General features: G+C 68.9%; 49 protein-coding genes (2 of these 49 only partly in view). 24 read left to right on the plus strand and 25 right to left on the minus strand.

Features of this window, described 5'->3' with window-relative positions:
* Positions 1-811, plus strand: partial view of a glucose-1-phosphate adenylyltransferase gene (gene glgC / locus A5771_RS07390; RefSeq protein WP_064854558.1) — the 3' portion only. It extends 404 nt beyond the left edge of the window; 811 of the gene's 1215 nt are visible here — the last part of the coding sequence; the start codon falls outside the window, past its left edge; its stop codon occupies positions 809-811.
* 18 nt (positions 812-829) lie between these two features.
* Here the strand turns inward: glgC and A5771_RS23885 are convergent, their stop codons facing one another.
* Together A5771_RS23885 and A5771_RS07400 are read right to left on the minus strand one after the other, a co-directional pair.
* Positions 830-2014 carry a DUF2599 domain-containing protein gene (locus tag A5771_RS23885; protein ID WP_064854559.1) on the minus strand — a complete coding sequence of 395 codons (1185 nt, stop codon included), beginning with the start codon at positions 2012-2014 and terminating at the stop codon, positions 830-832.
* 176 nt (positions 2015-2190) lie between these two features.
* On the minus strand, positions 2191-2583 hold the full coding sequence (locus A5771_RS07400) for a nitroreductase/quinone reductase family protein (RefSeq protein WP_064854560.1): 393 nt from the start codon (positions 2581-2583) through the stop codon (positions 2191-2193).
* Between the two features lie 46 nt (positions 2584-2629).
* Between A5771_RS07400 and A5771_RS07405 the strand changes: the two genes are divergently transcribed.
* Positions 2630-3244, plus strand: a complete 615-nt coding sequence (locus A5771_RS07405; protein WP_131808899.1) for a TetR/AcrR family transcriptional regulator — start codon at positions 2630-2632, stop codon at positions 3242-3244.
* Here the strand turns inward: A5771_RS07405 and A5771_RS07410 are convergent.
* From A5771_RS07410 to A5771_RS07430, 5 genes are all read right to left on the minus strand, one after another.
* Positions 3232-3873 carry a methyltransferase family protein gene (locus A5771_RS07410; protein WP_428844392.1) on the minus strand — a complete coding sequence of 214 codons (642 nt, stop codon included), beginning with the start codon at positions 3871-3873 and terminating at the stop codon, positions 3232-3234. The genes A5771_RS07405 and A5771_RS07410 overlap by 13 nt on opposite strands.
* A 43-nt stretch (positions 3874-3916) precedes the next feature.
* Positions 3917-5554 (minus strand): ABC transporter permease, encoded by a 1638-nt coding sequence (locus tag A5771_RS07415; protein ID WP_207545403.1) that lies wholly within the window; start codon positions 5552-5554, stop codon positions 3917-3919.
* Positions 5551-6456 carry an ABC transporter ATP-binding protein gene (locus A5771_RS07420; RefSeq protein ID WP_064854563.1) on the minus strand — a complete coding sequence of 302 codons (906 nt, stop codon included), beginning with the start codon at positions 6454-6456 and terminating at the stop codon, positions 5551-5553. The genes A5771_RS07415 and A5771_RS07420 overlap by 4 nt, the downstream gene beginning before the upstream one ends.
* Positions 6446-7078: a TetR/AcrR family transcriptional regulator gene (locus tag A5771_RS07425; RefSeq protein ID WP_064854564.1), complete on the minus strand. Its 633-nt coding sequence runs from the start codon at positions 7076-7078 to the stop codon at positions 6446-6448. Before A5771_RS07425 ends, A5771_RS07420 begins: the two co-directional genes overlap by 11 nt.
* A 127-nt stretch (positions 7079-7205) precedes the next feature.
* On the minus strand, positions 7206-7877 hold the full coding sequence (locus A5771_RS07430; protein ID WP_064854565.1) for an O-methyltransferase: 672 nt from the start codon (positions 7875-7877) through the stop codon (positions 7206-7208).
* Between the two features lie 192 nt (positions 7878-8069).
* On the opposite strand from A5771_RS07430, the gene sigE reads away from it, so the two are divergent.
* From sigE to tatB, 4 genes are all read left to right on the plus strand, one after another.
* Entirely contained in the window at positions 8070-8861 is a 792-nt protein-coding gene (gene sigE / locus A5771_RS07435) for an RNA polymerase sigma factor SigE (protein WP_082947104.1), read from the plus strand.
* A 127-nt stretch (positions 8862-8988) separates the two neighbouring features.
* Positions 8989-9396, plus strand: a complete 408-nt coding sequence (gene rseA / locus A5771_RS07440) for an anti-sigma E factor RseA (RefSeq protein WP_064854567.1) — start codon at positions 8989-8991, stop codon at positions 9394-9396.
* A gap of 5 nt (positions 9397-9401) precedes the next feature.
* Entirely contained in the window at positions 9402-10979 is a 1578-nt protein-coding gene (gene htrA / locus A5771_RS07445) for a serine protease HtrA (RefSeq protein WP_207545404.1), read from the plus strand.
* Between the two features lie 11 nt (positions 10980-10990).
* Entirely contained in the window at positions 10991-11383 is a 393-nt protein-coding gene (gene tatB / locus A5771_RS07450; RefSeq protein WP_064854568.1) for a Sec-independent protein translocase protein TatB, read from the plus strand.
* Positions 11384-11401: 18 nt separating this feature from the next.
* Here tatB and A5771_RS07455 read toward each other — a convergent pair whose 3' ends face one another.
* The 4 genes from A5771_RS07455 to A5771_RS07470 all read right to left on the minus strand — a co-directional run bounded on the left by A5771_RS07455 (position 11402) and on the right by A5771_RS07470 (position 15898).
* Positions 11402-12556: an Mrp/NBP35 family ATP-binding protein gene (locus tag A5771_RS07455; protein WP_064854569.1), complete on the minus strand. Its 1155-nt coding sequence runs from the start codon at positions 12554-12556 to the stop codon at positions 11402-11404.
* A 42-nt stretch (positions 12557-12598) separates the two neighbouring features.
* Positions 12599-13942, minus strand: coding sequence for a lytic transglycosylase domain-containing protein (locus A5771_RS07460; protein ID WP_064854570.1), 1344 nt, complete (start codon positions 13940-13942; stop codon positions 12599-12601).
* Between the two features lie 118 nt (positions 13943-14060).
* Positions 14061-14603 carry a DUF1003 domain-containing protein gene (locus tag A5771_RS07465; RefSeq protein ID WP_064854571.1) on the minus strand — a complete coding sequence of 181 codons (543 nt, stop codon included), beginning with the start codon at positions 14601-14603 and terminating at the stop codon, positions 14061-14063.
* Positions 14600-15898: a magnesium transporter MgtE N-terminal domain-containing protein gene (locus A5771_RS07470; protein ID WP_064854572.1), complete on the minus strand. Its 1299-nt coding sequence runs from the start codon at positions 15896-15898 to the stop codon at positions 14600-14602. The genes A5771_RS07465 and A5771_RS07470 overlap by 4 nt, the downstream gene beginning before the upstream one ends.
* Positions 15899-15922: 24 nt before the next feature.
* Between A5771_RS07470 and A5771_RS07475 the strand changes: the two genes are divergently transcribed.
* Positions 15923-16888 (plus strand): HpcH/HpaI aldolase/citrate lyase family protein, encoded by a 966-nt coding sequence (locus A5771_RS07475; RefSeq protein ID WP_064854573.1) that lies wholly within the window; start codon positions 15923-15925, stop codon positions 16886-16888.
* Between the two features lie 64 nt (positions 16889-16952).
* Here the strand turns inward: A5771_RS07475 and A5771_RS24290 are convergent, their stop codons facing one another.
* A complete protein-coding gene (locus A5771_RS24290) occupies positions 16953-17573 on the minus strand; it encodes a DUF4190 domain-containing protein (RefSeq protein WP_082947105.1) in 621 nt (206 codons plus the stop codon).
* Positions 17574-17651: 78 nt separating this feature from the next.
* Between A5771_RS24290 and A5771_RS07485 the strand changes: the two genes are divergently transcribed.
* The 6 genes from A5771_RS07485 (at position 17652) to A5771_RS07510 (ending at position 23143) form a co-directional block, all read left to right on the plus strand.
* Positions 17652-18179 carry a general stress protein gene (locus tag A5771_RS07485; RefSeq protein WP_064854575.1) on the plus strand — a complete coding sequence of 176 codons (528 nt, stop codon included), beginning with the start codon at positions 17652-17654 and terminating at the stop codon, positions 18177-18179.
* 74 nt (positions 18180-18253) lie between these two features.
* The gene (locus A5771_RS07490; protein WP_064854576.1) at positions 18254-19675 is read left to right on the plus strand and encodes an ABC transporter substrate-binding protein; all 1422 of its coding nucleotides are present in this window, start codon (positions 18254-18256) and stop codon (positions 19673-19675) included.
* A complete protein-coding gene (locus A5771_RS07495; protein WP_064854577.1) occupies positions 19672-20553 on the plus strand; it encodes a carbohydrate ABC transporter permease in 882 nt (293 codons plus the stop codon). Before A5771_RS07490 ends, A5771_RS07495 begins: the two co-directional genes overlap by 4 nt.
* Entirely contained in the window at positions 20550-21377 is an 828-nt protein-coding gene (locus tag A5771_RS07500; RefSeq protein WP_064854578.1) for a carbohydrate ABC transporter permease, read from the plus strand. The genes A5771_RS07495 and A5771_RS07500 overlap by 4 nt, the downstream gene beginning before the upstream one ends.
* 4 nt (positions 21378-21381) lie before the next feature.
* A complete protein-coding gene (locus A5771_RS07505; RefSeq protein WP_064854579.1) occupies positions 21382-22527 on the plus strand; it encodes an ABC transporter ATP-binding protein in 1146 nt (381 codons plus the stop codon).
* 7 nt (positions 22528-22534) lie between these two features.
* Positions 22535-23143 carry a suppressor of fused domain protein gene (locus A5771_RS07510; RefSeq protein WP_064854580.1) on the plus strand — a complete coding sequence of 203 codons (609 nt, stop codon included), beginning with the start codon at positions 22535-22537 and terminating at the stop codon, positions 23141-23143.
* A gap of 1 nt (position 23144) precedes the next feature.
* Here the strand turns inward: A5771_RS07510 and corA are convergent, their stop codons facing one another.
* On the minus strand, positions 23145-24179 hold the full coding sequence (gene corA, locus A5771_RS07515) for a magnesium/cobalt transporter CorA (protein WP_064854581.1): 1035 nt from the start codon (positions 24177-24179) through the stop codon (positions 23145-23147).
* A 171-nt stretch (positions 24180-24350) separates the two neighbouring features.
* Here corA and A5771_RS07520 point away from each other — a divergent pair, with 171 nt between their 5' ends.
* Positions 24351-25340 carry a malate dehydrogenase gene (locus A5771_RS07520; protein WP_064854582.1) on the plus strand — a complete coding sequence of 330 codons (990 nt, stop codon included), beginning with the start codon at positions 24351-24353 and terminating at the stop codon, positions 25338-25340.
* Between the two features lie 4 nt (positions 25341-25344).
* Here the strand turns inward: A5771_RS07520 and A5771_RS07525 are convergent, their stop codons facing one another.
* On the minus strand, positions 25345-28635 hold the full coding sequence (locus tag A5771_RS07525) for a helix-turn-helix transcriptional regulator (protein ID WP_428844391.1): 3291 nt from the start codon (positions 28633-28635) through the stop codon (positions 25345-25347).
* Between the two features lie 159 nt (positions 28636-28794).
* On the opposite strand from A5771_RS07525, the gene A5771_RS07530 reads away from it, so the two are divergent.
* The 3 genes from A5771_RS07530 (at position 28795) to A5771_RS07540 (ending at position 32147) form a co-directional block, all read left to right on the plus strand.
* Positions 28795-30030, plus strand: a complete 1236-nt coding sequence (locus tag A5771_RS07530; protein ID WP_064854583.1) for a cytochrome P450 — start codon at positions 28795-28797, stop codon at positions 30028-30030.
* A 66-nt stretch (positions 30031-30096) separates the two neighbouring features.
* The gene (locus A5771_RS07535; protein WP_064854584.1) at positions 30097-31284 is read left to right on the plus strand and encodes an NAD(P)-dependent malic enzyme; all 1188 of its coding nucleotides are present in this window, start codon (positions 30097-30099) and stop codon (positions 31282-31284) included.
* An 8-nt stretch (positions 31285-31292) separates the two neighbouring features.
* Positions 31293-32147: a glycine betaine ABC transporter substrate-binding protein gene (locus tag A5771_RS07540; RefSeq protein ID WP_064854585.1), complete on the plus strand. Its 855-nt coding sequence runs from the start codon at positions 31293-31295 to the stop codon at positions 32145-32147.
* Positions 32148-32152: 5 nt separating this feature from the next.
* Here the strand turns inward: A5771_RS07540 and A5771_RS07545 are convergent, their stop codons facing one another.
* The 3 genes from A5771_RS07545 to A5771_RS07555 all read right to left on the minus strand — a co-directional run bounded on the left by A5771_RS07545 (position 32153) and on the right by A5771_RS07555 (position 37829).
* Entirely contained in the window at positions 32153-32977 is an 825-nt protein-coding gene (locus tag A5771_RS07545; RefSeq protein WP_064854586.1) for an SDR family NAD(P)-dependent oxidoreductase, read from the minus strand.
* A gap of 168 nt (positions 32978-33145) precedes the next feature.
* A complete protein-coding gene (locus A5771_RS07550; RefSeq protein WP_064854587.1) occupies positions 33146-36925 on the minus strand; it encodes a multifunctional oxoglutarate decarboxylase/oxoglutarate dehydrogenase thiamine pyrophosphate-binding subunit/dihydrolipoyllysine-residue succinyltransferase subunit in 3780 nt (1259 codons plus the stop codon).
* A gap of 121 nt (positions 36926-37046) precedes the next feature.
* On the minus strand, positions 37047-37829 hold the full coding sequence (locus A5771_RS07555; RefSeq protein WP_064854588.1) for a hypothetical protein: 783 nt from the start codon (positions 37827-37829) through the stop codon (positions 37047-37049).
* 271 nt (positions 37830-38100) lie between these two features.
* On the opposite strand from A5771_RS07555, the gene A5771_RS07560 reads away from it, so the two are divergent.
* A complete protein-coding gene (locus A5771_RS07560; protein WP_082947110.1) occupies positions 38101-40053 on the plus strand; it encodes an MFS transporter in 1953 nt (650 codons plus the stop codon).
* A gap of 14 nt (positions 40054-40067) precedes the next feature.
* Here the strand turns inward: A5771_RS07560 and A5771_RS07565 are convergent, their stop codons facing one another.
* Complete coding sequence (locus A5771_RS07565) at positions 40068-40598, minus strand: LppP/LprE family lipoprotein (protein ID WP_109401057.1); 531 nt, start codon at positions 40596-40598, stop codon at positions 40068-40070.
* 143 nt (positions 40599-40741) lie between these two features.
* Between A5771_RS07565 and A5771_RS07570 the strand changes: the two genes are divergently transcribed.
* Both A5771_RS07570 and A5771_RS07575 read left to right on the plus strand, forming a co-directional pair.
* Complete coding sequence (locus tag A5771_RS07570) at positions 40742-42466, plus strand: DEAD/DEAH box helicase (RefSeq protein WP_064854591.1); 1725 nt, start codon at positions 40742-40744, stop codon at positions 42464-42466.
* Positions 42463-43602, plus strand: coding sequence for an acyltransferase family protein (locus A5771_RS07575; RefSeq protein WP_064854592.1), 1140 nt, complete (start codon positions 42463-42465; stop codon positions 43600-43602). The genes A5771_RS07570 and A5771_RS07575 overlap by 4 nt, the downstream gene beginning before the upstream one ends.
* Here the strand turns inward: A5771_RS07575 and A5771_RS07580 are convergent.
* Positions 43592-44173, minus strand: coding sequence for a TetR/AcrR family transcriptional regulator (locus A5771_RS07580; protein ID WP_064854593.1), 582 nt, complete (start codon positions 44171-44173; stop codon positions 43592-43594). The two genes, A5771_RS07575 and A5771_RS07580, sit on opposite strands and share 11 nt — an antisense overlap.
* The gene (locus A5771_RS07585; protein ID WP_064854594.1) at positions 44173-45393 is read right to left on the minus strand and encodes a cytochrome P450; all 1221 of its coding nucleotides are present in this window, start codon (positions 45391-45393) and stop codon (positions 44173-44175) included. Before A5771_RS07585 ends, A5771_RS07580 begins: the two co-directional genes overlap by 1 nt.
* 93 nt (positions 45394-45486) lie before the next feature.
* Between A5771_RS07585 and A5771_RS07590 the strand changes: the two genes are divergently transcribed.
* Positions 45487-48156 carry an excinuclease ABC subunit UvrA gene (locus tag A5771_RS07590; protein ID WP_064854595.1) on the plus strand — a complete coding sequence of 890 codons (2670 nt, stop codon included), beginning with the start codon at positions 45487-45489 and terminating at the stop codon, positions 48154-48156.
* A gap of 66 nt (positions 48157-48222) precedes the next feature.
* Here A5771_RS07590 and A5771_RS07595 read toward each other — a convergent pair whose 3' ends face one another.
* Positions 48223-49590 (minus strand): FAD-binding oxidoreductase, encoded by a 1368-nt coding sequence (locus A5771_RS07595; RefSeq protein ID WP_064854596.1) that lies wholly within the window; start codon positions 49588-49590, stop codon positions 48223-48225.
* Between the two features lie 54 nt (positions 49591-49644).
* Between A5771_RS07595 and A5771_RS07600 the strand changes: the two genes are divergently transcribed.
* Positions 49645-50463: a uracil-DNA glycosylase gene (locus A5771_RS07600; RefSeq protein WP_064854597.1), complete on the plus strand. Its 819-nt coding sequence runs from the start codon at positions 49645-49647 to the stop codon at positions 50461-50463.
* Between the two features lie 21 nt (positions 50464-50484).
* Complete coding sequence (locus A5771_RS07605) at positions 50485-51516, plus strand: LLM class flavin-dependent oxidoreductase (RefSeq protein WP_064854615.1); 1032 nt, start codon at positions 50485-50487, stop codon at positions 51514-51516.
* On the opposite strand, the gene A5771_RS23310 is transcribed toward A5771_RS07605, so the two are convergent.
* From A5771_RS23310 to A5771_RS07625, 4 genes are all read right to left on the minus strand, one after another.
* Positions 51513-54917 carry a PecA family PE domain-processing aspartic protease gene (locus A5771_RS23310; protein WP_165606113.1) on the minus strand — a complete coding sequence of 1135 codons (3405 nt, stop codon included), beginning with the start codon at positions 54915-54917 and terminating at the stop codon, positions 51513-51515. The genes A5771_RS07605 and A5771_RS23310 overlap by 4 nt on opposite strands.
* A gap of 134 nt (positions 54918-55051) precedes the next feature.
* The gene (locus tag A5771_RS07615) at positions 55052-55507 is read right to left on the minus strand and encodes a nitroreductase family deazaflavin-dependent oxidoreductase (RefSeq protein WP_064854599.1); all 456 of its coding nucleotides are present in this window, start codon (positions 55505-55507) and stop codon (positions 55052-55054) included.
* Between the two features lie 4 nt (positions 55508-55511).
* Positions 55512-55949, minus strand: a complete 438-nt coding sequence (locus tag A5771_RS07620) for an HIT family protein (protein ID WP_064854600.1) — start codon at positions 55947-55949, stop codon at positions 55512-55514.
* A 17-nt stretch (positions 55950-55966) separates the two neighbouring features.
* Entirely contained in the window at positions 55967-57115 is a 1149-nt protein-coding gene (locus A5771_RS07625) for a MalY/PatB family protein (protein WP_064854601.1), read from the minus strand.
* A 32-nt stretch (positions 57116-57147) separates the two neighbouring features.
* Between A5771_RS07625 and A5771_RS07630 the strand changes: the two genes are divergently transcribed.
* A protein-coding gene (locus tag A5771_RS07630) for an adenylate/guanylate cyclase domain-containing protein (RefSeq protein ID WP_064854602.1) crosses the window boundary here: on the plus strand, positions 57148-57671 show its 5' end (the start). The gene runs 592 nt beyond the window's last position; the window shows 524 of its 1116 coding nt (coding positions 1-524); its start codon is at positions 57148-57150; its stop codon lies beyond the right edge, outside the window.

Raw genomic sequence — 57671 nt, forward strand, 5'->3', positions numbered from 1 at the left:
GCAGATGGTGCGCTTCCACATCGACAGTGGGGCCGGGGCCACGGTCGCCGGGGTCCGGGTGCCACGCTCGGAGGCGTCATCGTTCGGCTGCATCGACGCCGACGACTCCGGGCGGATCCGAAGCTTTCTGGAGAAGCCGGCGAATCCGCCCGGCACGCCCGACGATCCCGACAGCACCTATGCCTCGATGGGCAACTACATCTTCACCACCAAGGTGCTGATCGACGCGATCCGTGCCGACGCCGACGATGACCACTCCGACCATGACATGGGCGGCGACATCATCCCGCGCCTGGTCGCCGACGGGATGGCCGCCGTCTACGACTTCTCCGTCAACGAGGTGCCCGGAGCCACCGAACGTGACCGCGGCTACTGGCGCGACGTCGGAACCCTGGACGCGTTCTACGACGCCCACATGGACCTGGTGTCGGCGCACCCGATCTTCAACCTGTACAACAATCGCTGGCCGATCCGCGGCGCGACGGAGAACCTGGCGCCGGCGAAGTTCGTCAACGGCGGGACGGCGCAGGAGTCGGTGGTGGGCGCGGGGAGCGTCATCTCGGCCGGCTCGGTGCGCAATTCGGTGCTGTCGTCGAACGTCCTGATAGATGACGGCGCGATCGTGGAGGACAGCGTCATCATGCCCGGGGCGCGGGTCGGGCGCGGCGCGGTGGTACGGCACGCGATCCTGGACAAGAACGTGGTGGTCGGCCCCGGTGAGATGATCGGCGTCGACTTGGAGAAGGACCGCGAGCGGTTCTCGATCAGCGCCGGCGGCGTGGTCGCGGTCGGCAAGGGCGTCTGGATCTAGACGGTCGCCGCCATAGGGCTAGAACGGTTCCTCGGCGCCGCCGGGGTTGCAGCCGTTGGCCAACAGGCTCAGGGTGCTGACCACCGGGCGCCACGGCTCCAGGTTCCAACTGGTCTTGCCGGGCTGGATGAACTCGGCAAACTGCCAGTGGCACAGGAACTGTTCCCGCATCCCGGGCGTATTGGCGTCCGGGTCGCGTTTCACCACCTCCGACCAGGCCTGCTCGCCCTGGCGCATGGTGCCGGGCTCACCGGCCTGCGCTCGGCCGGTGTCGGTCGGATAGACCCGCAAGCTGGTCCCGTCCTCATAGGTCACCCACCGGGTCTCCGCGACATAGGGCGACGCGCTGATGCCCGCGGCTCCCAGCCAGCCACCCGCACCGCCGAAGCCGCCGGCACCGCCCTCGCCGCCGGATCCGCCGTCGCCGCCGCGGCCCAATAGCAGCCCGCCCATGCCGCCGTCGCCGCCGTCGCCGCCCGCCCCGCCGGTACCGCCGCTGCCCCCGATTCCCATGAACCAGCCGCCGGCCCCGCCGTCACCGCCGGCGCCGCCGTCAGCGCCGAGGCCGCCTGTCCCGCCGTGGCCGAAGAACCCGGCCTGACCACCTGGGCCGCCGGCACCGCCCGCCCCGTCGACACCGGCTCCGCCATTGCCGAACAGGAATCCGCCGTCGCCGGCGTCGCCGAACCCGCCCCACTGTCCGAACAGGCTGGTGTTGGCGCCGTCGAAGCCGTCGATGCCGTCGCCGATCAGATCGCGGCCGAACAGCATGACGAACGGCGCGTTGATCAGGACAGCGCTGAACTCTCCGAACGGGCCGGCGAGCCACTCCTGCAGGCCGGCGTGCAGCGGGGCGTAGAGGAGCTGGTCGAACCACGCGGCAAGGTCGAAAGCCTGGCCCGGCCCCGCCCACCCCGACACCGCGTCGATGACGCCGGACAACAGCGTGTGGGTCGACGGATCGAGTTGGTCCACCCAGGTCTGGGCAATCGTCATCAGGCTGCCCAGGTCGGTGCCCGCCGCCGGTGCGGCCGCCATCGGCTCGGCGAAATCGATGGCCCAGTCCCAGTCCGCCTGCGCGGGTGCGGCGGTGAGCACCGGTGTGGTTGCCAGCACCGCGGCGCTCAGGGCGGCGGCGAGACCGGCCGCCCGGACGCCGCGGGAAGTCCGGACGGTGGCGATGCTCCGCCGTGGTGTGCGCATGGCTCGAACGTCCTCCCGGAAAGACACCTGTCGAACTAACAGGTGATGCTCAGGAGACTGTAAGCCACTTCTGGCATCCATGAGGGCCGGACAGTGGAAGTACTTCCGGCGGAATCCGCTGAACCCCCAGAGCGGCCATAGCGCTCCTGGCTCGTGCTCCGAGGCGCGCGCACCGCTCAGGCGAGATCGATCCGGATCGTCATCAGATCGGTGCCCAATGCCCGAACGAGCGCACTGTTGAACCGGGGGAGGGCGGACAGCCGAGCCTGGGCGTCGTCGGCAGGCACCAAATGGGCCGTACCGCGGAGCCAACGGCCGCGAATCCGCAGTCGGACAGTGTTGTCTCTGAGGATGTTCCGCACGTAGTTCGATGCTTCGCCGTGGCCGGAGACAAACCAGAACTGGTTGTCGATCAGCCGTCCTCCGATCGGGGTGCGTCGCGGCTTCCCGCTCTTGCGGCCAGTTGTCTCCAGCAAGACCTGAGTTGGTAGCAAACGGCAAACCGGGTTGGCGATCCATTTGTGGAAGAACGTGACCCGACGGCGATTGCGCCCCGCAGACTTCGACATTCGCCCAGTATTTGTCGAGACTCACAGTCTTGCCAAGGTCACGCTGGTGTGTTTCGCTATGCGGGTGCGTGCTCATACCGGTCGCCGCCGCAACGACGCGGCGCGGGACGCGATTTTGGCGGCCGCCGCTGAGTTGCTTGAGAGCCACGGCGGCGCCAACATCACCATGGCTTCCATCGCTGCACGTGCCGGAGCGGGAAAACAAACGCTGTATCGCTGGTGGCCCACCAAGGGCGCATTGTTGCTGGAGGCGATGGTGGCGTTGGCCGAGTCCGAGGTTGTCCGCACCGAAACAGGCGATTTGAAAAGCGATTTGACGTCATTTGTGCGCGCGACTTTTGCCGCTGCCAGCAAGCACCGCAGCCTGCTGCTGGGCGTGTTGCGCGAAGCGCTGACCGATCCGGCCACCGCAGCCGACCTCGGCGAGTTCGCGGCATCGCGGCGCGCAGCCTTGCGAGAAATCTTTGAGGCGGCGGTCGAGCGAGGAGAGATCATGCAACGTGGAGCGATCGACCTTGTTGTCGACCAAGTGTTCGGCGTGTTGTGGTACCGATTGATTTTCGACAACTCTCCGCTGACCCGGGCGGCTGCCGGCCGCTTGGTCGAAGGCGTCCTCGGTCAGCTCACGCCGGCAATGTCTGCGCCCGACTACCAGAGATAGGGCGCCAAGCGGTACCGAACCCGCTGGGTGTACTCGCGGTAGCCGCTGAGCTCTTCGGTGAGCAACCGCTCCTCGTCCCGGATGCGCAGCACCAGCAGGATCAGTCCGACCGGCAGGAAGACCAGCCCCCAGTAGGAGCCGAGAGCCAGCGGGGTCCCGACCATCATGATGACGTTGCCGGTGTACATCGGGTGTCGCACCAGCCCGTACAAACCCGTCGAGACCAGCGTCTGACCGGATTCCACGGTGACGTTGGCGGCCGCGTAGCCGTTCTGGATGATCACCAACATGGCCATGCCCAGCCCGATCGCCACCAGCAGGTCGCCGAGCAGACACACCGGCGTCGGCACCGTGGACCATCCGAAGCGGTGATCCAGCGCGCTGAGCACGAACATCGCTGGGAAGCAGATGAATAGGGCGGTGATGACGATCCGTTGCAACGTCCGGGCCTCGGCCATCGGCCCGGCGCGCAGCCGCCGATCCAGCGCGGCCGGATTGGTGCGCATCAGGTAGACGCTGGGAACCCAGGTAGACACCGCGAACACCGCGAGGAACACCCAGGCCTGCCAGTAGTGCAGTGTTCCGGCCGGCACGAACAGCAACAGCCCGAACGCGATCAGACCTAAAATCGCTGAAACGAGACCTTTGCCAACACTTCTCACCTCTGCCTCCTCAGGCCCTCAGGTCTCGGCGCCGGAGTGCCCAGCCGCCGAGGGCGATCAGCGTGGCGTCGAGCACCAGCAGCACCACCAGCGGCACGACGCTGAAGTCACCGGTGCCGACCAGCGGGACGTGGGCGAACGGCTCGAGGTCCAGCAGCCACTGCGGCAGGCCGGAGATCGAGCCGAGCAGATACAGCGCGACGAACCCGATCAGCACCGCCCACCCGGCGGGAGCAAACCGCGGGACCAGACCGAACAGCGCCACCACTACCGCCGCGGGCAACCAGACCGCCGGCAGCTGCACCGCGGCGCTGCCGACCACGGTGGCCAGCTGCCCGCCGACGTCACCGACCGCAACCCCGTAGACGGTCCCGGCCACCACGCCGGCGGCCAGTATCGCGACCGCCGATCCGGTCAGCGCGATCACCAGATGGCTTGCCAGCCAACGGTCGCGCCCGAGCGAACCGGCGGACAGGGTCTCGGCGCGCCCAGCGGCTTCCTCCTGGTGCAGCCGCAGCACCAGTGACACCGCGAAGGCGGCTGCGACCATGCCCAGCATGGTGAACGCCACCGCGACGAAAGCCTGCTCCAGTGCCGCGGTCCCGCCCAACCGGACGACGATGTCGCGGGCGCTGTCGCTGCCGACCTCGTCGCCGATGCCGTGCACCACGCTGCCGACCAGCAACCCGTAGAGCGCCAAGCCAGTTGTCCACAGCAGCAATGCGCCGCGATCCAGCCGCCACGCCAAACCGAAGGACCCGGCCAGCGCCGGCGCCGCCCGGCGCGGACCCGGGCGATCGGCCAGTAGCCCGGCTCCGACATCGCGGCGGGCGGCGAGCCGGTAGGCCAACCAGGTGAGACCGGCTGCCGCCGTCAGATGCAGCAGCAGCACCCACCAGCGCTCACCCGCGTAAGGCCGGACCTGTAGTGACCAGCCGAGCGGTGAAAGCCACGACAGCGCGCCGGATCCGGCGTCGCCGACCGCCCGCAGTGTGAAGGCGGCGGCCAGCACGCCGAACGCGGCGCCGCGGGCGAACCGGGCGCCCGGAGACAGCTGCGCTGCCACCGCGGCCACGGCGGTGAACACCAGCCCGGAACAGGCCAGCGCCGCCCCGAACGCGAACGATCCGGCTGCCGGCACCTCGGTGGTGAGCAGCCCTGCTGCGCCGACGATGCCGGTGGCCACCGAAGCGCCGGACGCCAGCAGCAATGCGCCGGTCAGCCCGGCATAGCGGCCCACCGCGGTCGAGTCGATCAACTCGGTGCGGCCGGTCTCCTCGTCGGCGCGGGTGTGCCTGATGACGGTCAGTATCACCGCCACCGCGATCAGCAGGTGGAAGATCCCGGCCTTCCAAATGCCCACCGCGCCGAGACTGTCGTTGTAGACCTGCCCGTACATGGCGCGCTGGGCCGGGCTGGCCATGATCGTCGCGGCCAGGCCGGCGCGGTCGGCTGCGGTGGGGTAAATGGCCTGGATGCTGCCGATGTAGACGCCGGCCAGCGGCAATGAGAGCAGCAGCACCCAGAGCGGCAGGACGACGCGGTCGCGGCGCAGATAGAGCCGAAGCATGCCGACGGTGCCGGAGAGCTCTGAGGTGTTCCCGGACGGCCGAAAACCCGGATGTGCTTGGTGGGCAACGGCGGTCATGCTCGCACCGTGTCGTAGTGCCGCAAGAACAATTCTTCCAGCGTCGGCGGGCGGCTGGTGAGGCTGCGCACGCCGGCGGCACCGAGGGCGGCGATGAGCTCGCCGAGACTGGCGCTGTCGACCTGCGCGTGCAGCACGGTGCCGTTGTAGTGCACGTCCGATACCCCCGGGATTCGGCTGAGATCGCCGGGGTCGCTCGCCAAGTCGGCTTGAATCGAGGTGCGGTGCAGGTGGCGCAGCGAATCCAGCGAGCCGCTCTCGATGACGCGTCCGGCGCGGATGATCGTCACCCGCTGACACAGTTTCTCGGTCTCGGCCAAAATATGGCTGGACAACAGGACGGTGGCCCCGCGCCGGTTCGCATCGGCGACGCACTGCTGGAATACGTTCTCCATCAACGGGTCCAGTCCGCTGCTGGGCTCGTCGAGCAGAAGCAGCCGGGCATGGGAGGAGAACGCCGAGATCAGCGAGACCTTCTGGCGGTTGCCTTTCGAGTAGGTGCGAGCCTTCTTGCCGGGGTCCAAGTCGAAGCGTTCGATCAACTCGTCACGCCGCCGTTCGTCGATTCCGCCGCGCATCCGGGCCAGCAGGTCGATGATCTCGCCGCCGGTCAGGGACGGCCACAATGTGACATCGCCTGGCACGTAGGCGATCTCCCGGTGCAGGTCAACCGCGTCGGTCCACGGGTCGCCGCCGAGCAGGCGCACCGTCCCACTATCGGCCCGGACCAGGCCCAGCAGGATCCGAATGGTGGTGGACTTGCCGGCTCCGTTGGGCCCGAGAAAGCCGTGGACCTCGCCGGCGTGCACGGTCATATCCAGTCCATCCAGTGCCTTGACCGCACCGAAATTCTTTTCCAGTCCGCGGATTTCGATGGCTGGCCAACGGTTATCAGGTCGCATCGGTTCCCCCTAGTTCTTCCCGGTAGGCGTCGTACATGGTGCGGTCGGCAAGCAGGCCCTCGGTGTAGATCTCGAGTGCGGGCAGCATCATGTCGCGGGCGTAGTCACGTAACACGGCGCGCAGATTCGTCGGGTCCTCATGCATCTGCAGATACAGGAGGAATCCGCCTCCGCCGGTGATGGCCAGGTATTTCGCCCTGGCTTTGGGGTCGCGGCTGGGTTTGAGCGTGCCGGCGCGCACACCCTCGTCGAGATAGCCCTCGGCGTTGTCGATCATCCGGCGCCACAGCGTGTCCGCCAGTTCGCCGCCGGACTGCATGGTGCGGACCAGGTAGGCCATCAGTGAGGCGTAGGACTCGATTTCGGCCATCGCGGCGAACCAGGTGGCCGGATCCGCCGAGCGCATCGCCTCGGATTTTCCGCTGCGGATCTCCTCGGCGACGAACTCGTCGCAGGCTTTGCGCAGTCCTTCTTTGGAGCCGAAGTGGTGAATGACCAGCGCGGCGCTGACCCCGGCGGCTTCGGCGATCGCCCGGACGCTCACCCCGAATCCGTGCCGGCCGAACTGCTCGATCGCCGCGTCACGAATCTTCGCGCTGGCCGTCAGGTCGACTGAACGCATATTCAAAATGCTAAACACGCGTTCAGGCGCCGTCAAGCGTTTCGCCCCACTACCGCGAGCGGGTCGGTTTGTGCGTCAGGTCGCGGCGCGGCGCGTACCACCGCGCACGCTCGCGAATCGGGAAGGGTCAGTCGCGGACGGCGGCCAACAGCCCGTCGCCCAGCGGGATCAGAGCCGGGGTCAGGCGCTCATCCTCGGCGATCAATCGGGCCGCCTCCCGCACCGCGATCACCTCGGCGTCGTTGGCCGCCGGGTCGCCGGCCCGGCCACCGAGTGCCGCTCGGTGCAGCACGACCACCCCGCCGGACCGCAGCAACCGCACCGCCTCCAGCACGTATCCGGGCTGGTCGATCGGGTCGGCGTCGACGAAAACCAGGTCGTAGGACTCGTCGGCGAGACGGGTCAGGACCTCTTGGGCGCGGCCGCTGATGAACCGGGTCCGCGACGGCCCGATACCGGCGTCGCCGAACGCCTGCTTGGCGGTGCGCTGGTGCTCGGGCTCGATGTCGATAGTGGTCAGAACGCCGTCTTCGCCCATGCCCGACAGCAGCCACAGTCCGCTGACGCCGGCCCCGGTGCCGACCTCGACCACGGCCTTGCCGCCGCTGAGCTTGGTCAACAGGGCCAGCAGCGCGCCTACCGCCGCACTGATCGAGGCGACGCCGATCTCGCCGGCCCGGTCGCGGGCGGCGGCCAGGACCGCGTCTTCGGACATCGAGGCCTCGGCGTGCGCCAGGAGGGCGTCCGCCCGGCTGTTGTGCGGCGGCTGCGGTCCGGAAGTGTCGTCGGTGCTGGCCATGTGCGCAGCGTAGGACAGGCCCGGGGGCGGCGGGGTAGCGGCTCGCCCGCGCGACACGCCCGGGACGCGGCCCGTGTCCGAACCGTTATCCGGATCCATCGACGCACCCTGCGGCGTATTCGAACACAAGTTCACAGTCGGCGTTCAGGGCCGACACAGAGCCGACACACCGCGATAGGCAACGGTAGCTGCATGGAACGAGGTAGGAACCGGCCTCGAGACGCTCGGAATACGAGGGGCCCGGCGCACGTTGACCGCGATATCACGCTGTCGTCGCCAGACGGCTGCCCGGATACGGAGGACGTCGCCATAACCACTTTGCTGCCCCCGGTCGCCATGTCGCACCCGACTACCCACTCGGACCGTTATTCCGACTCCGACTGGGTGGAGCCCTCCGAGGAGCCGCAGGGCACCGCGGTGTTCGACGCCACCGGGGACGTGGCGGCCATGCCGTCGTGGGACGAGCTGGTGCGGCAGCACGCGGACCGGGTGTATCGGCTGGCCTACCGGCTGTCGGGCAGCCAGCAGGACGCCGAGGACCTGACCCAGGAGACCTTCATCCGGGTGTTCCGCTCGCTGCACAACTACCAGCCCGGGACGTTCGAGGGCTGGCTGCACCGGATCACCACCAACCTGTTCCTGGACATGGTGCGCCGGCGTGGGCGGGTGCGGATGGAGGCGCTGCCCGAGGATTACGACCGGGTCCCGGCCGACGAGCCCGACCCCGAGCAGATCTACCACGACGCGCGGCTGGATCCCGACCTGCAGGCGGCGCTGGACTCGTTGGCCCCGGAGTTCCGGGCGGCCGTGGTGCTGTGCGACATCGAAGGGCTGTCCTACGAAGAGGTCGGCGCCACCCTGGGGGTGAAGCTGGGCACCGTGCGCAGCCGCATTCACCGGGGTCGCCAGGCGCTGCGCGACTACCTCGCCGACCGTCCCGGCCAGCGCGACGGGGCCGCTTTCGGCGGTGTCGCGGCAGGCTGAGTCACGCCGCCGACGCTGCGGTTGCCGCGACGACGCGCCATCTCGCGCTACATTCTTATAAGGACGATTCTCATAGTTTCGGTGTGAACGTCAGGCGTATCGCTGCGTTGACGGAAGGAGTCCGGAGGTGACGGAACGCGGAGGTGTCTTCCGTCGTGCGTTCTCCTGGCTTCCCGCGCAATTCGCCTCGCAGAGTGACGCCCCGGTCGGCGCCCCACGCCAGTTCGGATCCACCGAGCACCTGTGCAGCGAAGCGATCGCCGCCTACGTCGATGGCGAGTTGCGGATGAACGCCCACCTGCGGGCCGCTCACCACCTGTCGTTGTGCGCCGACTGTGCAGCCGAAGTGGAGTATCAGGGCCGGGCCCGGTCGGCGCTGCGGGATTCGCATCCGATCCGGATTCCCTCCTCGCTGCTCGGCCTGCTGTCCCAGATCCCCGACTGTCCCGCCGACCCGCCATCCGGTGAGTCCACGACGCCGATGCCCAACCGGTTGACCGACGGCAAGCCGCAGGATCGCCGCAAACGTCGGTAAGGTGGATGCGATGCGGCGCCAGCGCGCCAGTAGCGCTTCGCTTGCGGCGCCTGGAAGCCGACGGGGACCGGAAGAGGAATAGGTTGAGCTCCAACAACGAGAACGCCGGCGGTAACCGCTTGGCGCCGCGGCCTGTCTACCGGCCTCCCGTGGACCAGGCGTCCAAGAAGGCCTTCGGCCGGCCCGACGGGGTGCCCGGATCGTTCATCCCCGCCGACGTGCGGCCCAAGAAATACCGCGACCAGGGCGAGTACGCTCCGCGTGACCTGCCGCCCGACCCGGTGCTCAAGGAGGCGTTCGGCCGTCCCTTCGGCGCCGGTCCGTCCTTGCAGCGCCATCCTGCCGATGCCGGCGCGCTGGGACGCAACGGCAAGCCGGACGAGTTCACCGAGACCGACGACCCGTGGCGTGACCCCGCCGCGGGCGCCGGGCTGGGTGCGCCCGCCATCGTCGCGCCGCCGCCGCGGGCATCGGGGGACCTGGGCGGGCGGCTCGGCGTGCGCGACGTGCTGTTCGGCGACCGCGTCTCCTACCGCGCGCTGGGCGTCCTGGCCGCGATCGCGCTGGCCATCGGCCTGGTCGGCGGCTGGGTCGGGCGTACCACCGCGCAGGTCGTCGAGGCGTTCACCACCTCGAAGGTGACCTTGTCGACCAAGGGCAACGCCGAGGAACCGGCCGGCCGGTTCGCCAAGGTCGCCGAAGCCATCGCCAATTCGGTGGTGACCATCGAATCGGTCAGCGACGACCAGGGCATGCAGGGCTCCGGTGTGGTCATCGACGGCAAGGGCTACATCGTCACCAACAACCACGTCATCTCCGAAGCGGCCAACAACCCCAGCAAGTTCAAGACCACCGTGGTGTTCAACGACGGCAAAGAGGTGCTGGCCAACCTGGTGGGCCGCGACCCCAAGACCGACCTGGCCGTGCTCAAGGTGGACAACGTCGACAACCTGTCCGTGGCTCGTCTCGGCGACTCCGACAAGATCCGGGTCGGCGACGAGGTGATCGCCGCCGGTGCCCCGTTGGGCCTGCGCAGCACCGTCACCCACGGCATCATCAGTGCCGTCCACCGGCCGGTGCCGCTGTCGGGCGAGGACTCCGACACCGACACCGTCATCGACGCGGTGCAGACCGACGCCTCGATCAACCACGGCAACTCCGGTGGCGCGCTGATCGACATGGATGCGCAGCTGGTCGGGATCAACACCGCCGGAAAGTCGTTGTCCGACAGCGCCAGTGGCCTGGGATTCGCGATTCCGGTCAATGAGATGAAGATGGTGGCCGAAGCGCTGATCAGAGACGGCAAGATCGTGCACCCCTCGCTGGGGGTGAGCGCGCGGTCGGTCAGCAACGCGATCGCCTCGGGCGCGCAGATCGCCAACGTCAAGGTCGGCAGCCCCGCGGAGAAGGGCGGCATCCTGGAGAACGACGTGGTGGTCAAGATCGGTGACCGCACCGTCGCCAACGCCGACGAATTCGTCGTCGCGGTGCGCCAGTTGACCATCGGCAAGGAAGCGCCCGTCGAGGTGGTCCGCGACGGGCGCAATGTCACGTTGAACGTGACTCCCACCGGCGACGGCTAGATGTTCGGCTGATGTTCGCCAATGTCGGCTGGGGGGAGATCCTGGTTCTCGTGGTGGTCGGGTTGGTGATCCTGGGCCCGGAGCGGCTCCCTGGGGCGATCCGCTGGACCGCGAACGCGTTGCGTCAGGCCCGCGAGTACGTCACCAACGCCACCGATCAGCTGCGCGACGAGATGGGCCCGGAGTTCGATGACCTGCGCGCGCCGCTGAGCGAACTGCAGAAGCTCCGCGGGATGACCCCGCGGGCAGCGCTGACCAAGCATCTGCTCGACGGGGATGATTCGCTGTTCACCGCGGTCGGCTCCCTCGCCGAGGATCCGCGCGCCGCGATACCCGCGCCGATCGCGGCTCCCGGACTGGTTTCCGGGGCTTCCGGGGCACCGTTCGACGCCGACGCCACCTGACCCGCTGGCGGTAGCCCTTCAGCGTTGGGTGTTGCCGGTGTTCAGTCCCAGCGACATCCCGACCAGCCCGCGTCCGCGGGTGGCCAGCTGATCGGCGATCCGGCGCAGCTCTTTGCCGGCCACCGAGTCCGGCTGGAGCACCACCGGGGAGCCGGAGTCGCCGCCGGTCACCATCTCACTGTCGATCGGCACCTGACCCAGCAGCGGCACGTCGCGGCCCATCGCCCGGGTCAGCCGCTCGGCGACCTGCTCGCCGCCGCCCTCGCCGAACAGGTGCATGGTGGATCCGTCGGGCATCGCCAGCCCGGCCATGTTCTCCACTACGCCGACGACCTGCTGGCGGGTCTGCAGGGCGATCGCCCCGGCACGCTCGGCCACCTCGGCGGCCGCCTGCTGCGGAGTGGTCACCACCAGGATCTCGGCGGGCGGGACCAACTGGGCCACCGAGATCGCGATGTCGCCGGTGCCCGGCGGCAGGTCGAGCAGCAGCACATCCAGGTCGCCCCAGTAGACGTCTGCGAGGAACTGCTGCAATGCGCGGTGCAGCATCGGGCCACGCCAGACCACCGGGGTGTTGCCCTTGGTGAACATCGCGATCGAGATCACCTTCACGCCGTAGCCGATCGGCGGCATGATCATCGAGTCGACCTGCGTTGGCAGCGCCGTGACGCCCATCATCCGCGGCACCGAGTGGCCGTAGATGTCGGCGTCGAGCACCCCGACCGACAGGCCGCGCTCGGCCAGCGCCACGGCGAGATTGACCGTGACACTGGACTTTCCGACCCCGCCCTTGCCCGAGGCGATCGCGTACACCTTGGTCAGCGAGCCCGGTTGGGCGAACGGGATGACCGGTTCCTTGGCGTCGCCGCGCAGCTGTTTGCGCAGCTCGGCGCGCTGCTCGTCGCTGAATACGTCCAGGGTCACCTTGACCGGGCCGGTGCCGGGCACGTCGCTGACCGCCCGGGTCACCATGTTGGTGATCTCGGTCTTCATCGGACAGCCGGAGATGGTCAGGTAGATCGTGACGTGCACACTGCGGTCGTCGGCGATCTCGATGCTCTTGACCATGCCAAGCTCGGTGATCGGACGCTGAATGTCGGGGTCCAACACGGTGCCCAGCGCGGCGTAGATCGCATCGTGCAGGGCGGCGGTGTCGTCTTGTGTCTTGGACATCAAAGACGAGTCTAGGCCAGTGGGCGACAGCCCCGATCTCGGTCAGGCCGGCGGGCCGGCGGGCGGCGCTTCCGGCGGCACGGCCGCGGGGGCGGGCGGAGCCGCGATCGCGGGGGCCTGGGCGCCGGGTGCGGGTGGTTCATCGGCGGCCATCGGTGCGGGCGGGACGGCGTAGGCCGGCATCGGCGCGGGCGGCTGCGGCGCGTCCAGGGCACCGGAAGGCGCCGGTGGGACGGCATTGGGTGATCCCGCCGGGGTGGTCCCGGCCGGCGGCTCCAGGCAGATCATCCGGCACGCCGCCGAGGGACGCGGCAGCTGCTGCTGCTCGGGGGAGGCCGTCCACGGCGGGAGCCAGGGCAGGTTGGCCAGCTGGTTCTCCATGCTCGACTGACCCAGGTCGATCAGCGAGGATCCGGCGGTCTGATGGACCGGCGACATCCCGTGCATGCTGAACGATTCCGGGCCGAGGCCCTCCGGGTGCCCCAGGTGCTCGAGGTGCAAATCTGCGATCGGCGGTGCCGGACCGAGGATCGGTGGCAGATCCACCGGAGCCACCCCGGTGGCGTAGGCCGCCGCCCAGCCCATCACGTTCTCCGCGTAGGCCATCGAGTTGTTGTAGCGCAGGATCGCGGTCAGGACATGCGACTGCTCGCGAAGGTTGAGTCCGCCGCTGCACAGGTACCGCGCTGCCGCCAGCGTCGCGTCGTAGACGTTCTGCGGGTCGGCCCGCCCGTCGCCGTCACCGTCGGCGGCGTAGCGCGACCAGGTTCCCGGCAGAAACTGCATCGGCCCCATGGCGCGGGCGTAGACGACGCGTCCGGGCGCACTGCTGGCCACGATGACCTCGTTGCCCGGCAGCGTCCCGTCCAGCGCCGGTCCGTAGATCGGCTGCAGCGCGGTGCCGCGCGCGTCGGTGGCGCCGCCGTTGGCATGCGCCGATTCGATGCGGCCGATCCCGGCCAGCAGATTCCAGCTGATCCCACATTCGGGGGCGGCGACCGACATCTGATGTTCGGCGTTGCGGTAGGCCGCCAGCGCCGTCTTGGGGATGCCCAGGGTGCCCGGCGCGTAGACGACGGCCGCCGGCGGCGCCGACGGGGCGCCCGCCGCCACGCGCACATTCGGCTGGGGCCGTTGCACCGCGACAACGGCGGGACCCGAGGAGTGGCTCGGGGATGCGGTGTGCACCGCCGCCAGCGGGGTCACCGCGGCGTTGCGCAGGGGGAGCGAGGTCGACGGGGAGCGCGGCGTTGCACCTACGGCACCGGCGAACACCAACGGGGTGATGAACGCCAGGCCGAACGCGGGGCGCAGCGCAGCACGGGCTGCCCGCCGCCATCTGGCCGCGCGGGACAGGTGCTCGGCTGCACCGCCCCCTGTAGGCACTCGACCGCCCCTTGTCCGCCTCGAAAAGGCCTTGAAAAGCCTCGGAAACGCCTAGGTGAAGCCGCCTCCGCTTCGTGAACTAGGTCACCATACCTAACACCGGTCTCGCTGGTGTCGGTTATGCCCGTCCGTCACGCGGGAGAGCCGAGCGGGTGGGCGCGGACTCCGGGCCGGCCGGGTCGGGCTCGGGCCGCATCTCCTCGAGCAATTCCCGGACCCGCTCGAGCTCGTGGTGCAGGTAATCGCGGGTGGCGACCTCGCCGACCGCCAACCGCAACGACGCCAGTTCGCGGGCCAGGTATTCGGTGTCGGCCTTGGTCTGCGCGGCCCGGCGGCGGTCTTCGTCGAGGCTGACCCGGTCGCGGTTCTCCTGCCGGTTCTGGGCCAGCAGGATCAGTGGTGCGGCGTAGGCGGCCTGGGTGGAGAACGCCAGGTTGAGCAGGATGAACGGGTAGGGGTCCCACTTCAGGCTGACCGCGTAGACGTTGAGCAGAATCCAGCCCACCACCAGCAGCGTCTGGATGGCCAGGTAGCGCCCGGTGCCGAAGAACCGTGCCACCCCCTCGGTGAACCGGCCCAGCGCATCCGGGTCCATCCGCAGGCCGGGCAGCCGCGACGTGCGCGGTGTGGAGAGCCGCTGCGATGACGAGCGGTCGGTCATGACGGCCTCCCGGCGAGTTTCGGCCCCAGATCCGGCTCGGGGGTTTCGCGCCAGTCGCGCGGCAGCAGGTGGTCCAGCACGTCGTCGACCGTCACCGCGCCCAGCAGGTGATTCTGTTCGTCGAGCACCGGCCCGCAGACCAGATTGTAGGCGGCGAAGTAGCGGGTCAGCTCCGCCAGCGACACCTCCGGGTTCAGCACCGGCAGGTCGGAGTCGACGAATCCGCCGATGAGTTCGGCCGGTGGCACCCGCAGCAACCGCTGCAGCGGAACACAGCCCAGGTAGTGGCCGGTCGGGGTGGCGGTGGGGGCCCGGGTGACGAACACCAGCGATGCCAGCGCCGGGGTCAGGTCGGGGTCGCGCACCCGGGCCAGCGCCTCGGCGACCGAGGTGTCGGCGGTCAGCACCACCGGGTTGGAGGTCATCAACCCGCCCGCGGTGTCGGGGGAGTGCTCCAGCAGGCGGCGCACCGGGTCGGAGTCGTCGGGGTCCATCCGCGCCAGCAGCGCCTCGGCCTCGGTCGGGTTCATCGCCCCCAGCAGGTCGGCGGCGTCGTCGGGATCCATTTCCTCCAGGACGTCGGCGGCGCGTTCGGTGCCCAGCTGACCCAGCACGACGGTTTGGCGCTCTTCCGGGAGTTCCTGCAGGATGTCGGCCAGTCGCGCGTTGTCCAGCGCGTTGATCACCTCGTAGCGGCGCTTGGGTGGCAGCTCGCGGATCGCGTCGGCCACCTCGATCGGCCGCCAGCCCTCGAATTGCTGCAGCAGCTGGGCCACGCCCTGTCCGGGCATGGCCAGAGCGGACGGGGTCAGGCCCTGCACGTTGCGCCAGTCCACGATGTGTACGGCGGCGCGCCGGCCTAGCCGTCGGGAGTGCCGTACCGCGATCCGCGTCACCAGCCAGTCGCGCGTGCGGCTCTGCTCGAGGGCCAGGTCGGTGATCGTCACGTCGACGTCGGCCAACTCCGGCAGCTCGGGATCGGTGACCTGGACCTTGGTGTCGAGAACCTGCCCCAGTGCCAGCACCTCACCGGGCCGCTGATCGAACTTGCGCAGTGACACCGTTCCGGTGTTGAGGGTCACCGCGTTGGGCTCGATCGCCGCGACCCGCAGAATCGGGACGAAAATGCGTCTGCGGGTGGGTAATTCGACGACGAGTCCCAGTACACGCGGCTGCTGACGCACGATGCTGAGACTGAGCACCACATCACGCACCCGACCAACGGATTCGCCGAACGGGCCCAGCACCAGCATCCGCGCGAGCCGCGCTGCGTAAACCCTGTTGCTCGACGCCATGGTTGAAAGGGTAGGAGTGTTTAGGTGACCAACGCATATCGCCCCCGCCGTACCTGCCTGTCGGTGCCCGGCAGCAGCCAGAAGATGATCGACAAGGCCAAGGGTCTGCCCGCCGACGAGATCTTCCTCGATCTGGAGGACGCCGTCGCCCCGGCCGCCAAGGAGCAGGCTCGGACCCGAGTGGCCGAAGCGCTCACCGCACCGGGCTGGACGGCGCCGTTGCTGGGTGTGCGGGTCAATGATTGGACCACCCCGTGGACCCACGCGGATCTGATCGAGGTGGTCTCGGCCGTCGGCGCCGCCGGGTCCCGCCTGGATGTGGTGGTGTTGCCCAAGGTGTCCGACGCCTCCCACGTGCAGGCCCTCGACCTGCTGTTGACCCAGTTGGAGACGGTGCACGGCCTGCCGGTGGGGCAGATCGGCATCGACGCCCAGATCGAGGACGCCCGCGGCCTGACCAATATCAACGCCATCGCCGCCGCGCCCCGGGTGCAGGCGCTGGTGCTCGGCCCGGCCGACCTGATGGCCAGCCTCAACACCCGCACCCTGGAGGTCGGCGAGCAGCCCGAGGGTTACACCGAGGGCGACGCCTATCACCATGTGCTGATGACGATCCTGGTCGCCGCGCGTGCCCACGGGATCGCCGCCGTCGACGGCCCCTATCTGAAGGTCCGTGACGTCGAGGCGTTCCGGCGGGTGGCCGGGCGTTCGGCCGCCCTCGGTTTCGACGGCAAATGGGTGCTGCACCCCGACCAGATCGCGGCGGGCAACGAGATCTTCAGTCCCAGGCAGGCCGAGTATGACCATGCCGAGCTGATCCTGGAGGCCTACGCCTGGCACACCTCGCAGGCCGGCGGCGCCCGCGGCGCGGTGATGCTCGGCGACGAGATGCTCGACGAGGCCAGCCGCAAGATGGCGTTGGTGGTGGCCGGCAAGGGCCGCGCGGCCGGAATGCGCCGGGAGGCACCGGCGTTCGAGCCGCCGAGCTAAGGCGATCGCAAGCGCGGCGGAGCCGGGCGAAGCGGGTCGCCGTTATGGCTCAGCGGCGTCCGAGTCAGTGCAGCGCGACCATCGCGAGGATGAACGAGAGCACGACCGCGACAGCGCCGACGGCGGTGCCGGCCACCGCCATGCCGTGGCCGGCCTCACCGGTCCGCTTGATCTGGCTCAGCGCAACGACACCCAGCACCACGCCGACGATCCCCAGCGGCCAGAACAGTAGGCCGAGCAAGGCGACCACCAGGGAGCTGACCGCCAAGACGTTGGTCTTCTGCGGCTGGCCCGGATTGAAGTAGCCGCCCGGATACGGCGTGCCGTAGCCGCCCGGCGGGTAGCCCGGTGGTGTGCCGTAGCCGGTGGGGTAGCCGGGTGCGCCGAAGCCCGGGTAGTCGCCCGGTGGGCCGTAACCCGGTGGCGGCGGATAGCCGCCGGGCGGTGCGTCGTAGCGCGGCTGAGCCGGATAGCCGCCCGCCGGCGGGGACGGTGGGTAGCCGCCGGGCGGTGGCGGCGGAGGGTAGCCGCTCGGCGGGTAATTCGGCGCCGGAGGAGAATAACCATCGAAGCCCGACGGATAGGGCCAGCCGCCCTGTTCAGGCCCGGACGCGCCCGGCTCAGCCCAGGGTCGATCGGCATTGGCTCGTGGATTCTCGCCAGAATCCTCGCCGGGAGCTGTCATGCTGTTCAACCTAGCGGATTCGCCGGGACCGGCCTGTTGCCCGACAGTCGCTTCCCGGTGCGAGGAGAGAGAAATCCCATGACCAGCCCTTTTCAGTCCGGACAGACCCCCGATCCGCTCGGTGGGGCGGCAGCCCCGGGCCGGCGTGACGCGGCCCGGCTGCCCACGCCGCCCAAAGGCTGGCCGATCGGGGCATACCCCACCTACGCCGAGGCGCAGCGCGCGGTGGACTACCTGTCCGATCAACAGTTTCCGGTGCACCAGGTGACCATCGTCGGTGTCGACCTGATGCAGGTCGAACGGGTTACCGGTCGGCTCACCTGGCCCAAGGTGCTCGGCGGCGGGGTGCTGACCGGGGCCTGGCTGGGGCTGTTCATCGGCCTGGTGCTGGGCATCTTCAGTGCCAACCCCACCCAGGCACTGGTGACCGGCTTGATCGCCGGCGTGTTCTTCGGTCTGATCACCTCGTCGGTACCCTACGCGATGGCCCGCGGCACAAGGGATTTCAGCTCGACCATGCAATTGGTGGCGGGGCGCTACGACGTGCTGTGCGACCCGCAGAGCGCCGAGCAGGGCCGGGATCTGTTGGCAAAGCTGACGCTCTGACTTCGCGTTTGTTGCGTAGCGCGGCCGGGCGGCCTTACCGTCGTGGCACGAAGCGGCAACGGGAGGCGGGTGGCGTGGCGAGTCGGCGCGGTCGCGTACGGCCGCTGGGCGCGGCCGCGCTGGCGGCGCTGAGCGTCGCCTCGGCGGCAGCGGCCTGCGGCTCGGCCGGACACGCCGGTGACGGCCTGGTGATTAGTGTGTACACCCCGGCCAACGACAGCGCCACCTTCCGGGCCATCGCCGCGCGCTGTACCGAGCAGGCCGGTGGGCGCTACCGGATTCAGCAGTTCAGCCTGCCGCGAGCCGCCGACGACCAGCGCCTGCAACTGGCCCGTCGGCTCACCGGTAACGACCGCACGCTGGACGTGATGGGCCTGGATGTGGTGTGGACCGCCGAGTTCGCCGAGGCCGGCTGGGCGCTGCCACTGTCGGCCGACCCGGCCGGAAAAGCCGAAGCCGATGTTGCAGACGACACTCTGCCGGGGCCGCTGGCGACCGCCCGCTGGCGAGACCGGCTCTATGCCGCCCCGCTCATCACCAATACCCAATTGCTCTGGTACCGCCCGGATCTGATGAGCACTGCCCCGTCGACCTGGGACGGGATGGTCGCCGAGGCGGCCCGGCTGCACGCCGCCGGCGAGCCGAGCTGGATCGCGGTGCAGGCCAAGCAGTACGAGGGTCTGGTGGTGTGGTTCAACACCCTGCTGGCCAGCGCCGGGGGCCGCGTGCTCGACGACGACGGCAAGACGGTCACCCTGACCGACACCGCCGAACATCGGGCCGCCACCGTCGCCGCGCTGCGGATCATGCAGGCGGTGGCGAGGGCCCCGGGCGCTGATCCGTCGATCACCCAGAGCGACGAGGGCACCGCCCGGCTGGCCTTCGAGCAGGGCAAGGCGGCACTGGAGGTCAACTGGCCGTTCGTGCTGCCGTCCATGCTGGAGAACGCGGTCAAGGGCGGCGTGGGTTTTCTGCCGCTGGACCGGCGGCCGGACCTGGCCGGCAGCATCGACGGTGTGGGCTCGTTCGCGCCCAGCGACGAGCAGTACCGGATCGCCTACGAGGCCAGCCGCAAGGTGCTCGGATTCGCGCCGTATCCGGCAGTCTCCCCGGGCCATCCGGCCAAGGTGACCTTGGGCGGCCTGAACCTGGCGGTGGCCCGAACCACCCGTCATCGCGCGGAGGCGTTCGAGGCGGTGCGGTGCCTGCGCGACGCGGCCAACCAGAAATATGTCGCGATCGAGGGTGGCCTGCCCGCGGTGCGCACCTCGGTGTACTCCGACCCGCAATTCCAGCAGAAGTACCCGCACCACAACCTGATTCGCGACCAACTCACCCACGCCGCGGTGCGCCCGGCGACACCGGTCTATCAGGCGGTGTCCACCCGCATCTCGGCGACGCTGGCGCCGATCACCGCCATCGACCCGGAGCGCACCGCCGACGAGCTCGCCGTACAGGTGCAAAAAGCCATCGACGGCAAGGGACTGATCCCGTGACCGCGCACGCCGACGAGAGGTCACAGCGCCGGCTGGCCCTCGTGCTCGTCGCCCCGGCGGTGGTCCTGATGCTGGCGGTGACGGCCTATCCGATCGGCTACGCGATCTGGTTGAGCCTGCTGCGCTACAACCTGGCCACGCCGGACGACACCGCATTCATCGGCCTGGCCAACTACCAGACCACCTTGACCGACTCCTACTGGTGGACCGCCTTCGCGGTGACGCTGGGTATCACCGTCGTCTCGGTGGCCATCGAATTCGTGCTGGGTCTTGCGCTGGCGCTGGTGATGCACCGCAGCATATTCGCCAAGGGAATGGTGCGCACCGCGGTGCTGGTGCCCTACGGCATCGTCACGGTGGCCGCCGCCTACAGCTGGTACTACGCCTGGACTCCGGGCACCGGCTACCTGGCGAACCTGCTGCCGGCCGGCAGCGCGCCGCTGACCCACCAACTGCCGTCGCTGGGCATCGTGGTGCTGGCCGAGGTGTGGAAGACGACGCCGTTCATGGCGCTGCTGCTGCTGGCCGGGCTGGCCTTGGTCCCCGAGGACCTGCTCAAGGCGGCGCAGGTCGACGGCGCCGGCCCCTGGCGGCGACTGGTCAAGGTCATCCTGCCGATGATGAAACCCGCCATCCTGGTGGCCTTGTTGTTCCGCACCCTTGACGCGTTCCGGATCTTCGACAACATCTACGTGCTCACCAACGGCTCCAACAACACCGGCTCGGTGTCGATCCTGGGCTACGACAACCTGTTCAAGGGCTTCAACGTGGGACTGGGTTCTGCGATCTCGGTGCTGATCTTCGTCTGCGTCGCGTTGATCGCTTGGGTGTTCGTCAAGGTGTTCGGCGCCGCAGCGCCGGGATCGGACCAGAAATGACCGATGTTCGCCGCCGCGCGGCCTGGCTGATCATCGATGTGGCGGTGGTGGCTTACGCGCTGGTGCCGGTGCTGTGGATCCTGTCGCTGTCGCTCAAACCGACGTCGACGGTGAAGGACGGCAAGCTGATTCCGTCGTCGGTGACCTTGGACAACTACCGCGGCATCTTCGCCGGGGACGTGTTCGGCTCGGCGCTGGTCAACTCGGTGGGCATCGGGCTGATCACCACGGTGATCGCGGTGGTGATCGGCGCAATGGCCGCCTACGCGGTGGCGCGGCTGGACTTCCCCGGCAAGCGGCTGCTGGTCGGGGCCGCACTGCTGATCGCGATGTTCCCCCAGATCTCGCTGGTCACACCGATTTTCAACATCGAGCGGGCCACCGGGCTGTTCGACACCTGGCCGGGGCTGATCATCCCCTACATCACCTTCGCGCTACCGCTGGCGATCTACACGCTTTCGGCGTTCTTCCAAGAGATTCCGTGGGACTTGGAGAGGGCTGCCAAGATGGACGGCGCCACCCCCGGTCAGGCGTTCCGCAAGGTGATCGCGCCGCTGGCGGCACCGGGCATCGTCACCGCGGCGATCCTGGTGTTCATCTTTGCCTGGAACGACCTGCTGCTGGCGTTGTCGCTGACGGCGACCAAAGCCTCGGTGACCGCGCCGGTGGCGATCGCCAACTTCACCGGCAGTTCGCAGTTCGAGGAGCCGACCGGCTCCATCGCCGCCGGCGCGATGGTGATCACGGTGCCGATCATCATCTTTGTTCTAATCTTCCAGCGACGGATCGTGGCCGGACTGACCTCCGGTGCGGTGAAGGGATAGACCGATGGCAGAGATCGAACTCTCGCACGTCACCAAGAGCTACCCCGACGGTGCCATGGCGGTCAAAGATCTGTCGCTGAGCATCGCCGACGGCGAGTTCATCATCCTGGTGGGACCGTCCGGCTGCGGGAAATCCACCACGCTGAACATGATCGCCGGCCTGGAGGAGATCTCGTCGGGGGAGTTGCGGATCGGCGGCGAACGCGTCAACGAGCGCGCGCCCAAGGACCGCGACATTGCGATGGTGTTCCAGTCCTACGCCCTGTATCCGCACATGACGGTGCGGGGCAACATCGCGTTCCCGTTGACCCTGGCCAAGATGAAGAAGGCGCAGATCGCTGAAAAAGTGGCTGAAGTCGCCAAAATCCTTGATCTGACCGACTTTCTGGATCGCAAGCCCTCGCAGCTCTCCGGTGGGCAGCGTCAGCGCGTCGCCATGGGGCGAGCAATCGTGCGGCAGCCCAAGGCATTCCTGATGGACGAGCCGCTGTCGAACCTGGACGCCAAGCTGCGGGTGCAGATGCGCAGCGAGATCGCCCGGCTGCAGCGGCGGCTGGGCACCACCACCGTCTACGTCACCCACGACCAGACCGAGGCGATGACGCTCGGAGACCGGGTGGTGGTGATGCACGGCGGAATCGCGCAGCAGATCGGCACTCCCGACGAGCTGTATGAGCGGCCCGCCAACCAGTTCGTCGCCGGGTTCGTCGGCTCGCCGGCGATGAACTTCTTCCCCGGCACCCTGACCGCGGCCGGTGCGCGACTGCCGTTCGGTGAGGTCCCGCTCGACGCGGCGACTCGCGACGCGATCGGCAAGCATCCGGCGCCGGCCGGCGGCGAAGTGGTCATCGGGGTGCGTCCGGAACATCTCGGCGATGCCGGACTGCTCGATGATGCCCAGCGCCGGCAGGCGGTCACGTTCGGGGCCCGCGTCGACCTGGTCGAATCGCTGGGCGCCGACAAGTACCTGTACTTCACCCCGAACGAGCCGGCCGGGACGTCCGGTGAAATCGAACTGGTGGCACGGGTTCCCGCCGCGTCCAAGGCGGCCGGCGGGCAGCCCATCGAGCTGGCCCTGGACGCCGGCAAGGTGGTGGTGTTCGACGCCAGGTCCGGGGTGAACCTCAGCGTCGCACCGGCCGGACGGTGAGCCGCCGGTGAGCGACGATCTGGAGCGGGTGCGCGAACACCTGCGGGCGCATTTCACCGCCGCGGGCATCACCTCCCAGCCCGACGCCGCGCGCGTGACGTTCCTGGGTGTCGAGCCCATCGAGGTGTTGCGGTTCGGCCCCGGGCCCGACCGGATGGTGCACTACGCCTCGGTGGGTTGCTCGCGGCATCCGATGGGCGATCCCGGCCAGATCCTGGCTGACCCGGTGCATGGCCCGCGCGCAGAAGTGGTTCTGCGCCTGCGGGTTTCGGGGTCTGATGCCGGGCTGGCCCGCAGTCTCGCCGCGGTGGCGGCCGCTCCGGTGGTGGAGGGCGTGGTGCTGGCCCCCGACGCGTTGATGGACCTCGGCGGGCCGCTGTGGACCCGGCAGTCGGGGGCGGTGCCGTTCACCGCGATGCTGCTGGGTGACAGCGATATCGCCGAGTTGCCGCTGGCGCAGCCGCGCGAACCGGTGCGGTTCTTCTCGGCCACCCCGATCACCGCGACCGAGGCGGCCTGGGTGCGGCTCAAGGGCGCCGACGCGATGCGGGAGGCCTGGCGGACCGACGGGGTGGATGTCTTCGACCCCGCCCGCCCGGCCTCCCAGCCCGCCTAGCTCAGAGCCAGCCGTTGCGGCGGAACGCGCGATACAGCAGGGTGCAGATGCTCACCATCGCCGCCAGTACCACCGGGTAACTGAACGTCCAGTGCAGGGCGGGCATGTGGTCGAAGTTCATTCCGTAGATCCCGGCGATCATGGTGGGGACGGCGATGATGCCCGCCCAGGCCGACATCTTGCGCATGTCGGTGTTCTGCTGCATGCCTACTCGCGCGAGCGCCGCCTGCACCAGCGAGCTGAGCATCTCGTCGTAGCTGGCGATCTGCTCGGCGACGCGGGTCTGGTGGTCCCCGACGTCGCGCAGGTAGCGCCGCACCTCCTTGGAGATCAGGTCCTTGTAGTCGGTCTGCATCCGCTGAAACGGAAGCGACAGCGGTGCCACCGCGCGCCGCAGTTCGACGACTTCGCGCTTGATCTGGTAGATCGGCTCGACGTCGGTGCGGGTGCCGGGCGCGAACGCCACCTCCTCGATGGTGTCGAGGTCGCTTTCCATCAGGTTGGTCACCTCGACGTAGCGGTCGACCACGTAGTCGGCGATGGCATGCATCACCGCGTACGGGCCCAGTCGCATGTGCTCAGGGTCGGCGTCCATGCGTTTGCGGACGTTCGACAGGCCGCTGTGTTCGCCGTGGCGCACGGTGACGACGAAGTTCTTGCCGACGAAGATCATGATCTCGCCGGTCTCGACGATCTGGCGGGGGAGCACCACCGATTCGTGCGGGACGTAGTTGACGGTTTTGAGCACCAGGAACAGCGTCTCGTCGTAGCGCTCCAGCTTGGGCCGCTGGTGGGCGTGCACGGCGTCCTCGACGGTCAGTCGGTGCAGCTCGAACGTCGCCGCCACCGCCTGCATCTGACGCTCGTCGGGCTCGTGCAGGCCCACCCAGACGAAGGCATTGCGGCTGTTCGCCTCGATCTCACGCACTTTGGCCATCGCCCCGGCCGGGGTGAAGTCGCCGGGAACCCGGTCGCCGTCGGCATAGACGCCGCAGTCGACCAACACCCGGGGAACCGGGTCGCGCAATGCCGTCATGGCGGCCCTCCCTCCGGCGCACACGTGCCGGTGAAATGCTACGCGCCCGGCCCCAAAGTGACCGGTCAGCGCGGTTCGGCCGGGGTCCGGAGTTTCCGTGCGGCCGGCGGTGCGCTAGTTTCGACCCGGACCAATTCCAGCCAAGCCGAACCCGTTCGAGGAGCACTTGACGTGAGCACAACCCCGCTGAAGGTGGCCGTCACCGGCGCCGCCGGCCAGATCGGCTACAGCCTGCTGTTCCGCCTGGCCAGTGGCTCGCTGCTGGGCCCCGACCGGCCGATCGAACTGCGTCTGCTGGAGATCGAGCCCGCGCTCAAGGCGCTCGAGGGCGTGGTGATGGAGCTCGACGACTGCGCCTTCCCGCTGCTGTCGGGGGTGCAGATCGGCTCGGACGCGAACAAGATCTTCGACGGTGCCAACCTGGCGCTGCTGGTCGGCGCCCGCCCGCGCGGCCCCGGCATGGAGCGCAGTGACCTGCTGGAGGCCAACGGTGCGATCTTCACCGCGCAGGGCAAGGCGCTCAACGCGGTCGCGGCCTCCGACATCCGGGTCGGTGTGACCGGTAACCCGGCCAACACCAACGCGCTGATCGCGATGAGCAACGCCCCCGACATCCCCAAGGAGCGCTTCTCGGCGCTGACCCGCCTGGACCACAACCGGGCGATCTCGCAGCTGGCCGCCAAGACCGGCGCCAAGGTCACCGACGTCAAGAAGATGACGATCTGGGGCAACCACTCGGCGAGCCAGTACCCCGACATCTTCCACGCCGAGGTCGGTGGGCGTAACGCCGCCGAGGTCGTCGGTGACCAGGCCTGGATCGAGAACGACTTCATCCCGACCGTCGCCAAGCGCGGTGCGGCGATCATCGACGCGCGCGGTGCCTCCTCTGCCGCCTCGGCGGCCTCGGCCACCGTCGACGCCGCCCGGGACTGGCTGCTGGGCAGCCCGGACGGGGACTGGGTGTCGATGGCGGTGGTCTCCGACGGCTCCTACGGTGTGCCCGAGGGCCTGATCTCCTCGTTCCCGGTCACCACGAAGAACGGCGACTGGAGCATCGTGGGCGGCCTGGAGATCGACGACTTCTCCCGCGGCCGGATCGACGCCTCGACCGCGGAGCTGGCCGAGGAGCGCGAAGCGGTCACCGGGCTGGGGCTGATCTGAGGTCTTAGGTCCGGCGGGCGACCTCCTGGGCGAGCTGTACCCGGGAGGTCAGCCCGAGCTTGGTGTAGACGTGGGTGAGGTGCGTCTGCACGGTACGCGGTGAGACGAAAAGCCTTGCGGCGATGTCTTTATTGCCCATACCATCGCGGACGAGGCGGACGACGTCGAGCTCGGTCGGGGTCAACGACGCCCAGCCCTTGGACGGACGCTTTCGCTCACCGCGGCCGCGCTGCGCGTAGGCGATCGCCTCGTCAGTGGACAGCATGGCACCCTCGGCCCAGGCCTGCTCGAAGTCGTTGGCCTCCATGGCATTACGCAGCGTTGCCACCGATGCTTCGTATGCCCCGTCGTGGAACTTGAAGCGAACCGCGCCGATGCGCTGCCGGATCCCGTACGCCGCGCCGAAAAGGCGGGCCGCTTCGCGGTGACTGTCGGTGCTGCACGCCATGGCAGCCAGGCACTCGAAAACTTCGGCAATCCCGGTCTGCGCCTTTGTTTCGGCGGCGATCGCCAGCGCCTCGTGAAGGTCACGCTCGGCTCGGTGCGGGTCACCGTGGGCGATGGCGACGCGGGCTCGCGGCACCAGTCCCATGATCCGGTACCACCCGATCGTTGCGGCGATGCCCTCGTCGGCCCACCGCTGTGCGGCGTCGAGATCACCGGCGGCCAGGGCCGTCTCCGCTCGGGACCACCGGAATATGGCCGCGATTTCGTCGTGGACGCCGATGTGATGCCACATGAGCTCCTGCGCCTCCTTGGCTGCCGCGGCGTCGCCGCGGGCCAGGGCCGCCAGTCCGGCCGCCATGTGGGCGACGCCTTCGTGTACCCGGCTCAGCACCGCGCCGGTCTCGATGAGCGCGCCCACCGCGTTCTCGGCCTGGCTGATCTCGCCCTGGAACGCCGACACCAGGGCGAGGTTCTGTAGGCCGAGGAACCGGTTGAGGATATCGCCGGCCGCGTCGGCCTCGGCGATCATCTCCCGGCACCGTGCGGCCTCCCCGGCGAGATCGCCTTGCAGGTAGTGCGCCATCCCGGTCCAATTGCGGCAGTAGCGTGAGTGGAACTGGTCGCCAATGGTTTCGGCCAGCTCGCGTCCCTCCTCGCCGGCCTCTCGGACCCCCATCAGGTCGCCCACCACGGCGGCGGCGTACGTCTTCCACCCGAGGATCTGGGTCAGCCGCCACTGGTCACCCAGCGTGCGGGCGATCTCAATGGCTTCGGCGAAGTACGGTCGCGCCATCTCCGCGTTATAGGCGGCGATGCCGACGCAGGCGGTGAGCGCCCTGGCAAGCAGCGCCGGGTCGTCTAGTTCGCGTGCGATAGCTGCGGCTTCCTGAGCTTGCTCCGTGCTGTCCAATGCCAAGCCCCAGGCGTTGAGAAGTGCCTTGTCGGCCAGCGCTCGTGCGCGTACCGCGCGGGGCAAATCGGCGCCGTCGGCGGCGAGGACGGCATCGAACCAGGCCGCCCCTTCCACGATGCGTCCCCGGGACAGCCAGATCGGTAGAAGCGACGACGCCAAGCTCATCGCTTGCTCGATGTCGCCGTTTTCCTGGCTCCACGCGAACGCGGCGCGCAGATTGTCGATCTCGGATTCAACCTGTTCGAGCGCCTGCCCGTGGGTATCGCTGCTAGGGCTGTCGAGGATGGCGGCCAAGGCCGTGTAGTGATCACGATGACGGCCGCGGACGTCATCGGCCTCGCCGGATTCGCCCAGCTTCTCCAGGGCATACTGACGCACCATCTCCAACATGCGGTAACGGGTTCGGCCCCTTGCGTTTTCGGCGCCTACCAGTGACTTGTCGACCAGCAGGGTGAGCTGATCGAGCACGTGGTGGCCCTTGATGGAGTGGCCACTTGCCACGAACTGTGCGGCGTCGAGGTGGAAGCCACCCATGAAGGCAGCCAGTCGACGGAATAGCACCCGTTCTGGTTCGGTCAGCAGCGTATGCGACCAGTCGACGGAGGCGTGCAGGGTTTGCTGTCGACGCACAGCCCGCCGCGAGCCACCGGTCAACAGCCGGAAGCGGTCATGCAAGCCGTAGAGGATCTCCTCCAGCGAGAGCGCCCGAATCTGCGCTGCGGCCAGTTCGATCGCCAGCGGCATTCCATCGAGGCGTCGACAGATCTCCGCGACCGCGGTCGCGTTGGTGTTGGTGAGGACGAAGCCGGGGCAGACACGCCGCGCCCGGTCGGCAAACAGGTCGATGGCCTCGTCGAGCAGCGATAGTGACGGCACCCGCCAGGTAACCTCGCCGTCCACGGCGATCGACTCCCGGCTGGTCGCCAGGAATCGCAGTCCAGGACAGGCGCCGAGCAGCTCGATCGCCAGGGCTGCCGTCGCGTCAAGCAGATGTTCGCAATTGTCCAGCACCACCAGCATGTTCCGCGCGCCGATGAACCGGATGAGGGTGTCCATGGTGGAGCGGCCCGGCTGGTCGGGCAGCCCCAGCGAACGCGCCGCGGCCACGGGCACCAGTTCCGGGTCGGTGATCGGCGCGAGGTCGACGTACCACACGCCGCCGCTGAACTCGTCGGCCAACAGCGCCGCGATCTCGACCGCCAGGCGGGTCTTGCCGGCGCCCCCGGCACCGGTCAAGGTGACGAGCCGGTTGTCGGCGAGCAGTGCTCGCACGTCGGAGATCTGACCGGTGCGCCCGATGAATCGGGTCAGCTGCGGTGGAAGATGCTGTGAAACAACGGGTTCAGCTGTGCGCAGCGGAGGAAATTCGTTGCGCAGATCCGGGTGGCACAGCTGCACGACCCGCTCCGGCCTGGGTGCGCCGCGCAGCGGGTAGCAGCCCAGCTCGATCAGCCAGGCATCGGTGGGAAGCCAGTCGACCACCAGAGCTTCAGCCGCTCCGGAAAGTACCGTCTGGCCGCCGTGAGCCAGATCGCGGATGCGCGCGGTGCGGTTGATGGTGGGGCCGATGTAGTTGCCCTCGTCGCGCAGCTGCGCCTCACCGCTATGGAGGCCGATCCGCAGCCGGATCGGCGCCAACGGTGCCCGCTGTAGCTCCAGCGCGCACCCCACCGCGTCGCTGGCCCGGGTGAAGGCCAGTACGAAGCTGTCGCCCTCGCCCTGCTCCACCGGCCGCACACCCCGGTAGGCGGCAACCAGCTCCACCAGTGTGCGATCCAGCCGTGCCACCGCCAGGGTCATCTCATCCGGTTGGAATTCCCACAACCGCGTGGAGCCTTCGACGTCGGCCAAAAGCAACGTCACCGTTCCGGTCGGCAGCTCGCTCACGCCCACCTCGCTCCACTTCACCAGCGGCGTGTCAACGCGTTCGCTCATGCTAGCCAGCATGCGGTCACCGGGTACGGCAAAACATCAGCAGATATGCGTAGATTGCGCGCGGATTTACGACCCCGCGCGCGGCGAGCTACGCGTTTTGACCGATGGTTTTGTTCTCGGACCCTCCGATAGTTGATTTCAGCCGACCAAGGAGGCCCCATGACTACCGCCCCTACCAGCAGCCGCCCCAACATCTTCAGCGCCGACCTACCCCGGCTGGCTTATGACCATCTGTACGACCCGGACGAGGCACACCAACGCATCGCCGAGGCCCGGCAGCAAGCACCGCTGGCGATGGGACCGCACGGACCCGAGATCCTCAACTACGAGCTGGTGCACACCGTGCTGCGCGACCCCCGGTTTGCCACCGCCCGAGGCCTCGGGCTGGATCTGCAGGGCATCACCTCGGGACCGCTGTGGGACCGGGCCGTTCGCAACATCCTCAGCCTCGACGGCGAGCAGCACCATCGTCTGCGCCGGTTGGTGTCCAAGGCCTTCGCACCCCGCTCGGCCGGGCGGCTGCAGTCACTGATCATCGAGGTCATCACCGACTTGGTTGCGCCGCTGACCCCCCGTGGCCGCTGCGACGTGGTCAGCGAGATCGCCCGGCGCTACCCGACGCCAATCATCTGCGCGCTGTTGGGTGCACCGCGCGAGGACTGGCAGCTGTTCTCGGACTGGACCGATGACATCAAGAAGATCTTCGACTGGAACGTCGGGAACGACGCTCCGGACATTCTGGCGGCCTGGCAGAGCCTCGACGCGTACCTGGAGAAGATGGTCGCCGCGCGGCGCGCGAACCTGACCGATGACGTGCTCTCCGACCTGATCCGCGCCGAAGACAACGGCGACCGACTCGCGCACGCCGAATTGCTGATGCTCGCGGCGACCCTGTTGGGCGGCGGCACCGACACCACCCGCAACCAGTTGGCCGCCGCCGTCCATGCGCTCTGCGATCACCCCGAGCAATGGGCAGCACTGGCCGAGCGCCCGGACCTGGCACCGCAGGCCGCCGAGGAACTCATGCGCTATTACCCCGTCGTCTTCGGCACCCTCCGTAGAGCTGTTGACGACGTCGAACTCGGCGGGGTCGTCATTCCCGCCGGCACCCTCGTCATCGCCAACATTGCAGCCGCCAACCGCGATCCGGAGGTGTACACCGACCCTGGCTGCCTGGACATCACCCGCGATGACGCACCGCCGGTCCTGACATTCGGCGGTGGCCTGCACTACTGCCTCGGGTCCCATCTGGCCCGGCTTGAACTCAGCGAGGCGCTGCGCGTCATCACCCGCTGCATGGACAACCCACGGCGGAGCGGCCCGGCGCCCTGGAAAGCCATCACCGGAATCACCGGACCGGCCACCCTGCCCATTGAATTCGGCGCCGCAAGCTGAGCCGCCCCGTGGCTCAGCCTGGCCGACCTGAGGCTGTGAGAGCGAGCGCAGTACCCTGGACTATCGATGCCCGAGAACCTTGTGAACACGGCGAACAACTCGCCGATTGTCATCGGAGACGAAGAGATCTTCGAAGCCCACCAGGGTGGAAAGATCTCCGTCGAACTGAAAACCCCGCTGGACAGTCAGCGCGCCCTGTCGATCGCCTACACGCCCGGGGTGGCGCAGGTCAGTCGCGCCATCGCGGCCGATCACACGCTGGCGGCCCGCTACACCTGGGCGCACCGGCTGGTGGCGGTGGTCAGCGACGGCACCTCGGTGCTCGGGCTGGGTGACCTCGGGCCGTCGGCATCGCTGCCGGTGATGGAGGGCAAGGCCGCGCTGTTCAAGACGTTCGCCGGCCTGGACTCCATTCCCATCGTGTTGGACACCAAGGACCCCGACGAGATCGTGGAGACGCTGGTGCGCCTGCGTCCGTCTTTCGGGGCGGTCAACCTGGAGGACATCTCCGCCCCGCGCTGCTTCGAGATCGAGCGCCGGGTGATCGAAGCCCTGGACTGCCCGGTGATGCACGACGATCAGCACGGCACGGCGATCGTGGCGCTGGCGGCGTTGATGGGCGCGGCCAAGGTGCTCGGTCGGGACATCTCGTCGCTTCGGGTGGTGGTCTCCGGAGCCGGCGCGGCCGGGGTGGCCTGCGCCAACATCCTGCTGTCGGCGGGCGTCTCGGAGATGATCGTGCTGGATTCGCAGGGTGTACTGCACACCGACCGCACCGATATGAACATCGTCAAGGCCGAGCTGGCCCAGCGCACCAACCCCGGTGGCCGCACCGGCGGCCTGGCCGAGGCTCTCGCCGGCGCCGACGTGTTTCTGGGGGCATCGGGAGGAGTGGTGCCCGAGGAGCTGATCGCGTCGATGAACCCCGGCGGGGTGGTGTTCGCGTTGTCCAATCCCGACCCGGAGATCCACCCCGACCTGGCCGCCAAGTACGCGGCGGTGGTGGCAACCGGCCGCAGCGATTTCCCCAACCAGATCAACAATGTGCTGGCCTTCCCCGGGGTGTTCCGCGGTGCATTGGACGCCGGTGCGCAGCGGATCACCGAGGCGATGAAATTGGCTGCCGCTGAAGCGATTTTCTCCGTCGTCGCCGAGGATCTGGCGCCGGACCGTATCGTGCCCAGCCCGCTGGATCCCCGGGTCGAGCCGGCCGTAGCGGCCGCCGTCGCGGCGGCCGCCGACTCCGCGTCGTAGAGCGCACGGTGCCCCGGCCGCCAGGACACCTGCGCCGCCTGGCGCTCGGATTGGCGGCCGTGCTGATCGCAGGTTGCGGTGGCCACTCGCAACCACCGACGTTGAGTGTCGGAACGTCACCGGACCCGCAATCGCAGGTTCTCGCCGAGCTGTACGCCAGCGCTTTGCGCGGCGCCGGCGCCGCGGTGCGGGTCGCACCGGTCGCCGACCCGGTCGCCGGGCTCGACACCGGAGAACTCACCGTCGTTCCGGGCTTCACCGGCCGCTTCCTGGCGGTGTTCGCTCCGGATTCCGCCGCGCGCTCGGATCGGCAGGTCTACTGGGCGCTGGCCGGGGCGCTGCCGGAGGGCATCGCAGTCGGTGACTACGCCATGACCGCCACCGACAAGCCCGCGGTGGCCGTGACGAAGGCCACTGCGACGGCCTGGGGAGGCGCCGATCTGGGCGGGCTGGTACGGCACTGCGCCGCGCTGACCGTCGGCGCGGTTGCGGGCGCGCAGTCGCCGGACAAGGTCGGGCGGTGCGCGCTGCCGAAGTTGCGCGAATTCCCGGATGACGCAGCATTATTCGCGGCATTGCGTAGCCGTCAGATCACTGCGGCGTGGACCAGCACCGCCGATCCCGGCGTTCCCGAGGACATCGTGCTGCTCGCCGACGGCCGGCCGGCGCTGGTGCGCGCGGAGAACGTCGTCCCGTTGTATCGGCGCAATGCGCTGAGCGAATCCCAACTGCTGGCGATCAACCAGGTGGCCGGTGTGCTGGACACCGCTGCCCTGACCGACATGCGCCGCCAAGTCGACGGTGGCGCCGACCCGCAGGCGGTGGTGGACGCCTTCTTGGACGAACACCCGCTGGGACGCTAGCGCGGCTACCGGGGCGCGAACCGGGGGATGGCGTAGGCGAACAGCCGTTGGTATCCCGAGCCCAGGATGCGCACCAGCAGGTCGAGAACCTTGGCGTCCTTGCCGATGAGCACGCGAGCCCGGTTCTTGCTGACCCCTTCGAGGATCACTCGGGCAGCCTCTTCGGCGGTGGTGGCGGCCAACTTCCGGTCGAAGAACTCGGCCATCGCGGCGGCGTCCAACCCCTCGGCGACGGTGGCGTTGCGGGCGATCGCGGTCTTGATACCGCCCGGATGCACCGTGGTGACCTTGACCGGGTGCCCGGAGATCGCCATCTCCTGACGCAACGCCTCGGTGAAGCCGCGGACGGCGAATTTCGCCGCGTTGTAAGCACTCTGGCCGGGTGTCGACAGCAGTCCGAACAAGCTTGAGATGTTGATGACATGGCCGTCGCCGGAGGCGATCAGGTGCGGCAGGAAGGCCTTGGTGCCGTTGACCACGCCCCAGAAGTCGACGTCCATCACCCGCTCGATGTCTTTGAACTGGCTTACCTCGACGTTGCCGCTGTAGGCGATACCGGCGTTGTTGTAGATCTGGTTGACCTTGCCGAAGTGCTCTTTGACCTCGTCGGCGTAGGCGAGAAAAGCTTCCCGCTCGGTGACGTCGAGGCGGTCGGCCTTGACCCGCACGCCCAGCGCGCTCAACCGCTGCTCGGTCTGTGCCAGCCCCTCGGTGTCGACGTCGCTGATCGCCAGCTGCGCGCCGGCGCGGGCCAGCTCGATGGCCAGCGCTTGGCCGATACCCGAACCGGCGCCGGTGACCACGGCGATTTTTTCGGCAAATCCCTGCATGTGCTCTCCCAGCAGTCAGTTGACCACTAAAGCCTATCCGGTACCGCCGGTACCGTGTTCATGCACCCGGCGCAGCCGGTTCAGCGTGCACAGCACGCACGCGGTCGCGGGGGCTCAGGCGAACGCCTCGTCGGTGCCCGATGCTCCTCGAACGTTCGGCTTCGTTCCTCAGGCGAACGCCTCGTCGATGATCTCCTGCTGCTCGACGGCGTGCACCTTCGACGAACCCGACGATGGCGCCGACATGGCCCGCCGCGAGATCCGCCTGATCCCGCTCAGCTTGTCGGGCAGCAACTCCGGCAACTCCAGACCGAACCGCGGCCACGCCCCCTGGTTGGCCGGCTCCTCCTGCACCCAGAAGAACTGCTCCACGTTGGGATAGCGGTCCAGGGTCGCGCCCAGCCGGCGTCTGGGCAGCGGGGCCAGCTGCTCGACCCGCACGATCGCCACGTCGTCGCGGTTGTCCTTGGCCTTGCGTGCGGCGAGCTCGTAGTAGATCTTGCCGCTGGTCAACAGGACCCGGGTGACTTTGTTGCGGTCGCCGTCGCCGTCCTGGTAGGTGGGCTCTTCGAGCACCGAGCGGAACTTGACGTCGGTGAAGTCCTTCAGGTCGCTGATGACCGCCTTGTTACGCAGCATCGACTTCGGGGTGAACACGATCAGCGGCCGCTGGATCCCGTCGAGGGCGTGCCGGCGCAGCAGATGGAAGTAGTTCGACGGAGTCGACGGCATCGCGATCGTCATCGAGCCCTCCGCCCACAACTGCAGGAAACGCTCAATGCGCCCGGAGGTGTGGTCGGGACCCTGACCCTCATGGCCGTGCGGCAGCAGCAGCACCACGGTGGACAGCTGGCCCCACTTGGCCTCACCGGAGCTGATGAACTCGTCGATGATCGACTGGGCCCCGTTGACGAAGTCGCCGAACTGCGCCTCCCACAGCACCAGCGCCTCGGGGTTGCCGACGGTGTAGCCGTACTCGAAGCCGACCGCCGCGAACTCCGACAGCGGTGAGTCGTAGACCATGAACTTGCCGCCGCTCGGGGTGCCGTCAGGGTTGGTGGCCAGCAACTGCAGCGGGCACAACTCCGCGCCGTTGGCCTGGTCGATGATCACCGAGTGCCGCTGCGAGAAGGTGCCGCGGCGAGTGTCCTGCCCGGACAGCCGGATCAGCTTGCCGTCGGCGACCAGCGAACCGAGCGCCAGCAGTTCGGCGAACGCCCAGTCCACCTTGCCCTCGTAGGCCATCTCCCGGCGCCGCTCCAGCACCGGCAGTACCCGCGGGTGCACGGTGAAGCCGTCGGGAATCGTCATGAACGCATCACCGATGCGGGCCAGCACCGCCTTTTCCACGGCGGTGTTCAGGCCGCGCGGCACCTGCTGCTCGGATTCCACCGACTCGCTGGGCAGCGCGGCGTGCTTCTCGAGTTCGCGGATCTCGTTGAACACCCGCTCCAACTGACCGTGGTAGTCGCGCAGGGCGTCCTCGGCCTCTTTCATCGAGATGTCGCCGCGGCCGATCAGGTCTTCGGTGTAGCTCTTGCGGACGCCGCGCTTGGAGCCGATCACGTCATACATGTACGGGTTGGTCATCGACGGGTCGTCGCCCTCGTTGTGGCCGCGCCGGCGGTAGCACAGCATGTCGATGACGACGTCCTTGTGGAACTTCTGCCGGAAGTCCACCGCCAACCGGGCCACCCAGTCGCACGCCTCCGGGTCGTCGCCGTTGACGTGGAAGATCGGCGCGCCGATCATCTTGGCGACGTCGGTGCAGTATTCGCTGGAGCGGGAGTGGTCCGGCGCCGTGGTGAACCCGATCTGGTTGTTGACGATGATGTGGATGGTGCCGCCGACCCGGTAGCCGGGCAGCAGTGCCATGTTCAGCGTCTCGGCCACCACGCCCTGGCCGGCGAACGCGGCGTCGCCGTGCAGCATCATCGGCACGACGGAGAATGGCGGCTGTCCGTTGCCATCCGAGGCGCCCCTGTCCAGCAGGTCTTGGCGGGCCCGGACCAGTCCCTCAAGCACCGGGTCCACCGCTTCCAGATGCGACGGGTTGGCAGTCAGCGACACCTGAATGTCGTTGTCGCCGAACATCTGCAGGTACACCCCGGTAGAGCCGAGGTGGTACTTGACGTCGCCGGAGCCGTGCGCCTGAGCCGGGTTGAGGTTGCCCTCGAATTCGGCGAAGATCTGCGAATAGGGCTTGCCGACGATGTTGGCCAGCACGTTGAGCCGGCCGCGGTGCGGCATGCCGATGACGACCTCGTCGAGCCCGTACTCGGCGCACTGGTCGATCGCGGCGTCCATCATCGGGATGACCGACTCGGCGCCTTCCAGCGAGAACCGCTTCTGCCCGACGTACTTGGTATGCAGGAAGCTTTCGAACGCTTCGGCGGCGTTGAGCTTGCTCAGAATGTATTTCTGCTGCGCCACAGTGGGTTTGACGTGCTTGACCTCGATGCGCTCCTGCAGCCACTGCTGCTGCTCGGGCTCGAGAATGTGGGTGTATTCCACGCCGACGTGGCGGCAGTAGGCGTCGCGCAGCACCGAGAGGATCTCGCGCAGCTTGCGGATGTCGCCACCGGGCAGTCCCTCGACCTTGAACTCCCGGTCTAGGTCCCACAGCGTCAGACCGTGGGTCAGCACGTCGAGGTCGGGGTGGCTGCGGAAGCGGGTGTTGTCCAGTCGCAGCGGGTCGACGTCGGCTATCAGGTGGCCGCGGTTGCGGTAGGCGGCGATCAACTCGACGACCCGGGCGTTCTTGTCCACGACGGAGTCGGGGTTGTCGGTGCGCCACCGTACCGGCTCGTAGGGGATGGACAGCTCGAAGAAGATCTCGTCCCAGAACGCGTCGGACAGCAGCAACTCGTGCACCGTGCGCAGGAAGTCGCCCGATTCCGCACCTTGGATGATCCGGTGGTCATACGTCGAGGTCAAAGTGATCAGTTTGCCCACTCCGAGCTCGGCGATGCGCTGCTCGCTGGCGCCCTGGAACTCGGCGGGATACTCCATCGCGCCGACCCCGATGATCGCGCCCTGGCCGGCCATCAGCCGTGGCACCGAGTGCACGGTGCCGATGGTTCCGGGGTTGGTCAGCGAGATCGTCACGCCGGCGAAGTCCTCGGCGGTCAGCTTGCCGTCCCGGGCGCGACGCACGATGTCTTCGTAGGCAGCGACGAATTGGGCGAACCGCAGCGATTCGGCTCCCTTGATACCCGCCACCACCAGGGAGCGCTTGCCGCCGGCGCCCTGCAGGTCGATGGCGAGCCCCAAATTGGTGTGCGCCGGGGTGACGGCGTTGGGCCGGCCGTCGACCTCGGCGAAGTACCGGTTCATGTTCGGGTACTGCTTGACCGCCTGCACGATGGCGTAGCCCAGTAGGTGGGTGTACGAGATCTTGCCGCCGCGGGTGCGCTTGAGCTGGTTGTTGATGACGATGCGGTTGTCGATCATCAGCTTGGCCGGGATGGCCCGCACGCTGGTGGCCGTGGGCACCGTCAGTGAGGTGTCCATGTTCCGGACCACCGCCGCAGCCGCGCCGCGCAACACCTGCATTTCGGCGCCGTCGGCCGGAGCGGGGGCCTGGGACTGGGTGGGCTTGGCGGCCTTGGCGGGAGCAGGCTTGGCGGCCTTGGCGGGAGCAGGCTTGGCGGCCTTGGCGGGTGCAGGCTTCGCCGGGGCGGCCGGTGCAGGTTGGGCGGGCGGCGGAGTGGACTGCGGCGGTTCCAGCTTCGTCTCTCCTCCGTCGAGGCTCGCTGAACCGCTCGGCCCATGCGACGGTTCCAGCTTCGCCTCTCCTCCGTCGAGGCTCGCTGAACCGCCGGGCTTGTAGTCGGACAGGAACTCGTGCCAGCTCGGATCCACCGATGACGGATCGTCGCGGAATTTGCGGTACATCTCCTCGACTAGCCACTCGTTCTGACCGAAGGGTGAACTCATACCGCTCACGTCTGTTACTCGCCTCGATTCCTGGTCGTCCGGCGAGACATGTGCGCCGCGCCCTCCTGCCTCATAAAGGCTAGCCCCTCCCCGTTATTCCGCCAGGCTCGCCGCCGAACGTCGGCCCTGATCAGGCCGACGGTTGCACGGGACTGACATCGTCGTCGTGCAGGGCCGGAAGCAGATGCAAGGTGACCGGCCAGCGGTCGGCGGCGGGACCGAACGCCGTGCGGGCGTTCTTGATGATCTTTTTGCCCATCATGCGGTTGCCGAGGGCCCCGATCAGAGCGCCCAGACCGACCGGCAACAGCTTGCCGAACGCCAACGCCCCGCGTCGCAGGGCGAAGCGCTTGACCGAGTACCGCAGCAACCGGGAGTTCAGCTCCGATACCGCCGGCAGCGGCAGCGCCGCGGTGCCCTCGGTGAGCCAGGCGCCGCTGGTGCGGCCCGAGCCGAGCAGCTCGGCCACCGCGCCCTTGCCCTGATCGCCGACCAGTACCGCCAGCACCAGGGCGCGGCGTCGCTCCCGGTTGTCGACCGGAATACCGTGCGCCTCGGCGACGGACAGCACCAAGAACGCGGTGGCCTCCAGGAAGACCGCGGTCTCGCCGGCGACCGCCGACAGCGCGAGCAGTGTGCCGACCGCCGACGCCGCCGCGGTGGCGCCCACCGCGGCACCGCTGGCCGTCACCGCCGCCAGGTAACGCTTCTCCAGCTTCGCCACCACTTGCGCCGGGCTGGTCCCGGGCTCGCTGTGGCGCAGTCGCTCCACATAGGCCCGCACGGCCGGACCCTGCACCCGCTCACTGCGCTCGATGACCCGGGACAGCACCCGGGCCGCCATGCTGGGCTTCTCAGCGCCGGTCGCCGGCGCCGGTTCCTGCGCCGACCGCCGTCGTCGAAAGATGCCCATAGTGCCTCCCGTTCGGCTCGCCTGGTGTTCAGGCTAACGCCCCGGTGGGGGTTTACCCGCTTCAACGGCGCAGTAGCCCTCGGCAGCGAATCACCGTGTCGGCGCTGTGAGTTGTTCAAGACAACATCTATCCGTAGCGTCGCATCAAGTGGCTTCATGCCCGGAACCGCAGAGCGCAGCGAGGGGAGGGGCGGCGCTTGTGAGCACCGCGAGCAGCCGGACTCGACCCGGTCACGTGGATTCGACCAACCCGTGGAACGCGCTGTGGGCGATGATGCTCGGCTTCTTCGTGATCCTGGTGGATTCGACGATCGTGGCGGTCGCCAATCCGAGCATCATGGCCGCGCTCGGCGTCGGCTACGACACCGTGATCTGGGTTACCAGTGCCTACCTGCTCGGTTATGCGGTGCCGCTGCTGGTGGCCGGACGGCTCGGCGACCGGTTCGGCCCGAAGAACCTCTACCTGGTAGGGCTGGCGGTGTTCACCGGCGCCTCGCTGTGGTGCGGCCTGGCGGGCGGGATCGAGATGTTGGTCACCGCGCGTGCGGTGCAGGGCGTCGGCGCCGCGCTGCTGACGCCGCAGACCCTCTCGGTGATCACCCGCACCTTCCCCGCCGATCGTCGCGGGATGGCGATGAGCGTGTGGGGAGCGACCGCCGGTGTCGCGACGCTGATCGGGCCCCTGGCGGGCGGGGTGCTGGTGGACCGGCTCGGCTGGGAGTGGATCTTCTTCGTCAACGTTCCCGTCGGTGTCCTGGGCTTGGTCCTGGCGTTCGTGTTGATCCCGGACCTGCCGGTGCACCGGCATCGGTTCGACTGGATCGGGGTGGCGCTGTCCGGGATCGGGATGTTCCTGGTCGTCTTCGCTCTGCAGGAAGGCGAGTCGCAGGGGTGGGCGCCGTGGATCTGGGCGCTGATCGTCGGGGGCATCGGCTGCCTGGCGGTCTTCGTCTACTGGCAGGCGGTCACCGGAGGCGAGCCGCTGGTCCCGCTGCACATCTTCCGTGACCTCGACTTCGGGCTGGCCAACCTCGGAGTGGCCGTCATCGGCTTCGCCGCCACCGCCATGGTGCTGCCGGTGATGTTCTACGCCCAAGTGGTGTGCGGGATGTCACCGACTCGATCGGCGTTGCTGACCGCGCCGATGGCGATCGCGAGCGGCGTTTTGGCCCCAGTCGTCGGCAAGATCGTCGACCGGGCTCACCCGCGCTCGATGGTCGGGTTCGGCTTCTCGGTGCTGGCGATCGCGCTGACGTGGCTGTCGATCGAGATGACGCCCACCACCGCGATCTGGCGGCTCGTGTTGCCGTTCGCGGCGGTCGGCGTCGGGATGGCGTTCATCTGGTCGCCGCTGGCCGCTACGGCCACCCGCAACCTCCCGCCACATCTGGCCGGCGCCGGCTCCGGGGTCTACAACGCCACCCGCCAGGTCGGCGCGGTGCTGGGCAGTGCCGGCATGGCCGCCTTCATGACGTCGCGAATCTCGGCCAACCTGCCGCCGATGCCGGGCGGCGCGCACCCGGCGGTCCGGCAGCTGCCCGAGTTCCTGCACGAGCCGTTCGCGGCGGCGATGTCGGAGTCGACGCTGCTGCCCGCCTTCATCGCCCTGTTCGGCGTGGCGGCCGCGCTGTTTTTGGTCGGCATCGTCATCCCGCCGGCCCGCCGGACATCCCGGTACCTCGACGAGGCCGACGACTCCGACGATGCCGGCGACTTCGAGGACCTTGACGAACCCGACGACGGGATTCACCTCGCCGAGGCGCGCGTCGCAGAACGGGTCAGTCTGCCGCGCCACATCGCGGCGCTGCACGCGGCCCGCGAGGTCGACGAGCCGACCGAGCTGATCCCGACCGTCGCGCCCATCCAGCCGGAGCCGCGCGCGCCGGCCCGGCACCACGTCCACCGCCCAGCCCGGCACTTTTACCGACCGGCCCGGCACGAAGCACGTCAACTGATCCGGCACGACGATGCCGTCACCGAGCCGCTGACCGTCGAGTTTCCGCCGGTCGCGCCCTCGGTGCCGGAGCCGCCGCCGGTGAGCCGCAACGGCTTTCATGTCGAGACCGGACAGCACTTCCGTCCAATCGTCAACGGGACGCCGGTGCCCGACGTGCTGGCCAAATTCGGCATCAGCGGAAGGGTCTCGGGGCACCGCAACCGGCACTACCGCGACGACCCTGACGACACCGACGAGCTCGGGCGGCACTCCGGCCGCGACACGTAGTCCCGGATCTGCGGCTACCGGGTGTTGCCGATGATCTCCACCCCGGTGCCGTTCCACCGGAATTTGGCCAGACCGGTCAGTCCGGCGATGCCGCTGGCGTTCTTCAACGCCACCGTGTCGGCGGTGCAGTGCGCGAGATCGATCCCGTTGAACCCGTAGGTGTCCGGCACGGATTGCGGAAGGAACACTCCGCGATGGAACAGCACCGCCCGGGTGCTGGGATGGTCGGCGTTGGTGTTGGCCTTGACGATCACCGCTGACAGGTCGGCGCACTCGCTGTAGTTGCCGGCCAGCGGTTCCGGGCTCCAGGGTTGTCCGCTGCGCGGGTCGTGGGGCAGCTCCGAAACGGCCTTGGCGACCGCCGGGGCGGCCAGGTTGACCGCGCACGGGTCGGCCGGCGCCGGCATGCTGCCGGTCGCCACCGACGACGGGGCCGCAGGACCGTCGGGTGCGGCCGCAGGGCTGGTGTTCTGCGGGGTCTTGGCGACGGTGGAATCGCCGGAACTGCACCCGGCCAGCAGCGCCACGGACAGCGCGCCGACCACGGCTAACGGTCTAGCGGCAGCAAACACACCGGGCACCGTACCGTCGTGCCGGGGTTAACTCTGGGAGGCGCGGCCGAGCATCGGGCAAGGCACGGACGGCGTGGCGATAGGCCGGCGTTGTTGCCCGTAGACTGCTAGACGCCATGACCTCGCTTGATACCCCTCCCGGGTCCGATTCCCACCCACTCGCCGCGACCTTCGCTGACCTGCAGATCCACCCGTCGGTGTTGCAGGCCGTCGCCGACGTCGGCTACGAGACGCCCTCGGCGATTCAGGCCGCCACCATCCCGGCGTTGCTGGCCGGCTCCGATGTGGTCGGCCTGGCCCAGACCGGCACCGGCAAAACCGCGGCGTTCGCCATTCCGATCCTGTCGCGCATCGACACCGCCAGCAAGGCCACCCAGGCGCTGGTGCTGGCCCCCACCCGGGAGCTGGCCTTGCAGGTCGCCGAGGCATTCGGGCGCTACGGCGCGCATTTGCCGCGGGTCAACGTGCTGCCGATCTACGGCGGCGCCTCCTACACCGTGCAGCTGTCAGGGCTGCGACGCGGTGCCCAAGTGGTGGTCGGCACCCCGGGCCGGGTCATCGACCACCTGGAACGCGGCAGCCTGGACCTGTCACACCTGGACTACCTGGTGCTCGACGAGGCCGACGAGATGCTGCAGATGGGATTCGCCGAGGATGTCGAGCGCATCCTGGCCGACACCCCGGAGTACAAGCAGGTGGCGTTGTTCTCGGCGACGATGCCGCCGGCGATTCGCCGGATCACCACCCGCTATCTGCACGACCCGGTCGAAGTCACCGTCGAGGCGAAAACGACCACGGCGGAGAACATCTCGCAGCGCTACATCGAGGTCGCCGGCCCGCGCAAGATGGACGCCCTGACGCGGGTACTCGAAGTCGAGTCGTTCGAGGCGATGATCGTGTTCGTCCGCACCAAGCAGGCCACCGAGGAGGTCGCCGAAAAGCTGCGCGCCCGAGGGTTTTCCGCGGCGGCGATCAACGGTGACATCGTCCAGGCGCAGCGCGAGCGGACCATCGCGGCGCTGAAGAGCGGCAACATCGACATCCTGGTTGCCACCGATGTAGCCGCCCGCGGCCTGGACGTCGAACGCATCTCCCACGTGGTCAACTACGACATCCCGCACGACACCGAGGCGTACGTGCACCGCATCGGCCGCACCGGGCGGGCCGGGCGGTCGGGGACCGCCCTGCTGTTCGTCAGCCCGCGGGAACGCCATCTGCTCAAGGCGATCGAGCGGGCGACCCGCCAGAAGCTCACCGAGTCGGCGCTGCCCACCGTCGAGGACGTCAACGCTCAACGGGTGGCGAAGTTCGCCGACTCGATCACCACCACCCTCAACTCGCCCGGCACCGATGTGTTCCGCAGCCTGGTCGAGGAGTACAGCCGCGACCACGATGTGCCGATGGCCGACATCGCCGCGGCCCTGGCGCTGCAGTCCCGCGACGGGGAGGCGTTCCTGATGGCGCCCGAACCGCCTGCGGCCGAGCGCCGGCCGCGGGAGAGGTTCGAGAAGCCAGATCGCAAGGACGGCCGCAAGGGCGGCCCGAAAGAGGGATTCGCCACCTACCGGATCGCCGTCGGCAAGCGGCACAAGGTGTCCCCGGGGGCGATCGTCGGGGCACTGGCCAACGAGGGCGGCCTGCACCGCAGCGACTTCGGCAATATCAGCATCAGGGTGGATCACTCGCTGGTGGAACTGCCGGCCAAACTGTCGGGCAAGACGCTCAAGGCACTGGAGCACACCCGCATCCAGGGCCAGCTGATCAACTTGCGCCGCGATCGTCCGTCCGGCAAGCCCGACCGCCACCGCGACGGGGGGCCGCACCGGAAACGGATGGGATGACGCTGCCGCAGGAGGAGGTCGCCCAAGGCGGGCTGGAGCAGGTCGGTCACGTCGATCGGGTCGCCTCACTGACCGGTGTGCGCGCGGTGGCCGCGATTCTGGTCGTCGGCACCCACGCGGCCTACACCACCGGCAAGTACACCCACGGCTACGCCGGACTGCTGGGTTCCCGCATGGAGATCGGGGTGCCGATCTTCTTCGTGCTCTCCGGTTTCCTGTTGTTCCGGCCCTGGGTGCGCGCCACCGCATTCGATCGTCCGGCCCCGTCGGTGCGCCGCTACGCCTGGCGCCGGGTGCTGCGCATCATGCCCGCCTACGTCGTCACCGTGCTGCTGGCCTACCTGATCTACCACTACCGCACCGCCGGCCCGAACCCCGGCCACAACTGGATCGGGTTGTTGCGCAACCTGACACTGACCCAGATCTACACCGACAACTACATGTTCGGCTATCTGCATCAGGGCCTCACCCAGATGTGGAGCCTTGCCGTGGAGGTCGCCTTCTATGTGGTGCTGCCGCTGCTGGCCTATCTCACGCTGGTCCGGCTGTGTCGGCGACAGTGGCGACCGGTGCGGCTGCTGGCCGGACTGACGGCACTGGCGGTGATCAGCCCGGCCTGGCTGATTCTGGTGCACGCCACTGATTTTCTGCCCGACGGCGCCCGGCTGTGGCTGCCGACCTACCTGGTCTGGTTCGTCGGGGGAATGGCGCTGGCGGTGTTGCAGGCCATGGGCGTGCGCTGCTATGGGTTCGTGGCGATTCCGTTAGCGCTGATCTGCTATGTCATCGCGGCCACCCCGATCGCCGGGGAACCCACCACGTCGCCGACCAAACTTTCCGAGGCGCTGGTCAAGGCGGCTTTCTACGCTGCGATCGCCACCCTGGCGGTGGCGCCGCTGGCGCTGGGCAACCAAGGTTGGTACGCCCGGTGGCTGGCCAGTAGGCCGATGGTGTGGCTGGGGGAGATCTCCTACGAGATCTTCCTGGTCCACCTGGTGCTGATGGAGGTGGTGATGGTGGAGGTGCTACGAGCCCCGGTGTACACCGGGTCGATGCTCAACCTGTTCGTGCTCACGATGGTGGTCACCATTCCGGTGTCCTGGCTGCTGCACCGGTTCACCCGGGTCAGGTCCTGAGCCGATCCGGCGCCACAACGACCGGAACCACGAACTGCATCAGCATCGCCCGCTCGTCGTCGGCATTGCGGCCGGGAAAGCTCAGCAGCGACGTCATCACCCGCACCACCCAGCGGGCGCGCTGCTCGGTGTCGCTGTCGTCGGTCCCTAGCGCGGACAGGAACGTCGTGACCATCACGGTGATGACCTCGGAGCGCTCGGCCATCGCGGCACCGATGGGCGGGCCGGTCTCGGCGAACCACGACGCCAGCGCCGGGTTGGCCCGCACCAGCGCCAGCGATTCGGTGATCCCGGTGACCAGCCGCCCGGCCGGATCGTCGATACCGGCCAGCCGCTGGGTCAGCTCCTGATACAGGGTGTTGGCCCAGCGGTGTACGTAGGCGGCGTAGAGCGCGTCGCGGTTCTCGAAGTAGCGGTACAGCGTGGCACGCGAACACCCTGCGGCGCGGGCGATTTCATTCATGCCGACCGAGCCGGGGTCGTGCTGGGCGAACAGCGTCTCGGCTGCGTCGAGGATCTTCTCGGCGGCCAGCTCGCCGCGCTGATCCGACAACCAGGACCGCCCGGCCATCATGACGCGGCGGTGAACGGAATCGACATCGGCCGCCGCACGTAACTGCCTCCGGCCCAGCGGATCCCGGCCTCGTCGATCGCATAGTCCGGGCAGCGGGCGAGCAACTCCTCCAGCGCCACCCGGGCCTGCATGCGGGCGGCCTGGTTGCCGATGCAGTGGTGTGCACCGTAGCTGAAGGTGAGGATCTGGTGGGGCTTGCGCCGCACGTCCAGTTCGGCGGCGTTGGGCCCGAACTGGCGCTCGTCGCGGTTGGCCGAGCCGTAGAGAAGCAGCGCCTTGCGGCCGGCCGGAATGGTGGTGTCGCCGATGGTCACCTCCCGGGTGGTGGTGCGGGCCAGACCTTGCACGGGCGAGGTCAACCGCAACAGCTCCTCGACGGCATCGCGGATCAGCTCGGGCCGGTCCACCAGCAGCTGGCGCTGGTCACGGTGGCGTTGCAGCAATTGCACTGAGCCGCCGAGCATTCCGGTCGTGGTGTCGTTGCCGCCGGTGACCATGGTGAAGGTGAAAGCCAGCACCGCCAGCAGCCCCTTGATGTCACCGTCGGCGCCCATGCCGGCCGCCACCAGATGCGAAACTGTGTCGTCTTCGGGTTCGGATCGCCGGCGTTCGATGAGCGCGGTGAAGTAGCCCATCATCTCGCCGATCGCGTCCCCGGCCGAGGCGACCCCGTCCTCGCTGGTGGTGGCCGCGACGATCGCGTCGGTCCACCCGTCGAACTGGGCGCGGTCCTGTTCGGGTACCCCCAGGTAGTGCGCGACGACCATCGACGGCAACGGCTTGAACAGGTCGACGACGATGTCCCCGCCGCCGTCGGCCTGCAGCCGGTCGAGGCGCTCGACGACGAACTCGCGAACCTTCGGCTCCAGCAGCTCGACCTGCCGCGGCATGAAGCCACGGGCCACCAGCTTGCGGAACTCGGTGTGCACCGGGGGATCCTGCATCACCATCGGCGGGTTGTCGGCCAGGCCGATCATCTCCAGCTCGCCGTAGTTGATCGTCAGCCCCTGTGCGGAGGAGAAGGTCTCGTGGTCGGCGGCGGCCGCCCAGATGTCGGCATGCCGGGACAGCACGTAGTAGTCGTGGTCGGGCTTGTCGGCCGGGACCACGTGGTGGACCGGGTCGTGATCGCGCAGCGCGGCATACATCGGCCACGGGTTCGGCCAGGTGTCGGCATTGCACAGCTCGAACTTCGGATGAGACAAAGCGGTCGTCATGTCTCATGGATACGACATGGTTTATCGTCTGTCAATCCTCGAGTGGGAAATGCCCGACGATCCTCGGGTATCCGGCTGACTATCGTCGCGTCAATGACCAGCCGCTCTGTGCAACCTGCGAAAACTGAACATGGTTGGCGGGGCGGCGTCGTGGTGCGCGGGGCGCGGCAGAACAACCTGGCCGACGTGGACCTCGATGTCCCGCGCGACTCACTGGTGGTGTTCACCGGTGTCTCAGGCTCAGGGAAATCGTCGTTGGCCTTCGGAACACTGTTCGCTGAGTCGCAGCGTCGCTACCTCGAGTCGGTCGCACCGTATGCCCGGCGCCTGATCGACCAGGCCGGTGTGCCCGACGTCGATCTGGTCGAGGGTCTACCTCCGGCGGTCGCCCTGCAGCAACAGCGCGGGGCAAGCAATGCCCGATCCACCGTCGCCAGCGTGACCACACTGGGCAGCCTGGTCCGGATGCTGTACTCCCGCGCGGGGTCCTACCCGGCGCATCAGCCGATGCTGTATGCCGAGGACTTTTCCCCGAACACGGTCCAGGGGGCGTGTCCGACATGCCACGGAATCGGACGGATCTACGAGGTCGACGTCGACAAGATGGTGCCCGACCCAACTCTGAGCATCAGAGAGCGCGCGATCGCGTCCTGGCCACCAGGGTGGCCGGGCGGGAACCTTCGCGACATCCTCGTCTCACTGGGATACGACGTCGACGCGGCGTGGAAAGACCTCCCGAAAAAAGAGCGGGACTGGATCCTGTTCACCGAGGAACGCCCCACCGTGCCGGTGTATTCGGGCTTCACCCCCGCCCAAACCCGCCGCGCCATCAAGGCAGGAATGGAGCCCAGCTACGAAGGCAACTTCGTTGGCGCACGTCGTTTCGTGCTGGACACCTTCGCCAACACCAAAAGCGCAACCGTCAAAAAACGGGTCGCCCAGTTTGTCATCAGTGCCGTATGCCCGACCTGTCGCGGCAAACGAGTCAAGGCTGAAACGCTGACCGTCACGTTCGACGGCATGGACATTGCCGAATTCGCGTCGCTCCCACTGGCGCGCGTGGCCGACATCGCGCGCCGCATCCTCGCCAAAGATTGGGCACCCGGCGACGCTGCGGCCGGCGAGGCGCTCGATGAACCACGCCGCAGTGAGGCGAGGCGACAACGAGTCGCCTCAGGGGGTTCGGCACACGCTGGCGCTCCCGATGTGCGACGGACCCCGAACGTATCGGCCGAGAAGCTCATCACGGCCCGGCGGCTGGCTGAGGATCTGCTGCACAGGATCGAGCCCATCATTGAGCTGGGACTGGGATATCTGTCGCTGGACCGGACAACCCCCACGCTGTCGGGCGGAGAACTGCAACGGCTGCGTCTGGCCACCCAGCTGTCGTCGAAACTATTCGGCGTCGCCTATGTGCTCGATGAGCCCTCCGCGGGTCTGCATCCCGGCGACCTCCCCGCTCTGCTGAGGATCCTTCATGGGCTTCGCGAGCGGGGAAACAGTGTCTTTGTTGTTGAGCACTCTTTGCCGGTGATTCGTGAGGCCGATTGGCTTGTCGATATCGGCCCCGGCGCCGGTGAGAACGGTGGCCATGTGCTCTACAGCGGGACACCCGCAGGTCTCGCCGACATACGGGATTCCGTTACCAGGCGTTATCTGTTCGACCCTTCGGAGCATGTCTCGCCGGAGCGGCGAACGCCGCGCGGCTGGCTCCAACTCGATGGCATCGAACGCAACAACATTCACGATCTCGACGTGTCGATTCCCCTCGGGGTTCTGACTGCGGTGACCGGCATCTCCGGCTCGGGTAAATCAAGCCTGGTCAGCCAGGCGCTGCCTGCCCTGGTCAACGAACAATTGGGCCGACCGGCATCCGGCGCAGTTGCCGAACCGCAAGACGACACCGATCTGCTGCTGACCGGCGACCAGGGCACGGTCCACGGCCGTATCGAGGGCTCACTCGGCGGGCTCCGCCGTGTCGTCGCCATCGATCAGCGACCCATCGGACGCACTCCACGATCAAACGTGGCGACCTACACCGGTCTGTTCGACAACGTCCGCAAGCTATTCGCCGAAACACCGAAGGCACGACGACGGCGCTACAAACCCGGCCAGTTCTCCTTCAACGTCGCCGGGGGCCGCTGCTCGACCTGCGAGGGCGAAGGCTTTGTCATGGTCGAGCTGCTATTTCTGCCCAGCCTCTACAGCCCGTGCCCGGACTGTCACGGCACCCGTTATAAGCCGTCCACCCTCGAAATCACCTGGCGGGACCGCAACGTTGCCGACGTCCTCGCAATGAGCATCGACGAGGCCCACACCTTCTTCACCGGCGAGAACGACATCATTCGCTCGCTTAGCGTCCTGCACGACGTGGGATTGGGCTACCTACGACTCGGACAGCCGGCCACAGAACTCTCCGGCGGCGAGGCCCAACGCGTCAAACTCGCCTCCGAGCTCCAACGCGCACACCGAGGTGACGCGCTCTACATCCTCGACGAGCCCACCGCCGGCCTACATCCCTCCGACAGCGACCGCCTGCTCGCCCACGCCCAAGGCCTCGTCGATGCCGGCAACACCGTCGTCATGGTCGAACTCGACATGCGCATCGTCGCCCAGGCCGACCACGTCATCGATCTCGGACCCGGAGCCGGCGCAGACGGTGGCCGCATTGTCGCCACCGGTACCCCCGAGCACGTCGCCGCCAACGCCGACAGCACCACCGCACCCTACCTCCGGGCCGCACTCGAAAACGCGCCATCGTAACCCGTCATTTCACCGGCTAAGGTCACCTGCGGGCCACCCCGGCGTCGCCAGATTGCGGATCGGGGGTCAGATCCCCGAGCCGGGGTTGAGAATGTTCAGCGGGTCCAGCGCCGCCTTGACCCGCTGGTTCAGCGCCATCGCGGCAGGGCCTAGCTGCTGGGCCAGCCACGGCCGCTTCAGCCGTCCGACCCCGTGCTCGCCGGTGATGGTGCCGCCCAAAGCGATTGCCAGATCCATGATCTGGCCGTATGCGGTCTCGGCGCGGCGGACCTCGTCGGGATCATTCGGGTCGTGCACGATCAGCGGGTGGGTGTTACCGTCGCCGGCGTGGGCGATCACCGCGATCATCAACCGGTGTTCGGCGGCGATCTTCTCAATGCCGGTGATCAGCTCGCCCAGCTGCGGCAGCGGCACCCCCACGTCCTCGAGCAATAGCGGCCCCTTGGCCTCGACAGCCGGGATGCAGAACCGCCGGGCCGCGACGAAACCTTCCGCCTCGATGGGGTCGTCGGTGGAGAACACGTCCTTGGCGCCGCGCTCGGTGAACACCCGGGCGATCAGCTCGATGTCCTCCGCACCGGCGTGGCCCCGCTCATCGGAGGCCGCCACCAGCATGGCGGCGGCGTCACGATCGAGCCCCATCCGCAGCTGGTCCTCGACGGCGTTGATCGCCGCGGCATCCATGAACTCCAGCATCGACGGGCGCAGCCGCCCGGAGACGTCGAGCACCGCCTCGGCCGCGGCGGCCACCGAGTCGAATGTGGCCACCACCACCGCCGACTTGGGTTGAGCCGGCAGCAGCCGCAAGGTCACCTCGGTGATCACCCCGAGGGTGCCCTCGCTGCCGACGAACAGTTTGGTCAACGACAGCCCGGCGACGTCTTTGAGGCGCGGCCCGCCCAGGCGCACCGCGGTGCCGTCGGCCAACACCACCTGGAGGCCCAGCACGTAGTCGGTGGTGACGCCGTACTTGACGCAGCACAGCCCGCCGGCGTTGGTGGCGATGTTGCCGCCGATGCTGCAGATCTCGAACGACGACGGATCCGGCGGGTACCACAGGCCGTGGGCGGCGACGGCCTTTTTCACCTCGGCGTTGAACAGGCCGGGCTGGCACACCGCGGTGCGGGTGACCGGGTCCACGGTGATCTCGCGCATCTTCTCGGTGCACAACACGATCCCGCCGTCGACCGCGGTGGCGCCGCCGGACAGCCCGGTGCCCGCGCCGCGCGTCACCACCGGCACCCGGTGCGTGGTGGCCCAGCGCATGACGGTCTGCACGTCTTCGGTGCGCAGCGGACGCACCACCGCCAGGGGTTGGCCGGCCAACGGGTCCAGGGCGTTGTCCTGCCGGTAGCCCGCGGTGATGGTCGGATCGGTGACCACCATGCCGTCGGGCAGGTCGGCGATCAACTGAGCCAGGGCGTCGGCGGTCACCCAGTGATCCTACGAACTTCGCCAAGGACCGGCGGCGCACGGGAGGATGGACCAATGCATCCGCATCCGCGCACCGGCCGACCGTTCGGCTCCCCGGTGCCCCCCGGTACCGGCTGGCCGGGGGATCCGGCGACGCGCAAGACCCCGCAAGCCGACGACGCCGCGCACGTGGCGCAGCTGGCCGGCCAGACCGAGTCGATCCCCGAACTGGACGCGCTGATCAGCGTGTGCCGGGCCTGCCCGCGGCTGGTCAGCTGGCGCGAAGAGGTCGCCGTCACCAAGCGGAAATCCTTTGCTGATCAACCCTATTGGGGCCGTCCGGTACCGGGATGGGGGTCACCCACGCCGCGGATCGTCATCGTCGGGTTGGCGCCGGCGGCCAACGGCGCGAACCGGACCGGGCGGATGTTCACCGGTGACCGCTCCGGTGACCAGTTGTATGCCGCGTTGCACCGCGCCGGCCTGGTCAATCAGCCGACCAGTGTCGACGCCGCCGACGGCCTGGACACCGACACCGTCCGGATCATCGCCCCGGTGCGCTGCGCACCACCGGCCAACGCCCCGACGACCGCCGAGCGCAACACCTGCGCGCCGTGGCTCGACGCCGAGTGGCGGCTGCTTTCCCCGCACGTGCGGGTGATGGTCGCACTCGGCGGCTTCGCCTGGCAGGTCGCACTGCGCCTGGCGGCCGAGCGGGTGGCCAAACCGAAACCGAAGTTCGGCCACCGGGCGGTCGCAGAACTCGGGCCCGGCCTACGGCTGATCGGCTGCTATCACCCCAGCCAGCAGAACATGTTCACCGGCCGGCTGACCCCGGCGATGCTAGACGACGTCTTCGCTGACGCGGCGGCGCTGGCGGGACTATCCGGCTGAGGCGTGACGTTGACTAACAACGTGCGCCTTTCCGTTCTCGATCTCGTTCCCGTCCGTACCGACCAGTCCACCGCCGACGCGCTGGCCGCCACGGTGCGGCTGGCCCAGACCGCCGACCGGCTCGGTTTCACCCGCTACTGGCTGGCCGAGCACCACAACATGCCGTCGGTCGGTGCCACCAGCCCGCCGGTGCTGATCGCCTACCTGGCCGCACAGACCGCGCGGCTGCGGCTCGGGTCCGGCGGGGTGATGCTGCCCAACCACGCCCCGCTGGCCGTCGCCGAACAGTTCGCGCTGCTGGAGGCCGCCGCGCCGGGCCGCATCGACCTGGGAATCGGCCGGGCACCCGGCTCGGACCCGGTCACCTCCGTCATGCTGCGCGGGGGCCACGACGAGCAAGAGATCGCGAACTTCCCCGACTATCTCGACCATGTGCGGGCGATGATGAGCAGCCGCGGCGTGCAGGTGCAGCTGCGCGACGGCGACTACCTGCTCAAGGCCACCCCGGCCGCGACGAGCGAGCCGCAGCTGTGGCTGCTGGGTTCGAGCATGTATTCGGCCCGGCTGGCCGCGGCCAAGGGCCTGCCGTACGTGTTCGCGCATCACTTCTCCGGGCACGGCACCGAGGAAGCATTGGCCACCTACCGGGCGGATTTCGTGCCCAGTCCGTTATGCGCCGAACCGACCACGTTTCTGACGGTCAACGCCGTGGTCGCCGAAACCCGCGAGGAGGCAACGGCGTTGATGCTGCCGAATCAGCAGATGATGGCCCGGTTGCGGACCGGACGGCCGCTGGGCGCCGTCGACCTGGTCGAGGACGCCCAAGCGGCGCAGCTGTCGGATGCCGAACAGCGCATCGTCGACGGCGGGCTGCGGCGCGCGGTCGTCGGCGCGCCGGCCGAAGCCGCCGGCCAGCTCAAGGCGCTGGCCGAACGCTTCGATGTCGACGAGGTGATGGTCAATCCGGTGGCCTCGGCCCGGCGCGGTACCGATCCGGCGACCGCGCCCGGGCGTGAGCAGACCCTGGAACTGCTCGCCAAGGAGCTGTTCTAGCCGCTGAAGACCGTTGACCCGAAACCGCTGGGGCGGTAGTCGATGTAGATCGGGTTTTCCGCGAACGGGAAGTAGCCGCTGTTCATCGAGCTGTTGCTCCAGACCCACGGACTGTTGGACGCGGTGGTCGTGAAGGAGTACAGCAGCTTCTCGCCGTCGGCGCTGTACACCGAGATTTCGGTGCCGACCGGTACGTGCGTACCGATTCCGGCGCTGGGGAACAGCCACTGCGGAACGCTGCCCAACATGCCGCCGGAGTCGATCGAGGTGGAAACGGCCACCGGAGCGCCACCGTTGATCGAGACCATGGTGTCGACGAACGGCGAGCCGGGGAGCGACAGTTCCGGGTCCAGCTGGTTGGGGCCGAACACCACCTCGCCGCGGGTGGCATCGATGAGCACACCCTGGTTGAGTGCGCCCGGCAGCGCCGAGATGATCGTCGAGGTTCCGGAGAAGCCGTTGTTCGGCCCGATGCCGAGTACGCCCACAATGTTGTACTGGTTGAAGTAGCTCATCATGAGAGCGTTCGATGCCGGGTCGACGATATTGACCGCGGTGGGATCGGTGACCAGGCTCTCCGGGCAGACGCCGGCCTTGTCGCAGAAGCCGACCGTGGTGTCGTAGGTGTGGTAGCTATACGACTGACTGCCCAGGCCGGCATAGCTTGCGCTGCCGGAGAAGACCGAGTCGCCGAGGCCCGAGCTGTTGCCCAGCATGGTCAACCCGGTGGAACCGGTGTCGATCTGTACTGGCACCGGCGGACCGCCGTTGATCGAGATGTAGACGATCGGGCTGATCCCGCCGCTTTGCAGATACAGCGGAATGGACGCGTTGACCGGTCCCTCCGGGCCGCCGGTGGCCCCATTGCCGACCCCACCCGAACCGGCGCCGCCGGCACCCCCGGCGCCGTTGGCGCCGGTGCTGCCGACCGTTCCGCCGTGGCCACCCACTCCGCCGTCGCCGCCGTCGCCGCCGCGGGCCCCCGCACCGCCCGCGGCGATATGGCCCGCGGCCCCGCCGTCCCCGCCATCGCCGGCCGCCCCGCCGTGCACATTCGTCCCGGCCAGGGTCGCGGTGCCACCGTCGCCGCCGTCGCCGCCGTGGCCGCCCGCACCGGCATTGCCACCGGCGCCGGCTTGCGCACCCGAACCGCCTGCTCCGCCGGCACCGGCGTTGCCGCCGGCGCCGCCTGAGCCGCCGTTGCCGCCGCTGGAGCCCTGCGAGTAGAAGCTGCCGGTCGCGTTGCCGCCGTGGGCGCCGTTACCGCCCACACCGCCGTTGCCGCCGGTGCCGCCGTTGAAACCGGCAGCCCCGGCGCCACCGGCGCCGCCGGCCCCCGCGGCACCACCGGTGCCGCCGTTGCCGCCGATCCCGACGGGCGCCTTGTTGATGCCGGGCTGTGCGTAGTTGCCGCTGCCGGGGGCGCCACCGTCGCCGGCCGTTCCACCGCTGCCGCCGTTGCCACCGGTGCCACCCGTACTGGTCACCCCGGTGCCGCCGGTACCGCCGCCGCCGCCGGTCCCGCCGCCACCACCGGCGCCGCCGTTGCCGTTGGTGCCGAAGCGGCCGTGCTCGCCCTGGGCGGCGTCGCCCTGGTAGGCCGATCCGGCGGCCCCGCCCTGGCCACCGGCGCCGCCGTCGCCGCCGTCGAAGCCGCGGTTGGGGCCCGCGGCGCCGTGATCGCCGAGGCCGCCGTTGCCGCCGGCGCCACCGGCCCCGCCGTCGCCGCCACTGCCGTATTGGACGCTGTTGGCCACGTCCAGGGTGGCGATGCCGTTGCCGCCGCCGTTGCCGCCGGCCCCGCCCTTACCGCCGGCCCCGCCGTTGCCGGTCCCGGCGCCGTGCGCGGTGGCGCTGCTGCCGCCCGCACCACCGGCTCCGCCCTGCCCGCCGTTGCCGCCGCTGCCGGGCAAGGTGGCGCTCGGGGGAAGCTGGGATTGGTCCAGGCCTCGGCCGCCGTCGCCGGCCGCACCGCCGCTACCTCCCTTGCCGCCGTTGCCGTCGCCGAGGGAGTTGCCGCCCGCGCCGCCGGCCCCACCGTTGCCGCCGTCGCCGGCATTGCCGCCGTTGCTGCCGGAGACGCCGTTCTTGCCGGTCGCCCCGGCGCCGCCGTCACCGCCGTTGCCGCCGTTGCCGTGCGCGCCGCCGGTTCCGCCGTCGCCGCCCTTGCCGCCGCTGGCACCCGCGACGGTCGCGTTGTAGCCGTTGCCGCCGTCACCGCCGTTGCCGGCCGCGCCGGTGGGCGAGGCCCCGGTCGCGCCGGTGGCCCCGGCGGTCGAGCCCGCTCCACCGGCGCCGCCTGCGCCGCCGGCCCCGGCAGTGCCGCCGCTGCCGCCCGCTCCACCGTCGGGATGGGTCGCATCGCCGTCGCCGCCCCGGCCGCCGTTGCCAGGATCGCCGCCCGTGCCGCCGGTCCCGCCGGCGCCGCCGACGCCCTGCAGGCCCGCGGTGCCGTGGGCGGATGCGCCTCCCGCGCCGCCGACGCCGCCGGTGCCGCCGGTCCCGCCGGTGCCACCGTCGTCGCCGCGGTCGCCGGCACCACCGGCGATGGTGGCGGCGGTACCGTCGGATCCGGTACGGCCGACTCCGCCGGTCCCGCCGATGCCGCCCGTCCCGCCCTGGCCGCCGTTGCCGAATTGCGCTGTCAGGCTTGCTCCGCCGACGCCGCCGACGCCGCCGGCGCCACCCGTTCCGCCGGTAGCGCCCACGGCGGCCCCGGCTCCGCCGGCACCGCCGGCACCGCCGGCTCCGCCATTGCCGAAGAACCAGGCCAGCGCGTCGCCGCCGGCCCCGCCGGTCGCGCCGGCTCCGCCGAGCACACCCTCGCCGCCGGCTCCACCGGCGCCGCCGTTGCCCATGAACCACCCGCCGGCCCCGCCGATGCCTCCCGCGGCACCGGCTCCGCCGTCGCCGCCGGCTCCGCCGTCACCGAACATTCCGGCCGCGCCGCCGTTGCCACCGGCGACCCCGGCCAGCGTCTGGTCATATCCGTCGCCGCCGTCACCGAACCACAGGCCGCCCGCGCCGCCGTGGGGGTTGTCCACGGTCCCGTCGATCCCGTTGCCGATCAGATACGCACCGGCGAGCTGGTTGATGGTGTTGTCGATCTGAAGGCCCAGCGGGCTGGTGATCCAGGACTGAACCTGGTCGTGCAGGACGGTGTAGAAGTCCAGGCCGAACAGGTCGGGGGCGTCGAGCGGGTCCGAGCCGGCGGCCAGGCCCGCGGTCGGGGCGAAGAGTTCGACCAGCCAGTCCAGGTCTGCGTCGGCGTGCGCCGGTGGCGTGGGGGCGAGGGGACTCAGCCCGAATACCCCGCCGATGGTTCCGGCGGCCACCACGGCCCCAAACGCGGCGCGTGCCGTGCGCCGGCGCATCGGCTGCGGATTTCGTCGTCGGCTCATCGCCCCACCTTGTCTGGATCGAGGGCGAACCCTGCTCTGCAGGCCACACACGGGAAGCCTGGTCAAGACAAAGTACTACCGAAGCAACCACTTAACAACGGATAAGTGTTTTCCGTAGGGAGAAAGACGGCCGGTTAGGTGGACGATTCGGGCGTGAGCACCACGACCGGGATCGGCCGGGAAGTGCGCCGCTGGTAGGCCTCGTAGCGGTTGGCGTTGTTGGCGTTGACGATCCGCCACAGCCGGGCGTAGTCGGGGTCGTCGGGCAGCATCGGCCGCGCGGTGGCCCGCAGGCGTTGCGGCCCGACGTTGATCTCGATATCCGGGTGCGCCTTGAGGTTGTGGTACCAGCCGGGGGAGCGGGGAGCGCCACCCATCGACGCGACGATCAGGTAGGTGTCGCCGTCGCGGGCATAGGACAGGGTCGACGTGCGGGGTTGACCGGTCTTGGCGCCGACGGTGTGCAACATCAGGCTCGGCGGCAGGCCCGGCAGCCGGTGGCCGACCCGGCCGTTGGTCCAGCGGTAGATCAGGTCGTGGAGACCGAGCACTCGGACACCCACTTTTTCGATCGACGGGAGATGGTCCATGGCTTCAGTCTGACGGCGCGGTGTCGGCATCCGCCAGTGCCGCCCGCAAGATTTTCCCGGTCTGCTCCCGATCCGGGTCGCGGCGCATCAGCACGCCCTTGGCGAACGACAGCTTGTCGCCGCTGCGGCGCGGCACCACGTGCAGGTGGATGTGGAACACGCTCTGAAAGGCCGCCCGCCCGTCGTTGATCGCCAGGTTGTTGCCGTCGGCGTGCAGTCCGGAGGCCCGCGACGCCCGGGCGATGCGCTGGCCGACCGCGAGCATGCCGGCCAGCGTCTCAGCCGGGGTGTCGGTCAGATCCACGGTGTGCCGCTTGGGAATCACCAGGGTGTGGCCGCGGGTGAACGGCCGGATGTCGAGGAACGCCAGGTAGTCGTCGTCTTCGAAGATCCGCACGGCCGCGGCTTCGCCGGCGACCACGGCGCAGAACACGCAGGACATTCCGCCACGGTAGCGGTTCAGCGCAGCGCCAAGGCCATCGCCTCGATCGCCCGATTCAGGATCGCCCGGGTGGTCCCGAAGTTCAGCCGCGCAAAGCCCCGGCCACCGCCGAACGGGATGCCCGGGCTCAGCGCCACCCGCGCGTGAGCCAGCAGATGATCCGCCGGTTCGGCCGGCAGCTCCAGCGCCCGGAAGTCCAGCCACGCCAGGTAGGTGGCCTGCGGATGGCTGACCCGCAGTCCCGGCACCGCCTCGGGCAACACCCGGCTCAGGTGATCACGGTTGCCCCGCAGGTAGACCAGCAGGTCGTCCAGCCAGGCGCCGCCGGTGTAGGCGGCAATGTTGGCGCGGATGCCGACGGTCGACGCACCCATGGTGTGCATCATGTTGATCTTGTCCCAGGCGTCGGCGTCGCGCTGGTTGGACAGCATCACCTGCGCGCACATCAGACCCGGCAGGTTCCAGCCCTTGGACGCCGACATCAGTGTGACGACGGTGTCGGCGGCGACGTCGGACACCGAGGCGGCCGCGACGTGCCGACGGTCATAGACCAGCGGGGCATGGATCTCGTCGGCGATCACCCGCGCGCCGTGGCGGGCGGCGATCTCCACGATCGCGCGCAGCTCCTCGGCGGTGAACGCGGTGCCCAGCGGATTGTTCGGGTTGCACAGGATCAGTGATCCCGCGCCGGCGGCGAACGCGGCATCCAACGCGTCCAGATCGATCAGATAGCGTCCGGAATCATCTTGTGCCATCGGGATTTCCACCCGCTGCCGGCCAGAGACCAGCAGCAGGTCGAAGAACGGCATGTAGGCCGGAACCGGCAGCACCACCGGGCTCTCCGGCCGGGTGAGGAACGCGATGACTACCTCCATGCCCTTGAGCACGTCGGGCACCACCCGCACCCACTCCGGCCGAGCCGCCCAGCCGTAGCGGCGCTCGCACCAACCTGCCGCCGCCACCGGCAGCGCAGCAGAACCAAGCGCCGGGTAGCCGAACTCCTCGGCGGCCACGCAGGCACGCACGCCGTCAAGCACCGCCGGAGCGGTGGGGAAGTCCATCTCGGCGATCCACAGCGGCAACACGTCGGGGTCGAAGTGGTTCCATTTGATCGTCCCGCGCGCGCGGAGTTGGTCGTCGGTCAGCGCATCGAAGACTTCAGCCACCCCGACAGTCTGCCGGGAGATACGTTTGCGGCGTGGCTGATCCCAAGATCGACGAATTGCTCGACGGGCTGGACGGCCCTGCGCGCGCCGAGCGCGCCGAATTGATCGAATGGTTGCTGGGACAGGGCATCACCACTGACGAGATTCGCCGGAATGTCTCGCCGATGTTGTTGGCGTCACGCCGGCTGGTCGGCGATGACGGCACGTACGTGTCGGCCCGCGAGATCAGCGAATCCACCGGAGTCGATCTCGAGCAGTTGCAGCGGCTGCACCGGGCGGTCGGGTTGCCCTGGGTCGACGATCCGGACGCCCCGGTGCAGATGCGTGCCGACGCCAGCATCGCCGTGCACGCGCGCCGCTTCATCGAGGCCGGTATCGACCCCGAGCAGGCCCTGCAGACCGCCCGGGTGCTGGCCGACGGGCTGGCGCACACCGCCGACTTCATGCGCTTCACGGTGTTGTCGGCGATCGGCGAGCCGGGCGTCACCGAGCTGGAGATCGCGCAGCGATCGCGGGATTTGGTGGCGGGGCTGGCGCCGATGCTGGGCCCCTTCGT

Source organism: Mycolicibacter sinensis (genome assembly GCF_001667375.1).
Lineage (GTDB): Bacteria > Actinomycetota > Actinomycetes > Mycobacteriales > Mycobacteriaceae > Mycobacterium > Mycobacterium sinense_A.

What these genes read in the sequence shown, in the direction of transcription:
- A5771_RS23885 (WP_064854559.1), bottom strand. Translation starts at nt 2,014, where the DNA reads ATGCGCACACCACGGCGGAGCATCGCCACCGTCCGGACTTCCCGCGGC.
- A5771_RS07400 (WP_064854560.1), bottom strand. Translation starts at nt 2,583, where the DNA reads ATGTCGAAGTCTGCGGGGCGCAATCGCCGTCGGGTCACGTTCTTCCAC.
- A5771_RS07415 (WP_207545403.1), bottom strand. Translation starts at nt 5,554, where the DNA reads ATGACCGCCGTTGCCCACCAAGCACATCCGGGTTTTCGGCCGTCCGGG.
- A5771_RS07420 (WP_064854563.1), bottom strand. Translation starts at nt 6,456, where the DNA reads ATGCGACCTGATAACCGTTGGCCAGCCATCGAAATCCGCGGACTGGAA.
- A5771_RS07425 (WP_064854564.1), bottom strand. Translation starts at nt 7,078, where the DNA reads ATGCGTTCAGTCGACCTGACGGCCAGCGCGAAGATTCGTGACGCGGCG.
- A5771_RS07430 (WP_064854565.1), bottom strand. Translation starts at nt 7,877, where the DNA reads ATGGCCAGCACCGACGACACTTCCGGACCGCAGCCGCCGCACAACAGC.
- sigE (WP_082947104.1), top strand. Translation starts at nt 8,070, where the DNA reads ATGGAACGAGGTAGGAACCGGCCTCGAGACGCTCGGAATACGAGGGGC.
- htrA (WP_207545404.1), top strand. Translation starts at nt 9,402, where the DNA reads ATGCGATGCGGCGCCAGCGCGCCAGTAGCGCTTCGCTTGCGGCGCCTG.
- tatB (WP_064854568.1), top strand. Translation starts at nt 10,991, where the DNA reads ATGTTCGCCAATGTCGGCTGGGGGGAGATCCTGGTTCTCGTGGTGGTC.
- A5771_RS07455 (WP_064854569.1), bottom strand. Translation starts at nt 12,556, where the DNA reads ATGTCCAAGACACAAGACGACACCGCCGCCCTGCACGATGCGATCTAC.
- A5771_RS07465 (WP_064854571.1), bottom strand. Translation starts at nt 14,603, where the DNA reads ATGACCGACCGCTCGTCATCGCAGCGGCTCTCCACACCGCGCACGTCG.
- A5771_RS07470 (WP_064854572.1), bottom strand. Translation starts at nt 15,898, where the DNA reads ATGGCGTCGAGCAACAGGGTTTACGCAGCGCGGCTCGCGCGGATGCTG.
- A5771_RS24290 (WP_082947105.1), bottom strand. Translation starts at nt 17,573, where the DNA reads ATGACAGCTCCCGGCGAGGATTCTGGCGAGAATCCACGAGCCAATGCC.
- A5771_RS07485 (WP_064854575.1), top strand. Translation starts at nt 17,652, where the DNA reads ATGACCAGCCCTTTTCAGTCCGGACAGACCCCCGATCCGCTCGGTGGG.
- A5771_RS07500 (WP_064854578.1), top strand. Translation starts at nt 20,550, where the DNA reads ATGACCGATGTTCGCCGCCGCGCGGCCTGGCTGATCATCGATGTGGCG.
- A5771_RS07505 (WP_064854579.1), top strand. Translation starts at nt 21,382, where the DNA reads ATGGCAGAGATCGAACTCTCGCACGTCACCAAGAGCTACCCCGACGGT.
- corA (WP_064854581.1), bottom strand. Translation starts at nt 24,179, where the DNA reads ATGACGGCATTGCGCGACCCGGTTCCCCGGGTGTTGGTCGACTGCGGC.
- A5771_RS07525 (WP_428844391.1), bottom strand. Translation starts at nt 28,635, where the DNA reads ATGAGCGAACGCGTTGACACGCCGCTGGTGAAGTGGAGCGAGGTGGGC.
- A5771_RS07530 (WP_064854583.1), top strand. Translation starts at nt 28,795, where the DNA reads ATGACTACCGCCCCTACCAGCAGCCGCCCCAACATCTTCAGCGCCGAC.
- A5771_RS07535 (WP_064854584.1), top strand. Translation starts at nt 30,097, where the DNA reads ATGCCCGAGAACCTTGTGAACACGGCGAACAACTCGCCGATTGTCATC.
- A5771_RS07545 (WP_064854586.1), bottom strand. Translation starts at nt 32,977, where the DNA reads ATGCAGGGATTTGCCGAAAAAATCGCCGTGGTCACCGGCGCCGGTTCG.
- A5771_RS07555 (WP_064854588.1), bottom strand. Translation starts at nt 37,829, where the DNA reads ATGGGCATCTTTCGACGACGGCGGTCGGCGCAGGAACCGGCGCCGGCG.
- A5771_RS07560 (WP_082947110.1), top strand. Translation starts at nt 38,101, where the DNA reads ATGATGCTCGGCTTCTTCGTGATCCTGGTGGATTCGACGATCGTGGCG.
- A5771_RS07570 (WP_064854591.1), top strand. Translation starts at nt 40,742, where the DNA reads ATGACCTCGCTTGATACCCCTCCCGGGTCCGATTCCCACCCACTCGCC.
- A5771_RS07575 (WP_064854592.1), top strand. Translation starts at nt 42,463, where the DNA reads ATGACGCTGCCGCAGGAGGAGGTCGCCCAAGGCGGGCTGGAGCAGGTC.
- A5771_RS07580 (WP_064854593.1), bottom strand. Translation starts at nt 44,173, where the DNA reads ATGGCCGGGCGGTCCTGGTTGTCGGATCAGCGCGGCGAGCTGGCCGCC.
- A5771_RS07585 (WP_064854594.1), bottom strand. Translation starts at nt 45,393, where the DNA reads ATGACGACCGCTTTGTCTCATCCGAAGTTCGAGCTGTGCAATGCCGAC.
- A5771_RS07590 (WP_064854595.1), top strand. Translation starts at nt 45,487, where the DNA reads ATGACCAGCCGCTCTGTGCAACCTGCGAAAACTGAACATGGTTGGCGG.
- A5771_RS07600 (WP_064854597.1), top strand. Translation starts at nt 49,645, where the DNA reads ATGCATCCGCATCCGCGCACCGGCCGACCGTTCGGCTCCCCGGTGCCC.
- A5771_RS23310 (WP_165606113.1), bottom strand. Translation starts at nt 54,917, where the DNA reads ATGAGCCGACGACGAAATCCGCAGCCGATGCGCCGGCGCACGGCACGC.
- A5771_RS07615 (WP_064854599.1), bottom strand. Translation starts at nt 55,507, where the DNA reads ATGGACCATCTCCCGTCGATCGAAAAAGTGGGTGTCCGAGTGCTCGGT.
- A5771_RS07620 (WP_064854600.1), bottom strand. Translation starts at nt 55,949, where the DNA reads ATGTCCTGCGTGTTCTGCGCCGTGGTCGCCGGCGAAGCCGCGGCCGTG.